The organism is Rhodoluna sp. (genome assembly GCF_044232805.1).
GTDB lineage: Bacteria > Actinomycetota > Actinomycetes > Actinomycetales > Microbacteriaceae > Rhodoluna.
Window position 1 is genome coordinate 1 of record NZ_JBIILG010000008.1, and the last position, 43,674, is coordinate 43,674.

Here is a 43,674-nt window from a genome sequence, read left to right on the forward strand (position 1 = left end):
CAGGCGTTGGAGATCCCGTAAAGGTTGCCAAAGACTCGATTGCCCACGCTAGATCCAAGGGCAACACGGTTGTGATTGTCGATACTGCGGGCCGCCTCGGTGTTGATCAAGAAATGATGAATCAGGCCAAAATGATTCGTGATGCCATCAAGCCAGACGAGACCCTGTTTGTCATTGACGCAATGCTGGGTCAAGACGCAGTAAATGTTGCCAAAGCTTTCGAAGATGGCGTTGGGATATCGGCAGTTGTTTTGACCAAGCTTGATGGTGACGCCCGAGGTGGTGCGGCACTATCCGTAGCCTCGGTTACTGGCAAGCCAATCATCTTCACCTCCACTGGAGAGTCCCTTGATGCCTTCGAGCCGTTCTATCCAGATCGAATGGCCTCCCGAATTTTGGATATGGGAGACATTCTCACCCTTATCGAACAAGCCCAGAAGCAGTTCGATGAGCAATCCGCATTGGAGATGGCCGAGAAGCTTGCCAACGAGAATTTCACCCTTGAAGACTTTTTGGAACAGATGCAGCAACTTCGAAAGATGGGCTCTTTGAAATCGATGCTTGCAATGATGCCAGGCGCTGGCCAGATGAGAGCGCAGCTGGACAACCTAGACGAAAAAGAAATAGATCGAACCGAGGCCATAATTCGTTCCATGACCCCGGTTGAAAGAACTAACCCAAAGGTTCTAAATGGCTCAAGAAGAACTCGAATCGCGAGAGGTTCTGGAATGAGCGTCACAGACGTGAATTCACTAGTGAATAGATTCGAGCAGGCCGCCAAAATGATGAAGACCGTGGCCAAGGGTGGTACACCTCAGATCCCAGGCATGCCAGCTGGTATTGGAGGCGTGGTGCCACGAAAGAAGGCCAAGGACCCCAAGAAAAAATCCGGTTCTAAATCGGGTAATCCAGCTAAGCGTGCTGAACAAGAGCAAGCCAGGGCAAATGGCCAAGGTTCAGCTCCATCTGGTGCTGGATCAGCCTTTGGAATCGGCAACTAGCTATCTTTGGCCATTTCTGGCAGACTAGAGAAGTTGCCTAGGCACCTGACCCTCTAACCAGGAGCCAAAAAGGCAAAACCATAGAGCTTGACTACCGAGTGTGCCCCCACGCTCACGGTTGATTGTTCGCCCCAATTCAAATAACAGGAGCATTGTGGCTGTAAAAATCCGCCTAAAGCGTCTCGGAAAACTCCGTACGCCTCATTACCGCATCGTCGTTGCCGACTCTAGAAAAAAGCGGGACGGTCGAGTCATCGAAGAAATTGGTCGTTACATCCCGACCGAGAGCCCATCTTTCATTGAAGTAGATTCCGAGCGAGCTCAGTATTGGCTTGGCGTTGGTGCACAACCAACCGAGCAGGTAGAGGTACTTCTAAAGCTCACCGGAGACTTCCAGAAGTCAAAGGGTGACAAGGATGCCAAGAACACCGTTCAGGTCAAAGCAGCTAAGCCAGTGTTTGAAAAAGACACTAAGAAGAAAGCTGTTCTAGTTCCTAAAGAAGAACTAGCTGCCAAGAAGGCAAAAGCCGAAGCTCCTGCCGCCGAAGCAGCACCTGCCGCCGAAGCACCTGCTGATGAAGCAGTTGTTGAAGCCGCGGTAGAAGCACCAGCTGCTGAAGAAGTTGTAGAGACTCCGGCAGCGGAAGTTACCGAAGCTCCTGCCGAGGAAACAGTAGCTGAAGAAGCCGCTGAAGAAGCAAAGCCAGAGGCCTAATAAAAAATGTTGGCCGCTGCACTCGAGCACTTAGTTAAGGGAATTGTCGATAATCCTGACGATGCCTCAGTGACTGAACGCTCGAGCTCCAAAGGAGATCTCCTAGAGATTCACGTTCACCCAGATGATCTGGGCAGAGTAATCGGGCGCAACGGCAGAACAGCAAAAGCACTTCGCACTTTGGTCAACGCACTTGCAGATGGCAAGAAAATTCGCGTTGATGTGGTGGACGGTGACTTCTAGTAAGACCAAGCTACGAGTCGGAAGGCTCGTTAAAGCCCATGGTCTAAAAGGAGCACTAAAGCTAGAGCTATATACCGACAGCCCAGATCAGAGATTTCGCGCTGGCCAGGAACTAGAACTACAGGTTCCAGAAACCTCCGAATGGTTTGGAAAAACCATAAAGGTAGCTGAGCTTCGCTTCTATAACCAATCCCCAGTTTTGTTTCTCGAGGGCATTCAAGATCGCAGTCAAGCCGAAACCCTAGTCAAGGCAATCTTGCTCATCGAAACCGATTTAGAGCAGCTTCCAGAAGATCCTGAAGCTTGGTACGACCATCAGCTGGTTGGCCTAACAGCGTTAGTCGGGGAAGAGGTAGTTGGAAAGGTGATTCGTGTGGATCATCTGCCAGCGCAAGATCTTTTGGCTATTGAAACTTCGAATGGTGAAGTGCTGGTGCCGTTTGTGAAGCAGATTGTTCCGCTCGTTGATATTCAAAAAGGTCAAGTTGTTCTAACCCCTCCGGCCGGCCTTTTTGAAATCAATCTTCCAGGTGGTGACTCTGATGAGAATTGATGCCATCAGTATTTTTCCTGACTTCTTTAAGGTGCTGGACATTTCTTTGCTCGGCAAAGCCCAAGAGCAGTCTCTAATTGAGTTCAAAGCACATGACCTAAGGGCTTTCACCGAAGATAAGCATCGAACAGTAGATGACACACCATTTGGTGGCGGAGCTGGGATGCTCATGAAGCCAGAGCCTTGGGGCTTGGCGCTGGATTCGGTCCTTACCGAAAACAGTGTTGTGGTGTTTCCTTCACCAGCTGGTGTGCCATTCAAGCAAGCTACCGCTAGAGAGCTTTCCGGCAAGCAGCACCTCGTGTTTGCTTGCGGTCGCTACGAGGGTATTGATCAAAGAGTCTTGGCATATGCCGAAAGCCGGGCAGAAGTTCGCGAAATAAGCCTGGGTGATTACGTGCTGAACGGCGGCGAAGTTGCCGCAGTTGCGATGATCGAGGCAATTGCGAGACTCATACCTGGAGTTATCGGCAACGCGCTGTCTTTGGACGAGGAGTCACACAGCGAAGGGCTATTGGAGTACCCGAGTTACACCAAGCCAGCTAGCTGGCGGGGCATGGATGTTCCTGAGGTGCTACTAAGTGGAAACCATGCGGAGATCGCTAAGTGGCGCAAGGAGCAAGCTCTGCAAAAGACACGAAGAATCAGGCCTGATCTAATCGATTAGTTACCAATTGCCTAGGGGTCGAAACTGTGGCAATATGGAGGTTCGCCTCCAGTAATGGGCTCTGCCGCAGGGGAGATAGGGCGAAGCAAAAACCCAACATAACCGTTTTTGACCTGCGTGCTAAAAACAGGAAGCGACACAAAATGCACATCTTAGATTCAGTAGACAAAGCCTTACTAAAAACTGATGTTCCAGACTTTAGGGTCGGTGACACCGTTAAGGTTCACGTAAACATCATTGAAGGTTCCAGGTCTCGTATTCAGGTTTTCCAGGGAATCGTTATTCGCCGCTCAGGTGAAGGTGTTCGCGAAACTTTTACTGTTAGAAAAGTAAGCTTCCAAGTTGGTGTTGAAAGAACTTTCCCAATCCACTCTCCAATCATCGACAAGATTGAGCTTGTTTCAAAGGGTGCTGTTCGCCGTGCGAAACTTTACTTCTTGCGTGATCTAAGGGGCAAGAAGGCAAAGATTCGCGAAAAGCGCGAAAACGTCTAAAGGCCTTAAGGGGACACGCTCAGCGTGAGTGAAGAGCTATCGCTTGGTGATCCAATGCGACAAAGGAAGAAAAAGCTCAGTCGAGGAAATAACCGACGTCGCAAAAGCAAGAATGTATTCGTTGCATTCTTTATCGACCTAGTTGTTGTTATCGGTGCTGCTTTAGTTCTTTCACTCCTAATCAAATCCTTCCTTATCCGTTCTTTCTTTATCCCCTCCGGTTCTATGCTCGAGACCCTTCAGATTGATGACCGCATAATCGTGAATCAATTAACTCCGGCTTTGTATCCAATCGAGCGCGGTGACGTTGTGGTTTTCAAAGACCCAGGTGGCTGGCTAGGACCAGACGTATCTGAGCCAACTGATCCACTGGTTGTTTCTGTTGATTGGTTTCTTTCAGCTTTTGGGATCACAGCGCCAGATAGCAAGCAGCACTTAGTAAAAAGAGTCATCGGCATAGCGGGGGACAAAGTTATCTGCTGTGATGCCGATGGAAAACTAACAATCAACGGTGTGCCAATAACTGAGCCGTATATAAGCTCCGGACAAACCCCATCAGCCATTGAGTTTGAAATCGAAGTGCCTCCTGGATCGCTTTGGGTGATGGGAGATAATCGCGGAAATAGCGAGGACTCTCGCTATCACGGTGATCTTCCAAGTAAGGGCTTTGTTTCAACAGATTGGGTCGTTGGCAGAGCTATGGTGATTAGCTGGCCATTTGAGAACTGGACCTGGTTGGATAACTACCCCGATGTCTTCAAAAACATTCCCAAGCCTTGATTCTGAGCGTCGAATCTTTGAACGAGGTAACCGCTTCGTAATTGGAATCGATGAAGTCGGAAGAGGAGCAATAGCAGGGCCGGTAGCTGTTGGCGTGAGCTTGATCGACAAAACCAATCCCGCTTTGGAGGCTTGGCCACAGAAACTGCAGGACTCGAAGCTAATGACTCCCAAATCTCGGAGCGAGATCACTTCGCCACTTATTGACTGGGTAAGTTCTTACGCGGTTGGATTTAGTTCCAATAAAGAAATTGACGAACTCGGCATTTCCGAGGCGTTGCGGCTGGCAGCAGGGTCTGCTCTTGATGAGCTATTCAAAGATGCTAAAACCCGAAAGACCATCGCTGAAGATGGCGCAGTTATCTTGCTAGATGGATCACAGAATTGGCTAGGAAAAGTCTCTTACGGACTCGATGTTCAGGTTCAGGTTAAAGCAGACACCAACTGCGTGAGTGTTGCCGCCGCCGCAGTCTTGGCCAAAGTCACCAGGGACTCATTGATGCAAGAGCTAGATCAGCAAAACCCGGGTTACGGGCTAGCTGGGCACAAGGGTTACGCCTCTGCGGCGCACATTGCCGCCCTTAGAACCCTTGGTCCATCAGATATCCACCGAGTGACTTGGCTGACTAGGATTCTGGCCTGAGGCTGGAATAGAATAAAGGCCAGATGGAAGAAAACGAATACGAAGACTACGACAGACAGGCTGAAGTCGCGCTTTACCGCGAGTATCGGGACGTTGTTGGAACCTTCAAATATGTAATTGAGACTGAGCGCAGGTTTTACCTCGCCAATGATGTCGAGCTCAAAAGAGTAGACACCCCAAACGATTTCTACTTCGAGCTGACCATGAGTGACGTCTGGGTTTGGGACATTTACCGAACCGACAGATTCATAAAGTCCGTAAGAGTTCTTACCTTCAAAGACGTAAACGTCGAAGAGCTATCAGGCAAGGCCTACGAGCTACCTAAAGAACTGGCCGTCGGCGAGTAGTTTCTCCACAGCTCTAGTTTTTTAAAACACCAAAAGCCAGCTTCTTGGAATAGTTCTTCCATGCCGATCCTCACTGACTTAGAACTACACGAACTCACCCATAGCTTTCAGAAGGGCGCTTACTCAACAGAGCGAGCCTTAGACCTAGTCGCGGCAGCGGCTATCAGCATCGTTATTGAACCAGGCGATCGAATGGCAGGAGCGCTAGCCAAAGCGTTTGGAACTCAAGGATTACTTCAGCTTCTGATTGATGGCTTTGAGCCTGCCAGAGTGCTTGAAGCTGTGCATCAGGTAAGAGCGGCAGATTACTTGACAGAAATCTTTGGTGATCTACCAGGAACAATAAATGACTCTAGGCAACGCTGGCTGCCAAGATTTTCTAAGCAGGCGGTAGTGAATTTGTTTCAAAGAGCAAAGCAGCTAGATCTTTCCATGCTGTTGCAAGGTGATGATGACTGGCCAACCGGATTGAATGATCTAGAAGAAGGCGCGCCAGCGCTCATTTTTGCACAAGGATATTTCAAGTTACTTAGTGGCTTGACCAGTGGGGTATCAATTGTTGGATCAAGAGCTTGCACCGAATACGGTGCGAAAGTCACGGCAAAGTTAGTTTCCGAACTTGCGTTCTATAAGCGCTTAACTGTCTCCGGAGGAGCCATCGGAATAGATAGTCACGTTCATAGCCAAAGCCTTAGAAACTCGCTACCAACTGTTGCAGTAATGGCAGGAGGACTAGATCGTAAATACCCAAGTTCAAATTCAAAACTGTTCCAAGCTATTGCCAGAAACGGAGTTTTGATTGCAGAGCTAGCTCCGGGGGTAGCACCCACTCGTTGGCGCTTTCTGCAACGAAACAGATTAATCGCAGCTCTTACCCCAACAACAGTTGTTATTGAAGCGGGCATTCGCTCGGGCTCGATACGCACAGCAAATAATGCCATCGAACTAGACCGGCAACTGTTTGCCGTTCCTGGCCCACTGACATCAGCTTCTTCTGCTGGAACAAACTCTCTGATCGCCGAAGGAAAAGCTAAAGCCTTGATTGACACCAAATTGATTACCTCCGAAGTTTTCGAGTCAGCACGATTTCAAGACGGCTCTGCTTTGTTGGTTCGAGCTCAAGATGCACTTCGAGACCTCGGGCAAGCAACTGGCGAGCAAATTGCCAAAGCTGCCGGGCTAACCCTGTTTGAGCTGAGCCTGGCTCTGGAAGAACTAAAAGCTCGGAATCAACTGACCATGGTTCAAGATTCTTTAGGGTCGCTCCATTACGCTTTGAAATATGCCAACAGAGCTTGAATACCTTCGAGATCAGTTCAGCCTTGAACTAGAAAACGGCAAAGGCTTTTCTCCAAATACGGTGAAGGCCTACATTTCTGATGTAACAGATCTATTCGAATTCATGGAGTCAAAGAAGCAATCAGAAATTCAGGACATCGATCTTGAGCTTGTGCGAGATTGGCTCTGGCGAGTGAGCGAAAAGGGTTTAGCGAAGACGACTCTGGCTCGAAAGAGTGCTGCGGTAAGGGCCTTCACTGCCTGGTTATTCAAGAACGAGAAACTTGAAATCGACCCCGGCCTCAAACTTCGATCACCCAAGGCTTCCAGGACTCTACCCAAGGTTCTCTCCCGCGAAGCTATGTCTGGAATCTTCGATGTCCTTGAGCCGCTTGCCACGACAGATAATCCAACCGGGATGAGTGATTTGTTGATAGTGGAGATTCTCTACGGTAGTGGTATTCGAGTTAGCGAGCTGGTGGGCCTAAACCTTGATGACATTGACTACGGTAGAAAGATTCTTCGAGTCACCGGTAAGGGTAACAAACAGCGAATGGTTCCATACAGTGATCCTTCAGGTGACGCACTAGCCAAATGGATTCGCGACGGAAGAAATCAGTTTGTGAATGAGACCAGTGGCAATGCACTCCTGATTAGTTCAAGAGGAAAACGAATTGGTGTTAGGCAGGTTTACGCTCTGGTAGCCGGTCTCTTGGCAGACACGGCTGTGGGAGCTGCCGGCCCACATGCACTTAGGCACAGCGCGGCAACGCACTTGCTTGATGGCGGAGCTGATCTTCGGGCAGTACAAGAGCTCCTTGGTCATTCTTCGCTAGCGACCACACAGATTTACACTCATGTATCTGTCGATCGCTTGAAGCAGGGCTATCTAAAGGCTCACCCGCGGGCTTAGTTAGGTTCGATCCAGGGCAGAAGCTTTGAGGGAGCAAGCTCTCCTGTGAACCAAAGAGGCGAAAGGTATTCACCGTCTCTTCTCGTTGAGAAGTGAAGACAGAAAGCATCTGCGCAGTGCTGCAGATACCCTAGGTCAGCTTCACAAACCTCGCCCACCAAATCCCCAGCTGATACTTCTTGACCTACAACCAATGAACTACAAACTGGCTCATACGAGCTAACAAGATTTCCTTCGTGTGACAAACTAAGAACTGGTCTGTCGACCACCTTCCCTACAAAACTAACTGTGGCATCCGCCGGTGCGAAAACCCCTTGGCCTAGTGTGACTTGGTAGTCGACACCGCGATGGCCAGACTCATAAGCTGCCTCAGAGGCTTTGTAGCTATTGACTAGCTGTGATCCGACAACCGGCGGGACCCATATTGGTTGGCTTCCAAGACTCGGAGAAGGAACCAACCAAGTCACACTCAGTGTCAAAAAGCCTGCAAGCTGGAGCACAGCAATCTTTTGGGGTTCAATCACCTCTCTAATGTGCATGATTTGCGAGCGTATTGGCCCAGGGCTTAGCAATCTGGGGAAAACTCGAGCTGGCAGGAGGCGATTGTGGGCTGGTATGCTTGGGGTCAGCGGCATTCTCGCTAAAAATCTTTGATTTTGAGATGTCGACTTCGCGTGCCGACCAAGATGGTTCTCACTCAGTGGCTCTAACGGGCTTGTGAGAAAAATCCGGCACCAGGGGTCATTGGCAACCGCCAATAACCATTAACTGAGTGGGCGCTTAATCGCGCCGAAAGGAAGTTCGACTCATGTCAGTCGTAACCACCCGTCAGCTGCTAGACAGCGGCGTACACTTTGGGCACCAGACCAGGCGCTGGAACCCGAAGATGAAAAGATACATCCTCACCGATCGTTCTGGAATCTACATCATCGATTTGCAGCAGTCGCTTGCAATGATCGACAAGGCCTACGAATTCGTAAAGAACACCGTTGCAAACGGTGGCTCAGTTCTTTTCGTGGGAACTAAAAAGCAGGCTCAGGAAGCAATCATGTCCGAGTCATTGCGTGTTGGCCAGTCATACATCAACCAGAGATGGCTGGGTGGACTACTAACTAACTTCCAGACTGTGGGCAAGAGACTTGCTCGTATGAAGGAACTAGAGACCATGGACTTTAATGACGCATCGAAGTCTGGACTAACTAAGAAGGAACTTCTTATTCTTCGCCGCGAGAAGGACAAGCTAGAAAAGTCCCTCGGTGGTATCAGAAACGTAACCAAGACTCCTTCGGCTATTTGGGTTGTTGACACCAACAAGGAGCACCTTGCAATCACAGAAGCTAGAAAGCTTGGAATTCCTGTAATTGGAATCCTCGACACTAACTGTGACCCAGACGATGTAACCTACGGAATTCCTGGAAACGATGACGCCATTCGTTCCATTCAGCTACTAACTCGCATCATTGCGGACGCAGTCGCTGAGGGACTTATTGCTCGTCACTCCAAGCCAGAAGCCGAAGCTGAGCCACTTGCTGAATGGGAGCGCGAGCTACTAGAGCAGGGCAACAAGGCAGAGGCGGCACCACAAGAAGAGGCGAAGGCGTAATTATGGCTAACTACACTGCTGCCGACGTAAAGGCGCTTCGCGAAAAATCCGGAGCCGGAATGATGGACTGCAAGGGCGCGTTAGACGAGGCCGATGGCAATCCAGAAAAGGCTTTTGAGCTTCTTCGACTAAAGGGCCTCAAGGGTGTTACCAAGCGCGAGGGAAGAGCAACCAGCAACGGCTTAGTCGTTGCCAGGGTTTCCGGTGGAACCGGTTACTTGCTTGAGCTTGCTTGCGAGACCGACTTCGTAGCAAAAGCAGAGCGCTTTGTTGCACTGGGTGAGCAAGTTGCTGACGCAATTGCTGCAGCCGGTGCCAAGGATCTTGCTACAGCTCTTGCTGCTCCTCTTGCCGGGAAGAGCGTTGCTGACGCAATCAACGACGAAGCTGCAATCCTGGGTGAAAAAGCTGAGTTGCGCAGAGTAGCTGTGATTTCAGACGTAGCAGTGGACGCCTACCTACACCGAACCTCAAAGGACCTTCCACCTCAGGTGGGAGTGCTAGTCGCGTTCGATGGAAATGCTGAAACGGCCCACGATGTTGCAGTACACATTGCAGCGTTTAGCCCATCAGTTCTTTCTCGCGATCAGATCTCCGAAGAGACCGTTGCGACCGAAAGACGTATCGCCGATGAGACTGCCCGCAACGAAGGTAAGCCAGAAGCTGCACTTGCAAAGATTGTTGAAGGAAGAGTCAACGGCTTCTTCAAGGAAAACGTTTTGCTAGAGCAAGACTTTGCAAAGGATAACAAGCTAAGCGTCCAGAAGGTCCTAGACCAGTCCGGAACCAAGGTTTCTGCCTTTGTACGCTTCAGAGTTGGAGCCTAAGTAACTTGAAACGGATAAAGACTCGGCCCAATAGGGCTGAGTCTTTTTCTTTGCTCGCCTAGACTATAACTGAACCTTGGAGGATTGCCTTGCCACATAAAAAACGCAGAGTTTTGCTGAAACTATCTGGAGAAGCATTCGGTGGCGGCACAGTTGGAGTAAACCCGGATGTGGTTGCCTCACTGGCAAAAGAAATTGCAGAAGGCGCAAAATCAACTGAGGTAGCAATTGTTGTTGGAGGAGGAAACTTCTTCCGGGGTGCAGAGCTTTCCCAACGAGGCATGGATAGGTCCAGAGCCGACTACATGGGAATGCTTGGAACTGTAATGAACGCATTAGCTCTTCAAGACTTTCTGGAACAAGCCGGTGTTGATGTTCGGGTGCAGTCAGCAATTAGCATGGCGCAGGTTACCGAGCCCTACATTCCACTTCGAGCCATGAGACACCTTGAAAAAGGAAGAGTCGTAATCTTTGGTGCCGGTGCCGGTTTGCCTTACTTCTCAACCGACACCGTTGCTGCCCAGCGAGCTTTGGAAATAAAGGCCGATGAGGTGCTGGTCGCCAAAAACGGCGTCGACGGTGTCTACTCCGCAGACCCAAAGAAAGATTCTGGGGCCAAGAAAATCGAGAACATCACCTACCAGGACGCACTCGTGCAGGGTCTGAAGGTAGTTGATGCAACCGCCTTTTCCCTCTGCATGGACAACAAGATGCCGATGAGGGTTTTTGGAATGCAGGGTAAGTCAAACGTGACCGATGCCATAAAGGGCAAGAAAATCGGCACAAGCGTAACTGCCTAGTTTTGAAAGAAAGATGAACAGAAAATGATCGATCAAATCCTGAAAACTAGCGCTGAAAAGATGGATAAAGCCCTCGAGTCAGCCAAGGATGACTTTGCTACGGTGCGAACCGGAAGAGCCAACCCCCAGCTGTTTCAGAAGATCATGGTCGACTACTACGGAACCATGACACCCTTGGCTCAACTTGCATCACTTCAGAACCCTGAGGCCAGAACGATCGTGATAACCCCTTACGATAAGAGCGCCCTCGGAGCTATTGAAAAAGCTGTTCGTGACGTTCCAAACCTGGGAGCCAATCCAACTAACGACGGCAACTTGATAAGAGTTAGCCTTCCAGAGCTCACCGAAGAGCGCCGCAAGGAATTCGTGAAGCTGGTAAAAACCAAGGCGGAAGACCACAGGGTTTCGGTTCGAAACATCCGCCGCAAGGGCAACGATGATTTAGAGGCTCTAAAAAAAGATGGTCAGGCAGGCGATGACGACATCGCTAGAGCCGAGAAAGAGCTAGACACTATCACCAAAGCACACGTCGATGCCATCGACGACGCACTAAAGCGTAAAGAAGCCGAACTGCTAGAGGTGTGAAGATTGTCAAAAGTTAGTGCACCACAGGGGAGGTCACTTTCCAAATCTATTGCAGTTGGTTTATTGCTAGCTGCAATATTCTTGTCTTCACTTTTGATGTACAAAGAGTTGTTCATCGTATTTCTTTCTATCTCCACCGCCATCGGTGCTTGGGAACTTTCCACTGCACTGAGGGAAAAAAAGTGGTACGTCCCTCGAGTACCAGCTGTTGTTGGATCGGTACTGATCATGCCAGCCACCTACTTTGGTGGTCCGGCGATTCAGTGGCTAGCAAGCATTGCTATCGTTGCGGCGTTGATTGTCTGGCGAACAGTGCACCTGCTTTTTGAAAGACGCAAAGCTAACTTCCAAACTCTGAAACGTACGGTGCGGGATTTTGGCGCAGCAGCTTTCCTGGTTATTTACCTTCCACTCACTCTGAGCTTTGGAATGCTCCTTCTTCGCCGCGATGATGGGCAGTGGTGGGTCTTAGCGTTTGTCACAACGGTTGCCCTAATCGACTCCGCTGGCTATCTGTTTGGTCGAATTTTTGGCAAGAACAAGCTAGCTCCCGGAGTAAGCCCGAAGAAGACTTGGGAAGGTCTAGCCGCATCCATAGTGTTTGGAACGGTATCTGCCGTCTCGTTTACTGTCTTTGTGCTTGGTGGGGCGTGGTGGGTTGGAATAATCCTTGCAGCGGTACTTATTCTTGCTGCAGTATTTGGGGACTTAGCTGAGTCTTTGATTAAGCGGGATTTGGGAATTAAGGACATGTCCACCTGGCTTCCAGGACATGGGGGAATGATGGATCGGTTAGATTCAATGCTTCCTGCCTCCCTGATGACTTACTTGGTGATGGTGGTGTTCTTTGGCTGAGCGATCGAAGTTCGCGGTTGTCTCCGGTAGGGGATATAGCCCCAAGCAAGTCGACACACTTTTCGATCTTGCCAAGCAGCAATACGAGAACCCAAATTTAGTCCTAGTAAGAGCATCGGATCTTCGTGGCTTGAGACTTGATTTAGTGCGCGGCGGTTACGCAACGAATCAGGTTGACGCGGCTTTGGATAATCTCGAAGATCATTTCATAGCAGCTGAAGTGTCGGCATTCCGAGAGCGTTTTGGGGATCAAGAGTTAGCCAAGCGCTACTCAGAGCTCAGGGATGCTCTAATTCCGAGGCTCAACAGGGAAAGTACAAAGCGCTTCGCCAGAGTGTCAATTCTTGCAAGAGGATATGACAGAAAGAAGGTTGACGAACTCTGTGATCAACTACTTGCCCACTTTGATGGAGCTAGCAAGCTAAAAGTTTCCGATCTAAGAAGAATCCAATTCCACTCGAAGCGTCATGGATACTCAATGCCGCAAGTAGACAGCTTTTTAGATCGCGCCATTGAGGCAATTCAGCTTGAAATCACTGAGTAGCGCCAATCTACTTGTCGGTGTCTTAGGCACCGTCTTTATCCTCTCAAGCTTCTTTGGCTGCACAGAGACTTCTGAACCAGAGCGAAGTGCTCCTACCCCTTCGGTAACAAAAACCTTGGAACCATCTGTTAGTGAATCCGCGGCGCCAGAGCCAACCCCATCTGATTTACCCACCGCCGAACCAAATGCCAGCGCCTCGTCACCGGCCTTGACTGCACTAGCGACAATTCCAATCAAAGGGCGGGCGCCAAAAACTGGTTATGATCGAGACCTATTTGCCAGTGACTGGGACTACAGTTTTGGCTGCGACATGCGAAACAAAATCCTTAGACGAGATTTCATCGAGTTTCAGTTTCGATCCGACTCATCATGTGTGATTGCAACCGGAATTTTACTAGATCCATACACTGGGCAAACAATTAACTTTGTTCGCGGTGTTGGAACATCGAATGAGGTCCAGATTGACCACGTTGTTGCTGTCAGTGATGCCTGGCAAAAAGGTGCTCAACAGCTTTCAAGTGCTCAACGCTATGCCTTCTATAACGATCCGCTGAACCTTTTGGCAGTTTCCGGTTCTGCTAACGGTCAAAAAAGTGATTCGGATGCAGCCAGCTGGTTACCTTCAAACAAGGCTTATCGCTGTGCATTTGTTGCCAGGCAGGTAGCGGTGAAAATCAGCTACAACCTTTGGGTCACTCAAGCTGAATACGATGCCATTAATCGCGTGCTCCAGGATTGCCCAGGGCAGGCCCTACCCACTGGCTAAGCGGGTTCGAAGAGCGCTCTAGCCCCAATTCAACACTAAAGATAGACTTGAAGGTCGTTGGTGTAATTGATCGCGGGAAGGATCGCTATGGGAAAGTACGAAGCTGTGCGCGTACCCCTTGCCAAGCGACTCATTCTTTCATTTGACGAACGGCTAGCTCAAAAGGGACTTACTCGTCCAAACCTGCCCAGGCTGACTAGAGCGAGATCATTTCCAGTTCTTGGATTCTTCTTCGTGTTGTCCTTCACTATGGTTTACACTTTTGATCCTTACGCTGGCAACTTAGCCAGCGCGTCAACAATGCAGGTTTTCGACCCAAACAAGCAAACATCAGAAGCCTTTGGATTTGGTGACGAATACTCCATCACATTCGAGCGCGGTGGCTTCACATTGGTTTCCGGTAAAGAAGCGACAAGCTATTTTGTTCTGGCCGCGCCAACCCCCGAACCGGGAACAGCAAAGGCCTACGCCTATAACTACATCAAGACATACAACTGGGGCTTAGACCAGTATTCCTGTCTAGTGAATTTATGGACCAGAGAATCCCAGTGGAGAACTTTGGCCAAAAACTCAGAAAGTGGCGCATACGGAATTCCTCAGGCTTGGCCGGGATCGAAAATGGCAACCGAGGGACCAGACTGGATGACCAACCACGAGACTCAGATTCGTTGGGGTGTTAAGTACATTGCCACCAGGTACAAAGCTCCCTGTGGAGCCTGGGCGCACTCGGAAGCTCACAACTGGTACTAATGAAAAGTCGACGTAATCGTGAGTCTAAGTGGGGGGCAGAGTTTCAGCCACTGGATATGGATAGGGTTCGAATCGGTGTCAAGCGCACTGAAATCAAGCGCGGCGTTGAGTACTCTGTTCAAACAACATCTGGCCAAAACGCCGAGCAAGACAAGAGCTGGGTTTGCCCGCACTGCAACATCGAAATCTCAAAAGGTCAAAACCATACCGTTGCTTGGGATTCAATCAGAGGTATAGAGACCAGAAGGCACTTTCACAATTCATGTTGGAAGGCATTTCAGGGACCACTTCTGTGATTGAAATCACTTCATCCACTGAGCTTCCATCCAAGCGCGAGGCAATCAAGCTACGTACCTCCGACAACCTAACTCTGATTGGGGAGTTGGCGCTACCTATGGATACCGCGCCTTCAGCTGTTTTGCTCACACTGCACCCACTTCCAACCCACGGTGGCTTCATGGACTCACACATTCTGCGAAAGGCTGCAAACCGACTTCCAGCGCTAGCGAACCTAGCAGTCTTGAGATTCAATACGCGAGGCACGAAAAGCCCGCAAGGCACCAGTGAGGGTGTTTTTGGTGAGGGGATAACCGAACAGCTGGACTTGGAAGCAGCACTCGATTTTCTGGCATCGAGGAACTTAGGTCCTGTCTGGCTAGTGGGTTGGTCTTTTGGAACCGAGCTGGCAATCAAGTATGGATCTGATAAAGATATCGCTGGGGCTATTTTGCTTTCCCCGCCACTTCACCGAGCCAAAGACTCCGACCTAGTCAAATGGGTTGGCTCGAACAGAAAACTGGTTGTGATTGTTCCAGAGCATGATGAATATCTTGCCCCGAAAGAAGCACGCGTCAGATTTTCTGTAGTTCCCGAAGCACAAGTAATCGCCGTTGATGGAGCGAAGCATTTGTGGGTTGGGGAGCAAGCGACAAGGACAGTACTGAATGAGATTGTCAAAATAATAGCTCCTGGAAGCTATCCGCTACCCGAAAAGTTCTAGAGAGAGTTTTGACGAGGGATGAATATCTCTCGGACGATGAATATAACCGAAGCGGCAAAAGGAATAGCAACCAGGGCTCCTAGGATTCCAAGTAATGCTCCGCCCGACAAGGCCGCTATAACAACTATCGGTGCCGGAACTGAGACGGCAACCCTCATTACCCTTGGGCTAACTACATAGGCTTCGATTTGTAGGTATACCAAGAAATAGATTCCCAGAACAAGAGCCGACGTTGGATCCACCGCAGCCGCAACCATAACCACCAGCGCAGCTCCGGACACCGATCCAACTAGTGGAATTATTGCAAGCAAGAAAACTATGAAAGCCAGAACCAGCGCAAAGGGAAGCCCGACAATACTCATGGCTATAAAAGCCAGGGTGGCATTTAGTGCTGCAACCGAAACTTGGCCAATGACATATCTACCAACAGAAATTGAGACCTGCTGGGATATCTTGGTGTAGCGCTCACGCTTACTAGCCGGAACCAACTTAATTAGCGAGGCCTTGAGACTTTCTAGGGAAGCTAGGAAAAACACCGTTAGCACCAAGATAATCAAGAATCCAAAAGCCCCATTGAACAAGCTGATACCTACCTGGACAACGCCACCTACCAGGCTTGGCCAGTTAGCTGAGTCAGTAAGGAAACCTCCAGCATCAGCTAAAGCCGAACCCACGGCCCCGTCTAGCTGATCATCGAGGCTAACAACAAAGGGAAACTTGGTGATGTCTCTAAGAATGTCGGGAGCACTATCTAGGAATTTGGTGCTTTGGGTAATCAGAGTGGGTGCCAGCGACCAAATCAGACCAGCTAAAAAGCCAACTAATCCAACTATCACCGTTAGAACGGCTATCGGCCTGGGAAACTTGAATTTTTCCAATTTTGAAACAAGCGGGTCAAGCCCAAGAGCTAGAAAGACCGCAGCAAATACGTAGGTAATGACATTGGCCAAGGTGGTTACAGCCCCACCAATGACTAAAGCGGTCAATACCCCAAGGCCACCAAAAAGCCCGAGTTGAAAAGCACTGGCTAATTTCATGTTTTGGACTGTCATCTACTTCAACGAATTCTTAGATGCCGCAACAACTTTCTCAAGCTGCTCTAGGTAGGAACCAACAGTTCTTCTCTCGACCTCAAGCTGCTGAAGCTTGGCGGTTGACTTATCAAGCTCCTTCGCAACTTTTGCCTTAGCATTCGCAATTAGATGCCTTGCCTCGGCTTCTGCGCTAGCGATGAGGGTCTCGGCTTTTAGCCTTGCTTCATCGGTAGTTTTCTTGTTGATCGAACGAGCCGCTGATTCAAGGGTCTCGGCCTCGAGCTGAGCCGCGTTGGTTCTAGCGATTGCGTTTTGCAGCTGCAGCTTGGCATCATCGAGATACTTCTGAGTCTGGTGCACTGCCTCCTGGTGCTTTGCAAGATAATCCCTTTCAGCTTCTGCTCGTCGCCCGGTCAGCTCTAGTTCAAGATCGATGCGCTCTTGTTCGCTTATGATTAGGGCCGCTTTTTCGGCGTCAATTTCTCGCACGGATTGTTTTTGCAACAGCAAACGTTTTTCTGCAATGTCTTTCTCGGCTTCTGCTTTTTGTAATTCCGTTTGGCGCTTGGTGTCGGCTCGAAGCTTGGCTACCTCAGTTGCTATGTCTCCCCGGATCGCGGATGCTTCGCGACTAGCCTCTTGAACTAGGCGCTTGGCCTCGAGTTCGGCTTTTGCTAGGGCTTCATTGGATTCTTCGCGGGCCAAGTTGATTGCCCTTTGACCCTTGCGATCGGCCTCAGCCACAAGAGACTCGTAGTAACTGTCTGCCTCTGATTTTTTGGTCTCTACTTCTTCATTTATGCTTCCAAAGATTCGAATCTTTTCAGCTTCAGCATGGGCTATCAGGCGGATGGCCTGATCCTCAGCAGAAGACAAGATGATTGCAGCCTGGTTTCCAAGACCGGCGTACGTGGGGGATTTAGCCTCGTTCAGCTTGGAGCTGAGAGCTTCAATTTGTTGCTTGGCCTGCTTTAGCTCCTCTACCAACTGAGCGTTTTGGGCGGAAAGTCTAAGAATGTCCCGATTTAGGTCAAGAACCGCCTCATCAACCGCAGCCCTGGCGTAGCCACGCAGGGCGCTAGGAAACAAAAGGTCTTCACCTGACATTTTCGTCCTCCAGCTGGGTTGGTTAGAATAGGGAGGGCTCATCGGCCCAAGTCAATAGTTTAGCTGGAATGGATAATCATGCGCTTTTTGATTGCGGCTACCCTATTTATTCTCTCCATTTCCTTCCTTTTGCTGGGCTTGGCTCAGCGGACAATCTGGGCACCGCCTGCAGTATTCGCAGTTAATCTAGTTGGCCAAGAATCCCAGCCATTTTTGATTATTCCCGCCGAGGCACTGGCCATGATGCCAGGAAATGCCACAATCAGGGCCACTGGCTCAAACCAGGTCTTTTTGGCAGTTGGTAGAGACGTGGATGTAGCTGCTTGGGTTGATACCACCCGTCACTCCGTGGTTGAAGGCTCAGCAGGATCTCAATCTCTCAAGGTCGTCGCTAATCCTGGGACCGACGATTTCATCAGCCCAGCGGGCTCGGATCTTTGGGTTAGCGAGTTTTCGGCAGATTCGGTCGGGGAAATCGTCGTCCCAGAGGGTCAAGATCTTTCTGTCTTGGTGGCCAGTGATGGTATTGGCGCTGCACCGGAAAGAGTGCGAGTTTCGTGGCCAACGGATAACTCGACTACCGTCTCCGACATCTTTTTGGTTGTCGGTCTGGGGTTACTTGTAATAGCCATCTTCTTTAATGTGTTAGCACTTGGCAAGATGATTCGAAACCGTGGTCCTCGAAGAAAAGTCCCTAAGGCACCCCAAGGTCCTAGGTACAAGCCAAAGAACAGGGTCTACGATCTTCCAAAGCGCGGTAGAAGATCCGCCAGTAACAAAATTGCCATAGCCCCGATTGCAATTGGACTGGTGCTGGCACTGAGTGGATGCCAAATGTCAGAAGTTCCTCAGAGCACCCCTACCCCGTCTGAATCGTCTACGGCTTCAGTTGTTGATCAAATTCAGCCAGCGCTTAATGAGCAACAGGTTGCAAGAATTTTGGCAGATATTCAAAGAGTGGTTGCTGAAGCAGATGCTTCTGGAGAAACTGAAGTGCTTGAAACCCGAGTTGATGGACCAGCACTACTATTCCGCGAGGCAAATTACCTACTACGCTCCAAATCCCTTGATATTTTACCTCTGCCTCCAATTTCCACTTCGGTCGTTTCGATCACCATTATTTCTAAGACAGAGTACTGGCCACGATCATTTATGGTGGTGACTCAAGACGGCGATGACCTACCGCAAACTCTAGTGATTGAGCAGCTCTCACCGAGAGATCCATACAAGCTGATCTATAACATGGCACTTCTTCCCGGAGTGCAGTTTCCAGATGTCGCAGCCGCTACCGAGGGGGCAATTCCCGTTGACATTGAGTCCCAGTTCCTGAAAGTATCTCCCCTAGTCCTTGCGCCTACCTATGGTGGTCTAATCGACAACGGTCCATCGAGCGAATTTTTCAGCCTATTCGACGTATCTACAGACAAGTTCTATGAGCAAATATCACAAACCCAGCAAGATCAAACTGAGAGCTTAGAAAGTGCGACAACACAATTTTCTCACGCTCTTGGTGAGTTCAATGTTGTTTCGCTAACCACCTCGGACTCGGGGGCTATTGTGGCGCTGATGATGGTTGACACTTGGGAGATCAAACCCACAGATCGCAACTCCGCCGTTACCGTTTCGGGTGATGAACTTCTTCTTCTAGGGATAGAAGGCAGCACAAGGGGAGTGAAGACTCGTTATGGAAACATGCTGCTTTTCTATGTACCCCTGGCTAGCTCTGATCAGAAGATTAGACTGCTTGGCGCAACTCAATCACTTCTCAGCATCGAGGTTTTGTAGGTGACGATTGAATTTGGTAAGCCTACTGACAAAGTGCAAAACGTCCCAGCTCTTGTTATTCAAGTAGATTCCAATTCGATCAGGGACTACCTGGCAATTTCTGACAGCCTTCCAGTATTAGTCTTGCTCGTTCAAGAAAATGACCCCTCAAGCCAATCACTTCTTAGCACTGTGAAGTTACTTACGGAAAAAACCGCAGGCAAGATCTTAACTTTGGTCGTAGACGCAGTTAAGTCTCCCGAGCTAGCTCAAGCTTTCGATCTAAAGCAAATCCCAACTCTGCTTGGAATGCTAAAGGGCCAGCCAGCACCATTATTTACAGGTGATCAACCAGCGGAGCAAGTGCAGCAAATCATCGACCGAGTACTTGATGTTGGAAAAGAAAACGGACTCACCGGAACCGTAAAAGTAGCAGAGCCAGAGCCCGAGCTATCACCCACCCACCAGCAAGCATTTGCCGCCATTGAAGAAAACAATTATCCGCTAGCTAGATCTCTTTACGAAAAAGCCTTGTTGGAAAACCCCAATGACCAACTAGCTGAAGCGGGACTCGCCCAAATCAAGCTTTTGATCCGATTGGAAGGCAAGCATCTTCCATCTCTTGCAAGCTCCTTAGGACAAGACATGGATACAGCTCTTGACCGGGTAGACGCGCTTGTTGCCACTGGAGCAGCCTCGGCAGGCTTCGAGCAACTGCTTGTCTTGTTTGAAAATACCGCCAAGGATCAAAGAGAACCTATTCGCCTGAGATTTGTTGAACTGTTTTTGGTTGTTGGAAATGAAGATCCTGCCGTTATCAAGGCCCGTAAAAATCTAAGCCTGCTTCTTTTCTGAGAGTCACTATGCCGGTATATCTAGATCACGCAGCCACCTCGCCAATTCGCGCAAGCGTTCTCGCGCTCTACGTTGCTACCCTTTCCGAAATAGGTAACCCGGCATCGGTGCACAGCTTTGGGCAACACTCGAGGCAGATTCTCGAGCAAGCCCGAGAAGAAATCGCCAAGGCGATCAACTGTGATCGCAACGAGGTGATTTTCACATCCGGTGGAACCGAGAGTGACAACCTGGCAATCAAGGGCATTTACTGGGACGTAAACTCCAAGGACCCAAGCAAGAACGTGATCATAAGTGCCGCAGCAGAACACCACGCGGTTCTAGATGCAATCAACTGGCTAGTTGATTCACAAAACGCAGAGCTGTATCTAATTCCAAGTGATGATCAGGGCGTTCTAGACATTGCGGCACTGGAAAGCTACCTGGAGCAAAACGCTGCGCGGGTAGCGCTTATTAGCGTGATGTGGGCCAACAACGAAATAGGAGTAATTCACCCCATTTCGGAAATCACCACGCTTGCGAAAAGCTATCAGATTCCCGTTCACTCTGATGCGATTGCAGCCCTTGGGCATATTCCGGTTGACTTTGCTGAATCTGGATTGGCTGCCATGACCATAACCGGTCACAAACTTGGTGGACCAGTAGGCTCGGGTGCACTGATACTGAGAAGAGATCAGAAGCTCACACCGGTGAACCACGGCGGCGGTCAGGAGCGAAACCTGCGCTCTGGCACCCCCGATGCTTCTTCAGCGGCTGCCCTAGCGCTGACCATAACCGAAGCGGTTTCCGAGCAAGGGGAGCTGGCCGCTAGGCACAAAATTATGACGGAGCGCCTAATTGCCGGAGTGAAGCAAATTGCAGATGACGTGGTTGTCTCTGCCGAGAACGTCCCTAGGCTTCCCAACAACGCCCACTTCAGATTCCCGGGCTGCCTGGGAGACAGTTTGTTGTTTTTGTTGGATAGCGACGGGGTTTCCATTTCCACTGGATCTGCCTGCACTGCTGGTGTCAATGGCCCATCCCACGTAGTTTTGTCTTTGGGAGCTAGTAATGATGAGGCTATGGGAACATTACGAATTACCCTTGGTCACAGCACCAAAGATCAGGACATAGAAGCATTTTTGAAGGCACTTCCCAAGGCCTACGAGGGTGCTAAAAACGCTGGATTAACCAGGAGATAGATGAAGGTACTTGCGGCAATGAGCGGCGGAGTTGACTCTGCCGTAGCTGCCGCGCGCGCTGTTGAAGCCGGCCACGAAGTGGTCGGTGTGCACCTGGCCCTTTCTAGAATGCCCGGCACTCTAAGAACTGGATCTAGAGGCTGCTGCACCGTAGAAGACTCCATGGATGCCCAGCGCGCGGCCAACAAGATTGGCATTCCTTTTTATGTTTGGGACTTCTCTGAAAGATTCAAGCAAGAAGTTGTTGATGATTTCATTAGCGAATACCAAGCGGGTAGGACCCCGAATCCTTGTATGAGATGTAACGAGCGAATCAAGTTCGCAGCGCTTTTGGAAAAAGCGCTAGCACTAGGTTTTGATGCACTTTGCACCGGCCATTACGCATCCATAGAAACTGACTCCAAGGGAAACCTAGAGCTGCACAGGTCGCTCGCCATGGCTAAGGATCAGTCTTATGTTCTTGGGGTTCTAAACAAGCAGCAGCTCCAACACTCACTATTTCCTCTCGGCAAAGCAGCCAACAAAGACGACATTCGCGCCGAGGCAAAAGCACGTGAGCTTTCGGTTGCGCAAAAACCAGATAGCTATGACATTTGCTTTATTCCAGAAGGTGACACCAGGGATTGGCTCTCGGACAAGATTGAAAGAACCGAAGGAGCAATTGTTGATCTCGAAGGGAACCAGCTGGCAACCCACGATGGAGTTTTTGGTTTCACCGTTGGTCAACGCAAGGGACTCAACATTGGTAAGCCTGCATCCGATGGTAAGCCAAGATATGTGCTGTCGATTAGACCCAAAGACAACGTGGTTGTGGTGGGTCCTGACGAGGCACTTCTAATCTCAGAGCTCAGTGGATCAAAGTACTCCTGGTGCGGCCAGGCTCCCTCGAACACCACAGACTGGTTCGAGGCCGAGGTTCAAGTTAGAGCGCACGGTCTTTCACACCCTTGCCGCGTCATGGTAGCCGAGAATCAAATGGTGATCTCGCTAACCGAACCCATCAGGGGAGTATCGCCCGGCCAAACTGCTGTTGTCTACCTAGGTTCAAGGGTCTTGGGTCAAGCGACAATTGATAAAACCGTCTCAGCAGTGATGGAGCAGGTTTGAACTCATTGGAACAATCTCGAGCCAACGAGCTAGTTGATCAAATAAACAAGCACCGAGCCGCTTACTACCAATCAAACACATCGCTTATTTCTGACGCCGAGTATGACGCACTTATGCGTGAGCTCGAAAAACTTGAAGCCAAGTATCCGCAATTGATAACGGGAGATTCCCCAACGCAAAGCGTAGGGGGAGAAGCTAGCCAGACCTTCCAGCCATCAGTTCATCTTGAGAAGATGATGAGTCTGGACAATGTCTTTTCCATGGAAGACCTTGACGCCTGGTTGGAAAAAGCAGGCGGCGGACCATTTCTTTGTGAGCTAAAAATCGACGGTCTGGCTATTAACCTGCGCTACGAAAAAGGCAAGCTAGTTTCCGCTGCCACCAGAGGCGATGGAACAGTTGGCGAGGATGTCACCCGTAACGTAATGACCGTCAAGGGCATCCCGCATCAGCTTTTAGGCAAAGCCATTCCAGGGGTAGTGGAAATCAGGGGTGAGGTTTTCTATGCGCTGGAAGATTTTGCCAAGCTCAACAAGTCTTTGATTGATCAAGGTAAGGCTCCCTTTGCTAACCCTAGAAACTCCGCTTCTGGCTCGCTGCGTCAAAAAGATTCCAGCGTCACGGCTTCTAGGCCGCTTCAGATGATTGTGCACGGGGTTGGAGCACTGCAAGAAGACTCGGTCAAGGCTCAGTCGGATCTGTACCAGCAGCTCAAAACCTGGGGACTTCCAACATCTTCTCGTTACAAGGTTTACAAAACATCAAAGGAAGTAAAGCAATACATTCAGGACTTCGAAGCCAAGCGTCACACCCTTGAGCACGAGATAGATGGTGTTGTAATCAAGGTGGACGAATTCTCAAAGCAGCAGAGCCTAGGCTTTACTTCCAGAGCCCCCAGATGGGCAATCGCCTATAAGTACCCACCGGAGCAGGTCAACACCAAGTTGTTGGATATCAAGGTTTCTATCGGTAGAACAGGGCGTGCTACTCCATACGCGGTTTTGGATCCAATTCGGGTAGCAGGTAGCGAGGTCGAGTTCGCAACCCTACACAACCAAGAGGTAGTTGCAGCCAAAGGTATTTTGATCGGCGACACCGTGGTGCTTCGCAAGGCCGGGGACGTGATTCCAGAAATCTTGGGCCCGATGGTGGCTTTGCGGGATGGCTCCGAGAAAAAGTTTGCAATGCCAAAAAAGTGCCCAGAGTGTCAAAGCCTGCTTGCCCCAGCCCAAGACGGGGACGTTGATCTTCGTTGCCCCAACGCCAAGAGCTGCCCTGCCCAGCTCAGAGAAAGAATTGCATACATCGGTTCCCGTTCCGCTCTTGATATCGAAGCGCTAGGTTTTGTTACCGCTGTTGCCCTCACCCAGCCAGTCGAACCAAAAGAACCCCCGGTGAAATCTGAAGCTGACCTGTTTACTCTGACGCTAGAAAAACTCCTGCCGATTAAATCTCGCGTAGTTGATGCTGACACCGGCACGGCCAAGCTGGATTCGGATGGCAAAGAAAAAGTAGTTGAGTATTTCCGAAAGAAGGACGGGACTGCCGCAACTGTTGCGACCAAACTCTTAGAAGAGCTCGAAAAAGCAAAGTCGCAACCTGCTTGGCGGGTGTTGGTTTCGCTTTCCATCAGGCACGTGGGTCCCGTGGCCGCAAGGTCTCTGATGAACACCTTGGGCTCGATCGAAGAAATTTTTGAAGCCAGTGAAGAACAACTTGCTGGAGTGGATGGTGTTGGTCAAGTTGTTGCCAAGACCATCAAAGAATGGATTGCGGTTGATTGGCATAAAGAAATAGTTTCGGCTTGGAAAAAGGCTGGTGTGAATTTCACTCAGGAAACGTCTCTTGGCGGATCAGGTGTGTTTTCTGGAATGAGCATCGTAGTTACTGGAACCCTAGAGTCACTAACTCGTGATCAGGCGGAAGAAGCGATAATTGCAGCCGGAGGCAAGGCCGCATCTTCAGTTTCCAAAAACACAGCTTTTGTATTGGCAGGGGCAAGTGCCGGATCCAAATTAGCCAAGGCGGAATCGCTTGGTGTTGGGGTAATTAGTGAAGCAGAGTTTCTAAAGCGCCTAAAAGCGAATTAGTCCCTCTTGTCGTCCTCGTAGGACTCAACTTCGATTGGCTCATAGCTCGCTCTGGTGCCCTCGCTGTAATCCACCGGGGCGTCAGCACCATCGGTAATGTACGTTGTTGGGCCTTCAAGTTCACTTTGGGCTAGTGTCTCATCAGCAGCCACCATGGACTCAGTTGACATCAAAGACTTCATGGTGTTTAGGAAGTCTTCGATTTCGTTGGACTCTGACTCCCATTGGGAGAGGCGTTGACGACCATCAACAATTACTGTGTTCGCGTACGCCTCAGCCTTGCGTGCAAGTAGCTCTGCTCGTCGGCGTGACTGATTGATTAAGTTTCCGGCATTGCGTTGAGCTTCCTCAGTCACATTCTTCGCCTGAGCCTGGGCATCACGAAGACGCGTTTCGGCTTCTAAATTCAACTTAGCTACTAGCGAGGAGGCTTCGGCAACGGCCTTGTTGGCAGCTTCAGTCGCTTGCTGGGCCTGCTTCACTCCTGATTCATACGTGAGAAGAGCTTCTTGCTCACTTTGAGCACGTTTTGCTCTCAATTCTGCGTCTAGCTCCAAGCGAAGCTGTGCGGATGTTTGGGCAAGCTCAGTGGCAGCGGCTCTGGCCTCTTCTGTCTCGCGGTTCACTTTCGCACGTAATTCTGCCGCAAATCTTTCACCTTCCGAGCGAATAGACGCGGCCTCACGCTGAGCGTGAACGGTCTTCTCTGCAGCGTCTGAAGCCTGATTATTGGCTGCGGCGATAGTCTCAGAAACCCTTCTATCAGCCTCCAAGAGGAGATCACTGACTTTGGATTCAGCTTCGAAAATCATTTTCTGTGCAGCTTCATTTGTTTTTCGGCTCATTTGCTCTGCTTCAGCTTTTGCGGTCTCGCGAATACGAAGCGCATCTTGGCCGGCATCGGTCATTAGCTTTCGGGCCTGCTCTTCGGCAATGCGCAAGGTCTGCTCAAACTGTGCACCAAGCTCTGCATAACCGGTTCCGGCGTCGCGCTTTAGACGCTGCTTTAGGCTGGCAATTTCGCTCTTTAGGAACTCAACTTCGCTGGCAGCTTTGTAGTTGTATTCGCGCACGTGCTCAAGTTCTTCTCGCATGGACGCAAATGTGTTGTCTACCTCTGCTTTGTCGTAGCCTCTAAATGCGACCGTAAATTCTGAGTTTTCCAATTGAACTGCCTTTTCTTTTGAGGTGGGTTTTTGCCTAAGTCTCTACTTTAGCGCCCAAAAGCCCCCCTAAATCAAGCAATTTCTATGTTGCTAGAATGGCCTTCTGGCCCAACGGCCAAAACTTAATCAGATTAATCGACCGAGAGCTTTCATGACGGAAATCACCCCCGAACTGGTCAGGCACCTAGCTGGGTTAGCCCGTATAGAGGTAACCGAGGCCGAGGTTGCCCAATTCGCCAGCCAGCTAGCTCTGATTGTTGATTCGGTTGCCACCGTCAAGGCGGTTGCCAGCCAAGACATTGTGGCTACCAGCCACCCAATTCCAATGGCCAACGTCTTCCGCGACGATGTTGTGACCGCTTCGCTGACCCAGGAGCAGGCTCTGTCTGGAGCCGCTGACAGCGACTCCGGCCGGTTCAAAGTCTCTGCAATTTTGGATGAGGACTAAATGGAGCTTCTGTCCAAATCCGCAAGCGAGCTGGCCAGCATGCTGGTCAAAAAAGAGATCTCCTCAGTCGAGCTCACTAAAGCCCAGCTTGACAATATCGACAAGTTAAACCCCAAGATCAATAGCTACCTCACCGTTACCCACGAGCTAGCTCTTTCCCAAGCCAAGCAGGTGGATGAGCAAAGAGCCAAGGGTGAATCTCTTCCGGCGCTCGCGGGAGTGCCAATTGCCCTCAAGGACAACCTGGCAACAATTGGTATCGCAACAACCGCTGGATCAAAGATCTTGCAGGGCTGGGTGCCTCCATACGATGCCACCGTGGTCAAGAAGATTCTTGCAAACAAGATGCCGATACTTGGCAAAACCAACATGGATGAATTCGCCATGGGTTCGTCAACTGAAAACTCCGCTTATGGACCTTCTCTAAACCCTTGGGATCTAACCAGAACCCCAGGTGGTTCTGGTGGTGGTTCATCTTCAGCTGTTGCTTCAATGCAAGCTCCGCTTGCAATCGGTTCGGATACCGGTGGCTCGATTAGATTCCCAGCAGCCGTTACAGGAACTGTCGGTGTAAAGCCTACCTATGGTGCCGTTTCTAGATTCGGGTTGATCGCCCTTGGTTCCTCTCTAGACCAGGTTGGACCAGTAACTCGAAGTGTCATGGATGCAGCGATGCTGCAAGATGCGATTGCTGGGCACGACCCGATGGACGCTACCTCCTTGCCTGAGAGTCTGGGTTCCATGGCCGAAGCGGCCAAGAACGATTCAGTCAAAGGCTTAAGAATCGGAATCATTAAAGAACTCACCGGTGAGGGCTTCCAAACAGGAGTCTCCGAAAGATTCAACGAGGCGCTAGATCTGCTGGTTGCAGCTGGAGCTGAAATAGTCGAGGTCAGCTGCCCAAGCTTTCAGTATGCAATCGCTGCTTACTACCTGATTCAACCAGCAGAGGCTTCTTCAAACCTGGCTCGCTTTGACTCAGTTCGATTTGGGCTTCGGGTTATGCCAGAGGGTGCCGCAACGGTAGAAAAAGTAATGTCTGCAACCCGTGAGGCTGGCTTTGGTCCAGAGGTAAAGCGCAGAATCATCCTGGGCACATATGCACTTTCTTCTGGTTACTACGACGCTTACTACGGCAGTGCTCAAAAGGTTAGAACTTTGATCCAAGCTGACCTGGCTAAGGCATTTGAAAAAGCCGATGTGCTAGTTTCCCCAACTGCCCCAACCACTGCTTTCAAGCTGGGAGAAAAGCAAGAAGACCCACTTGCGATGTATCTAAACGACATCGCAACTATTCCTGCCAACCTGGCAGGAATTCCTGGCATGAGCCTTCCGGTTGGTCTAGCCAAAGAAGATAACTTGCCAGTTGGAGCACAATTTTTAGCACCAGCTCGCGAGGACGCAAGGCTATACAAAGTCGGAGCGGTGCTAGAGAAATTACTTGAAGCCAAGTGGTCCAAAAAGATGATGGACTTTGCTCCAGAGCTGAAGGTGAACTAATGGCCAAAGATCAGCTCATGGATTACCAGAAAGCACTTGAAGGATACGAAGTTGTAATCGGTCTCGAAGTTCACGTTGAGCTAAACACCAACACCAAGATGTTTTGTGGTTGCGCAAACGTGTTTGGCGATGAGCCAAACACCAACGTCTGCCCAAATTGCCTTGGGTTTCCAGGAGCAATGCCTGCTGTAAATGGCAAGGCAATTGAAAATTCAATCAAGATTGGCCTTGCTCTAGATTGCGAAATCGCAGCTACTGGAAGATTCGCAAGAAAGAACTACTTCTATCCAGATCTAGCCAAAAACTTCCAAACCTCACAATATGACGAGCCAATTGCCTTCGAGGGAAAGATCGACATCGAGGTACCATCTGGCAAAGTCTTCACCGTTGAAATTGAGCGCGCTCACATGGAAGAAGACGCTGGAAAGCTAACCCACGTTGGAGGTAGCACCGGAAGAATCCAAGGGGCTGAGTACTCGCTGGTTGATTTCAACAGGGCTGGCGTACCACTGGTTGAAATCGTGACCAAGCCTATTTACGGCGCAGGCGATGAAGCCCCTGAACTAGCAGCAGCGTATGTTCGTTCGATTCGTGAGATTGTAAAAAACCTTGGGGTATCTGATGCTCGAATGGAAAGAGGAAACGTTCGCTGTGACGCGAACGTATCTATTCGCCCAAAAGGCGAAGCAAAGCTTGGCACCAGAACCGAAACCAAGAACGTTAACTCTCTTCGAAGCATCGAACGAGCAGTGAAGTACGAAATCCAAAGGCAAGCGCACCTGCTTTCACAAGGCGTTGCCATTATTCAAGAAACCCGACACTGGCACGAAGACCGCGGAGCAACTTCTTCTGGTCGACCAAAATCAGATGCCGACGACTACCGCTACTTCCCAGAACCAGATCTTGTTCCAATCCAGCCGTCAAAAGAATGGATCGAACAGATTCGCGCCACCTTGCCTGAAAAGCCAGCGGTTCGACGCAAGCGCTTGATGGAACTTTGGGGCTTTAGCGAACTAGAGTTCCGCGATGTTGTCAACTCTGACTTACTCGACGAGATTGACGAAACCGTAAAAGCTGGAGCTAAGCCCCAAGCTGCCAGAAAGTGGTGGACCGGCGAGCTTGCAAGAATTGCGAACAGCGAAGACAAGGACATCACTGAGCTTGCCATCACCCCAGTGCAGGTAGCTCAAATCGCAGAGTTAGTGGAATCAGGCAAACTTACAGACCGACTAGCCCGTGAAGTTCTAACTGGAGTATTGGCAGGCGAGGGAGACCCAGTAGCCATTGTTGCGGCGCGAGGTCTTGAAGTTGTTTCTGACGATGGAGCACTACTTGCCGCAATCGACAAGGTTCTTGCTGACCAGCCAGACGTTCTAGAAAAGATTCGTGAAGGAAAGCTTCAGGCGGCAGGCGCAGTCATCGGTGCCGTTATGAAAGCCATGTCAGGCTCTGCCGATGCTGCGAGGGTTAGAGAACTTGTAATTCAAAGGGCTACCGAAGGCTAAGACTGTCTATTTGGGACGGTGTATAACCCTGTGGATAAGTTCAAGCTTTCCCTGAAGGTTAGGGGCTATTTGCTGGGGAGAACTTCCGGCCTAGCTCCCATAATCCCCACAGCCTTGGATCCAGCCTCAGCGCCCGCCCGAAGGGCACTAGCTACCGCTTCCGGAGAGAGCTCCTGAAAACCTGGCTCTTTTGCCAGCTGAGCCAGGAACCCACCGCAAAACGCATCACCTGCGCCTGTTGGGTCCACCAGCTTTGAGCCTATGGAGGCAACTTCAATCAATTTGCCCTCTGATGTGTAGGCCTTGGCCCCAAGGTGACCGTTGGTTACGACGTTAAGCCTTACTTTTCCAGAAAGCTCAAGAAGGTCTTGTTCTTCTTGGTTTGGAAAAGCGATGTCAGCAAGGCTAATCAACTTGCTAAAACTATCCACGCCGTGATCGTTTATGAATCCGTAAGAGCCAGGATCGATTGCTAACAGTGCGCCAGCTGCTTTCACTTTGCCAGCAAATAAAGACACTTCACTGAGGGACCTTCCAAGCAAACTGTAGCCAGAAACGTAGACAACCCCAAAACCAGTTGGATCAACTTTCTCCAGATCTAAATCCTGGTTTGCGCCACGGTCAGTCAACATCGATCTACTTTGCCCATCAACTAACACCACCAGCGAGCCGGTTGGTTTAGTACTTGTTTGCAATTGGCTCTTTATTCCCTGAGCCTTTAGTTCCAGCTCAAGTTTTACAACATCAGCGCTGCCAACGCAGCCGATAAAGGTTGCGGCTGCGCCGTTGTGTGAAACCCAAGCTGCAACGTTGGCAGCTTGGCCGCCCATGGACTTTTGAATCTGAGCTTTGGTATCTGTGTTTGGTCTAATTTTTTCTTCGGGGATGACAATTAGGTCTTCGATTACGTCTCCGATAACCAAGATCTTGTTCACGAAATTGCCGCCCAAGCTTTCGCAATCTCGCCAGCAACACGCACGTTGTTTCTTGCTAGATCAAGATTCACTTCCAGGGACTTACCACCGGATTCTTCAACAATGAAACCAAGTAAGAACGGCGTTACCGCTTTGCCGGTAACCCCAGCTTTCTTGGCCGCCTCAAACGCAATTGCCAATACTCGATCGTGCTCTTTAGGGTCCCACTGCTGCTGAAGGGGAATGGGATTGGCAACAACAATTCCTTGACCGTGGCCAAGCTCGTCTTGAGCTTTCATAGCTGCTGCAATTTCTGCCGCTGAGTCGAGGTGCCAATCTAGGGTGTAACCAGAGTCGGTTAGCCAAAAGGCTGGGAACTTGTTTGTCTTGTAGCCAATAACTGGCACTGACAAAGTCTCTAGACGCTCGAGAGTCGCTGGGATATCCAGAACAGACTTCACCCCTGCGGACACAAGGGTTATCGGCGTTATGGCAAGAGTTGAAAGATCGGCGGACTCGTCGAATGTTTCTACAGCCCCGCGGTGCACTCCACCCAAGCCCCCAGTTGCGAACACTCTGATTCCTGCCAGGGATGCTAGATGCGCGGTAGCGGCAACGGTTGTTGCACCTGAGGCTTTCTTTGTCGCAAGGATGGGAATGTCCCGAACACTGGCTTTAGCTAAATCCTCGTTGGCGATCCGGTCAACACCTTTGGCATCAAGGCCAATCTGAGGAACACCGTCAAGAATTGCGATGGTTGCTGGGACCACGCCACTGGATCTAAGAATCTCTTCGAATTCTTTAGCCGCTTCTAGGTTCCTAGGTCTTGGCAGCCCGTGCGAGATGATTGTCGACTCGAGAGCCACAACCGGGTTACCTGTTGCTAGTGCTTCAGAAACTTCGGGGGAGAGAACAAATGAGGTCATGAGATAAAGCTAGCTCTCTTTGTTTGATGAAATTCATCTATTGGGGTGAGTAACGGGACTTGAACCCGCGACATCCTGGACCACAACCAGGCGCTCTACCAGCTGAGCTATACCCACCATGTCTTTGGGCTAAGCCCAAAGCTTCTATATTCTATTGCGTTTAGAGCTGGTCGGCTATTTGCTTAGCCGCTTCCGATTCTGGCCCGGGCTGCGAAACAAACACTGTCTGTCGATAGTAGCGAAGCTCAGCTATCGACTCTCTGATATCAGCCAGGGCCCTGTGGCCACCAGATTTTTTAGGTAGCTGGAAATAGACCTTGGGAAACCAGCGCTTGGTTAGTTCCTTCACAGAAGACACGTCGATGTTTCGATAGTGCAGGTGGGCATCTAGTTTTGGCATGTATCGATTTAGAAACATCCGGTCGGTACCGATTGAGTTTCCAGCCAAGGGGGCGGTTCTAACCTCCGGCGCAAACGTTTTGACGTAATCCACAATCTTTTGTTCTGCATCTGCAATTTCTAGACCATCGGCAAGAAGTGGCAGTAAACCTGACTCCTGGTGCATTTGGGTTACAAAATCCCCCATTTGCGCAAGTGACTCTGGCCTGGGCTTGATTACAACGTTTAGCCCAGCCTCATCGAGAATGTTTAGGTCGGAGTCAGTTATCAAAACTGCAATTTCAACCAGCGAGTCTTTTTCGACGTCGAGACCGGTCATCTCGCAGTCGATCCAGACTAAATTCTCCAAAGACTTCATAAGTAAGAAAGCTTAGCGTTTAAGCGCTAGGCGCTTTCTTGGCTTTGCCTTTGGCTTGCGCTTTCCTTTAGCTTTAGCCTTTAGCAACTTTCGCTCAGCTCTTCCTTCGATGAGCCAGTAAAGCACTGGAACAATAACCAGGGTCAGTACTGTCGAGGAAACTAATCCACCGATAACAACGATTGCCAAAGGCTGGCTAATGAATCCCCCACCGGTGATTCCAAAAGCTAGCGGGGAAAGCGCAAATATTGTTGCTAGCGCGGTCATCAAAATAGGGCGCAGGCGCTGCCTTGAGCCATCCATGATCGACTGCTGAATCGACTTGCCCTGCTTTCGGTATTGGTTTATTAGGTCAATAAGCACAATGGCGTTTGTGACCACCACACCAACCAGAAGCAGCATTCCAATAAGCGCTGGAACACCCAGTGGAGTGTCTGTAATTAGCAGAAGGCCCAGCGCGCCGGTTGCAGCAAATGGAATCGATATCAACAAGATCAATGGCTGCACCAAGCTACTGAAGGTGGCAACCATAACTAGGTACACAATGGCTACCGCTGCTAGCAAAGCTAGCCCTAGCTGACCAAAGGACTCAGCCTGGTCGGCAGAGACTCCACCGATGTTGGCAGTTGCACCAACTGGTAGCTCAACAGCATCAAGCGCTTCCGTAACCGCTCTAGTGACGGCTCCCAGGTCATCAGAGTCAGGAGTTAGCGAAATGGTAGCTACCCGGTCACCTTTTTCGCTGGTGATAGCTACCGGTGCCTGAACCTCCTGGATGTCAGCGATGCTGTCAAGGGAGATAACACCGGTTCTTGTTGGGATTCTTATGTCGCGAATCTCCTCAAGAGTTGCTGGAGAGTTCTCTTGAACGATGAATATCGGAGTCGCTTCGTTCTCGATGTTGACATCGCCCATCGAACCAGGTCTTAGAGTGGCCGCAACAATACCCGAAACCTGAATCTCAGTTAAGCCGGCTTTTGCAGCCGCCACACGATCAACAGTTATCTTCAGGGTTCGCTGTTGCTCAGAAAGCGAAGAGGAGATATCGGAGATGCCTTCAACATCGAGCATCCCTAAACGGACCTCTTCAACCGCTGCAAACAAAGCATCGTCGCTAGTAGCAGAGAGCTTGATGTCGATTGTTCCGGAACCACCAAAGCCACCACCACCTTGAGGAAGGGTTACTTCACCAATGTCATCACGAGAATCAAACTCGGCCTGGACAGCAGCTTGGATTGCAACGTTGTCGGCGTCTTTACTGACGGAAACTTGAATAGTGGTCGCGTTAGTGTTGCCACCAAAGTTCACGCGACCATCGGCTCTTCCGCCAAAGGTTGCAAGAACCGTCTCAACGCCTTCTTGTTCGAGAATTAGATCCTCAACAATCTTGGACGCTTCGTCGCGCTGCTCGAAGGTGCTTCCAGCAGGCAGTTCTTGACGAACCACGAAGGTGTCTCCACCAAAGTCACCTATGAAGTCGGTTTTTAGCTGCGGAACAAGTGAGAAGGTGAACAACAAAATTGCACCGGCTGCAACCAGAGTGAGTCCCGGCTTTGCTTGGGTCTTTGTTAGAACAGGAATGTAACCGCGCTGTAACCAGCTGCGCTTTTCTTTTTCTTCCTCACGCTTGCGAGCTTTCTCCATGCGGGTAGCTGCTGTCTTGGCAGATTCTTTTAGGCTCTGCTCTTCGCTGACAGGGGCTTTTAGGAACCAGTAGGCAAGCACTGGAACGATGGTTAGAGAAACCACCAGGGAAGCCAGCAGGGCGATTGTGAAGCTGAAGCTAAATGGCCTAAAGAGCTCTCCAACAATTCCTCCAACCAGGGCAACCGGCAGGAACACCGCAACGGTAGTGATGGTAGCTGAGGTAATTGCTCCAGCCACCTCTTTTACGGCGTCGATAATGGCGCGCTTCTTGGGTTCGCCATAGGACAGGTGCCTATTGATGTTTTCAATGACCACAATCGAGTCGTCCACGACTCGACCAACTGCAATGGTTAGCGCGCTCAGGGTAAATAGGTTCAGGCTGTAGCCAGAGACCCATAGACCGATAAAGGTGACAAGCAAGGAGGTCGGAATCGAGATAGCTGTGACCAAGGTCGATCGAATGGAAGCCAAGAAGATCAAGATGATCAAAATTGCGAAGGTAAGTCCAAGAGAACCTTCAATGCTTAGGTTCTCAAGCTGTTTTTCAACGAATGGTCCCTGATCAAAAACAGTGGTGATTTCAACATCGCCACCTAGTTTTTCCACCAGTTCGTCAATTTTTGCTTCAACACCGTTTGAAATTGCAACCGTGTTACCTTCTTGGGTCTTGGTGACCTGGATTCCCAGGGAATCAAGTCCATTGGTTCTAGATATAGAAGTAACCGGCTCGTAGTCGTAAGTTACTTCGGCAACTTCGCCGATGGTGAGAATTCTCGGGGTGGTGGTAGCTCCAGTTAGGCCACCAGGTAGTTGTGCAAATGAGGTAGCCGATGCAACCAAAGGAAGATTCTCAAAATCTTCAACAGAGTTGACGTTGGTTCCAATTTCAATCTGAAGTTCGCCTTCGGTGTCAGTGATTGATCCGGCGGGAAGGATAAAGCCATTAGCCCTAAGAGCATCAGTTATCGAGGTTTGAGATAAACCATTGGCCAAAAGTACGCTGGTTCGTAGATCCAAGGTGATCTGCTTCTTTTTTCCTCCGGCTACCGTGATTTCTTGAATGCCAGGAACTTGGGACAAAATCGGAACAGCGATGTCTTCCAAAACTTCAGAAATAGCTTCGTTATCACCGGTTGTTGAGGCAACTGACAAGACAATAATCGGCACGCTATCAAAAGATCCTGAGATAACTCTTGGCTCAACATCTGCAGGAAGTGAATCCTGAACATTAGCCACCACGCGGTTAAGTTCTTCTTCAACCTGAGCGGTTGAAACACCAAAATCAAATTCCACGCGAACAACCGAGACGTTAGCTCGAGACGTCGATGTGACATTCACCAGGTTCTTTAGAATCCTGGCCTCGTCTTCGATGATGGAAGAAACTTGGGCATCGACTACCTCAGGAGAGGCACCTGGGTAAGTAGTAACGATAGAAGCCTGTGGCACTTCAAAAGAAGGGAGTAGTTCTTGCTTTAGCGAACCGAGGGAGATTAGCCCAGCCACTGTGAGGATTATGGTCAAAAGCCCCACAACTGAGCGGTTGGCAAGTGAAACGGTCGAGAGTCTAAACAAGGTTGTCCCCTAAATAAGTGGTGGGTTTTTGTACCTACTAAGCAAACCACCTATCGGGCAAGGTAGCAAAAGCTTTACCCAAGCTCTCAGGCACTTCCCAGTAACTTGCCTTGTGCTGAGGGCTCGGGCGTAGGCTTAGGGGATGAAAAAAGCTCTCAAGATCCTTTCTCGAGTGCTGCTTGGGCTGCTTGTCGCAGCGCTTATTGTGCCCTTCTTGATTCCTGTTGAAACCAGTGGAACCAAGACCTATCAGGAAGCTGCTTCGTCGGCAACGAGCTTCACTAAAGCTTTAGGGATTGATGTTTACACGGAAGTAACCGAGTTTGATTGCCAGCAAGAAAGTGACTGCGGTAACCCACCGGTGTTTATCTTGCTGCACGGCTTTGGGGCTAATACCTTTTCCTATCGCTTTGTCACCGAGCCACTAAGTGCTTACGGAGAGGTCATCGCTTATGACCGCCCAGGCTTTGGCTTTACGCAAAGACCAAGTAGCTGGAAAGGTGAGAACCCATACGGATCAGCAGGTAACGACCTAATTCTTGATGAGCTAATCGCAGAGTATGCAAGCAATAGAGAGGTGTTCCTTGTTGGTCACTCAGCTGGCGGAACCCAAGCAGCGCAGTATGTGGTGGATAACCCAGGTGCTATTACCGGTCTTATTTTAATTTCGCCTGCGATACTCAGCACCGGGGGATCACCTTCTGGATTCAACTGGATATTCAGCATCCCGCAATTAGATCACCTAGGTCCGCTCCTTGTTTCCTCGATAGCCTCCAGTGGCATGGATTTACTGGATAGGTCTTGGTTCGATAAATCGAAGATCACCGATGAAATCAAAGCAGGTTATCGAGCCCCGCTGGAAATCATCGGCTGGGAAGAAGGCTTCTGGGAATTCAACCGAGCCCCGCGAAGCTTTGATGTCAAAGACCGGTTATCCGAGATCAAGATTCCAACACTTCTTATTACTGGCGATACCGACGTTGTGGTGGCAACCGCTGATACCGAGGCGCTCGCAACCATGATCGGGGGCTCAAGCCTCGTTGTTATCCCCAAATCTGGCCACCTAGCTCAGGAAGAAAACCCGGTAGAGACCATGCAGGCAATCGATGACTACTGGAACAGCCTTTCTAACTAGTTTGGGAACAAACTGGCTACCAATTGGTTGACCTCAAAGCAGAAGACGAGAAAAGGGAAACTAGGCATTGAAAATTAGGTTTGGGCTAGACACCTTCGGGGACATGACCCTAAAAGACGACGGCACGTCTGAAACAGCTGGACAAGTCATTCGAAACGTAGTCGAGGAGGCGGTGCTAGCCGAGCAAGTCGGGCTAGATAACTTCAACATCGGCGAGCACCACCGCGATGACTTCGCAGTTACTGCACCAGACACTGTTCTTGCTGGGATAGCGACAAAAACCAACACAATCACCCTGGGTTCTGGTGTGACAGTTTTGTCCCCTGAAGACCCAATTCGGGTTTACCAAAGATTTGCAACCTTGGATGGTCTATCAAATGGACGTGCCGAGATAACCGCGGGCAGAGGATCTTTCACCGAATCTTTCCCACTTTTTGGCTACGAGCTTTCAAACTACGCAGAATTGTTCGAACAGAAACTAGAAATGCTAGTTGAGCTACTTAAAGAAGGACCAGTGAACTGGTCGGGGTCAATTAGGCCGCCACTTGTAAACCAAGAGGTGTATCCAAAAACCGAGCGCGGCCAGATTCCTCTTCGAGTGGGGGTTGGTGGTTCTCCAGAAAGCGTGATTCGCGCTGCGAGGCTAAATGCCAATCTGGCATTAGCAATTATCGGGGGAGATCCTGCAAGGTTCTATCCCTACGCAAAGTTGTATCACGAGCAGATGGAACACTTTGGTAACGAAGTTCGTCAGATTTCTATTCACTCACCAGGTCACGTTGCAAAAACCGACGAGCAGGCTATTGAAGAACTCTGGCCAAGCTACCAGTCAAGTTTTGGTCGAATCGGCCAAGAACGAGGTTGGGGACCGATGACTAAAGATCACTACTTGAATGAGGTCCATAACGGCAGCTTGTATGTGGGTTCTGCTGAGACTGTCGCCAAAAAAATCGCTTACGCGCTTCAGTCAGTTGGGGCTAACCGCTTTGACCTCAAGTACTCAACTGGACCCATGCCCCACTCCAAGCTGATGAGCTCAATTGAACTATTAGGAACCGAAGTTGTTCCTATGGTGAAGCAAATCCTTGCTGAGTCATTAGCCAGTAAATAAGTCAAGCTTGTCGCTAGCAAGACATTTACGCCTGCTGAGCTAGCCTAAATACTGACCAGTTAGACACTTAGTTAGGGACAGCATGAATTTCAAGGCATTATTCGCAGAGTTTCTAGGAACAGCTCTTCTTGTTACAGCCATAGTTGGCTCCGGAATCATGGGTAGTAATCTCTCGGGCGATCTACTAGTTGCCCTCATTGCCAACGCGCTATCTACAGCTTTGGCTCTTGGTTTGCTAATCCTCACTCTTGGCCCAGTAAGCGGAGCCCATTTCAATCCAGTTGTTTCGATGGCTTTGGCTATCAACCAGAGATTTAAAGCTCCAAGAGTCGCCCCATATCTTGCCGCGCAATTCGCTGGCGCTATTTCAGGAGCAATCCTGGCAAACGTTATGTTCGGCTCTGCAGCAATTCAGGTTTCGAGTAAGGGGATGGCTAGCGAGGGCACAGCTATTGGTGAGGTTGTCGCTACCGCAGGACTAGTTTTTATCATTCTCAATTTGATTCAATCCAAGCGTGCCGACCTGATTCCCGTTGCAGTTCCAGCCTGGATTGGTTCCGCATACTTCTTTACTTCTTCGACATCATTTGCCAACCCTGCCGTGACGGTTGGAAGAATTTTTACTGATAGCTTTGCCGGAATCGGAGCCCTGTCGGTTCCAAGTTTTGTAATTGCGCAGCTACTTGGTGCAGCGCTCGGAATAGTTCTAGCAAAAGTATTTGCTAAGTCCAAAAAATAGTTTTAGGCGAAAGCTTCCGGTGGTGGGCAAGAGCACACCAAGTTACGATCTCCATAAACCGAGTCAACACGTCTGACCTTTGGCCAGTACTTCCAAAGGTGCTGTGACTTCACGGGGTACACGGCTAACTCCCTCGAGTATGGGTGGTTCCACTCTTCGGTCAAAATCTTTGCGGTATGTGGCGCTTGGCGAAGTGGGTTGTCTTCAGCGCTCCAGGTGCCAGCGCCAAGCTGGTTGATTTCATTCTTGATTGCAATCATTGCCTGGATAAAACGATCTACCTCTGGCTTGGGCTCTGACTCGGTTGGCTCGATCATGAGAGTTCCAGAAACCGGGAAGCTCATGGTTGGCGCGTGGAAACCGTAGTCAATCAATCTCTTTGCTACGTCGTCAACGCTCACGCCGGTATCTTTTGTGATTCCACGAATGTCGATAACACACTCGTGGGCGATCAAGCCTGCGTTACCGGTATAAAGCAGAGGGAAGTGATCTTTTAGCTTTAGAGCCACGTAGTTGGCTGACAAAACAGCAACCGATGTTGCATCGCGCAAGCTCTGGTTTCCCATCATGCGAATGTATGCCCATGAAATAGGCAAAATCGAAGCCGAACCAAATGGTGCTCCAGAGATAGGGCCAAAGTTAGGAAGTTCTATCTGAGCCAATGAGTGACCTGGCAAGAAGGGAGCTAAGTGAGCTCTAGCTGCTACTGGACCAACACCTGGACCACCGCCACCGTGAGGGATACAGAAGGTCTTGTGTAGGTTTAGGTGCGATACGTCGCCACCCAAAAGACCAAACTTGGCATAGCCAACTACAGCGTTGGTGTTTGCGCCATCGATGTAAACCTGACCACCTGCGGCATGAACCATGTCGCAAATGTCAGCGATAGCTTCTTCGTAAACACCGTGGGTCGACGGGTAGGTAACCATCAAAGCGGAAAGCTTGTCGCCAGCTTCGGCAATTTTTTGCTTGATGTCTTCTAGGTCTACGTTGCCCAACTCGTCGCAGGCAACAACAACCACTTTCATACCCGCCAAGATTGCAGATGCTGCGTTGGTTCCGTGGGCAGAGGAAGGAATCAAGCACACCTCACGCTGCTGATCACCACGAGAGTGGTGGTAACCGCGGATGGCCATAAGGCCAGCTAGTTCTCCCTGGCTTCCGGCGTTTGGCTGAAGCGAAACAGCATCGTAACCGGTTACGTCACAGAGCCAGCCAGTTAGCTCTTCGATTAGATTCAGATACCCTGCGACATCTTCTTTAGGCGCAAATGGGTGCATGTTGCCAAACTCTGGCCAGGTGACAGCTTCCATCTCGGTGGTTGAATTCAGCTTCATGGTGCATGAGCCAAGTGGAATCATTCCGCGGTCAAGTGCGTAGTCGTAATCCGCTAGGCGCTTTAGGTAACGAAGCATTCCCGTTTCGGAGTGATGAGAGTTGAAAACCTTATGGGTCAGGTACTCATCTTTGCGAGCAAGTGTGCCTAGCTTGCTGGCAGCAGAAGCGTTGAAGACATAGTCAACTTTGCCAGCCCCGAAGGCGGCTGCAATCTTGTTGAGCATTTCCCCATCGATGGTTTCATCGATAGAAATGCCAACAGTTTTCTCATCTAGAACCAACATCGTGATGTCTTGTTTTCTAGCGGCTTCATAAACTGTTTTTGAACTTGGAACAGTCACCTGGAAGGTGTCAAAGAACTCGTTCGGGGAAACGCTTAGCCCAGCTTTTTTGAGAGCATCGGCAAGGGCAAGAGTCTTTTGGTGAACATCGAGTGCAATAGAGCGAAGTCCCTTTGGACCGTGGTACACCGCGTACATGCCAGCCATAACAGCGAGTAGAACCTGCGCGGTACAGATGTTAGAAGTTGCGCGCTCCCGGCGGATGTGCTGCTCACGGGTTTGCAGCGTTAGTCGGTAGGCGGGTGCGCCATCGGCATCAACGGATACTCCAACAAGTCTTCCTGGCATTGAGCGCTCAAGATCATCACGAACAGCAAGGTAACCTGCGTGAGGACCTCCAAAGCCCATTGGAACTCCAAAGCGCTGAGTGGTTCCAACAGAGATGTCGGCTCCGGCACTTCCTGGTGATTCAATTAAACACAGCGCTAGTAGGTCGGCAACGGCAACCGAAAGCGCAGAGACTTTTTTGGCTGCAGCAAAAATTGGCTTTAGATCGGTTAGGTTGCCAGAAGAGCCTGGGTACTGAACCAAAACACCAAAGAATTCACCGGTTAGACCCGCTGCACCCTTGGCTGCGTCAAAGTATGCAATTTCAATTCCAACCGGGGTTGCTCTGTGCTCCAAAAGAGCTTTGGTCTGTGGGAAGCAGTCGTTGTCAACGTAGAAAACGTTGCTTGGGCTAGAAGATCCTCTTCTTGCAAGAAGCATCGCTTCTGCCGCAGCAGTTGACTCATCCAGCATTGATGCGTTGGAGGTCTTCATGCCAGTTAGGTCGTTGACCATGGTCTGGAAGTTAATGATTGCTTCTAGGCGCCCCTGAGAAATTTCTGGCTGGTAGGGAGTGTATGCGGTGTACCAGGAAGGGTTTTCTAAAACGTTGCGCTTGATCACTGAAGGAGTGAGGGTTCCGTAGTAACCCTGACCAATCAAGCTTGTGGTGACTTTGTTGTTGTTTGCGTGAGCACGAAGGGCTTTTAGGGTGTCTGATTCAGACAAGGGATCAGGAAGTTTTCCATCACCCTTGAACTGGATGGCTTGAGGCAGCGCGGTTGCCATTAGCTCGTCGAGCGATGAGTAGCCAAGCTGCTTGAGCATCTCAGATTGTTCTTGAGGGGTAGGACCGATGTGACGGTACTTGAAATCTTTGTGCTCAGGAAGCATTTGTTGGTAGTTACCCCTCGTTGGTTAGTTGAGCGTATTCTTCATGGGTTAGCAAAGCAGGTAATTCTGTGAATTTGATCTTGATCAACCATCCGGCACCCATAGGGTCCTGGTTTACTAGTTCCGGTGTTGCGGTGACGCTGTCATTTACTGCCACTATTTCACCATCTACTGGGGCGTAAAGCTCTCCGACACTCTTGGTGGATTCAATTTCGCCACAAATTTTCATATAAGTAGTTGAGCTACCAAGCTTGGGTAGGTCAACAAAAACGATGTCACCTAGCTTCTCGGCTGCATATTCGGTGATTCCAACGGTGGCCACATCGCCATCAATTGACAGCCACTCGTGCTCTTTGGTGTAGTGAAGACTTTCACGATTAGTCATCAGCCATATTCCTTTGCTTGGTTAGTTGTTTGGTCTCTTGTAAAAGGGGAGTTTTACTACTTTGTAAGGTGCCTTAGTTCCCCTGATATCAACGCTAACTGAGGTCCCAACTTCAGCAAAATCGGCCCCAACCATCGCCATGGCTACTGGATAGCCAAGGGTTGGAGACAGTGCTCCAGAGGTGATTACTCCCATTGATACGTCTGAGTCTTCTGGGAAAACTTCGTAATCAGCTCTAGCTGCTCTCTTACCTTCTCCGGCAAGGCCAACTAGCACTTGGCTTGGAGCAGACTCTGCCAGTTTAGTAAGGGCTGCTTTCCCAACGAAGTCCCCTGGCTTATCTAAGCGAACTACCTTGCCAAAACCAGCTTGGTAGGGGTTCACGCTTTCATTCATCTCATGACCATACAAAGGCATGCCAGCTTCGAGCCGCAAAGTGTCTCGGCAGGCAAGGCCCGTTGGCATGAGATCAAACTTGGAACCAGCAGACATGAGCGCATCAAAGACCTTCTCGGCTGCTGCCACTGGAATATAGATCTCGAAGCCGTCTTCTCCGGTGTAACCAGTTCGAGCCAGCAAGCAGTCAACGTCTGCAATTTTCGCCTCCGAGATCGCGTAATACTTCAAGTCTGAGAGCGGGGCTGAAGTAATTTCTCCAAGAATCTCGACAGAGTTAGGTCCTTGAATAGCAAGCAGTACCCAGGAATCGCTTTCGTCTCTCACTTCAGTATCAAAACCAGCAACTCGCTTTTGAAATGCTCCAAACACTACATCTTTATTCGATGCATTTGCTACCACCAGGTAGCTAGTTTCTGCCAAACGATAAACAATCAAGTCATCGATGATTCCACCTGCTTCGTTGCAGATTAGAGAGTACTTGGCTCTGCCAATTGCAATCTCTGAAGCTGCTCCAACAAGGGCGTAGTCAAGAAAACTAGCGGCATCTTTGCCTTCGATAAAGATCTCACCCATGTGTGAGATATCGAATAGCCCAGCTTTGGTTCTTACCGCTTCGTGCTCGGCTAAGTCAGAGCTATATCTAACCGGCATTTCCCAGCCACCAAAGTCGGTGAAGCTAGCGCCAAGATTGGCGTGTTTTTGCCGGAGTGGGATGGATTTCATGAGACTAATCTAAAGCATTGCTAGGGCACTGTTTACCCGAGGCCAATCTATGGCTTAGTGGGCTAGCGTTGATAAGAGATCGACCCAACGCGAGGAGATTCGAATGTCCCAATGGAGTAACCACCCGGCAACCGCAAAGTATGGAAAGAGCCAACTGAGTTTTGGCCAGCGATCCGCGGATATTGTTAGAAACGTAATGGGCTCTTGGCCATTCGTGTTTTCAGCTCTGGGGTTTCTTGCCCTGTGGATGTATTTCAATAATGATGGTTCTTTTGACCCGTTCCCTTTTATCTTGCTGAATCTCATCCTTTCCTGCATCGCTGCCTTACAGGGAGCAATCTTGCTTATCGCTGCCAAAAGAGAAGACCAGATCAATTCGGATCTTGCTATTCACACCTACCAAATAGACCAGGAAAACCTTGAGCTAACAAAGGAGGTTCATGAGCTAAGCAAACGAATCGAGAAGCTGACCCTAGAGGTCCACGAGGCTGTAAAAGCCAAGGAATAACAAGGCACGACCCGCCCCAACAAATGTCAGAGGCTCCAGCTAACTTCTCTGGTAAGAATTAACTACTGCTTTTGGGGGAGCATAAATGGGGATGTTTAACTGGATTAAGAAATTCTTTAGCTTCGATCCGTCGGTCTACAAACTACCGGTTGATACCAATAACGCGTCTGGGCCTTCGATGACCGAAGGTGACTTTCGGTCCGGGCCGGAAGGTTATTCACCTAATACTTCTTATCCGGATACTTTTTATGGCTCCGGTGGAGAAGGCGACCAGAACGAAGGCGATTTCAACAGGTAGCAGGCCAGAGTTTATCTCTGCAAGCTTTAGCAAGTTTCCGCAATAGGCTTGAAGGATGAACGGAACTCCTAAATCCATATTCGGAACCTTTGCACTTATCGAAATGATGACCTGGGGTTTGCTTATTGCAGCCATCATCGCCAGGGAAACAATTGGGCTAGCGCCAAACATGTTCTTTATCGCTGGTGCCACCCACGGTTTTGCATTTATTGGCTACTCCGCCACAGCAGTCTTGGTTGCTGTGAATCAGCGCTGGCCGCTTGCTCGTGGGGCAGTTGCCGTGCTGCTCGCAATAGTTCCTTTTGCGACCGTGCCATTTGAAAAGTATCTCGAGAAGCGCAAGCAACTAGATGGTGAATGGCGCACCGAGAAGTCAACGAACCCGCTCGATAAGACTAAATTCGATCAGCTGTTCAGGTGGTTTATCAACCATCCGGTGATTTTGGTGTTGACCCTGTTTATCTCCGTGATTGGCCTCTTTACCTTGTTGTTATGGCTCGGCCCCCCTGGTGAGTGGGGAAACTAGAGCTCCTAGGAGCTTTTACTTCGATACCCAGGTCTTTGGGCCAGAAATGATTCTTTGGCAACATAGACTTATC

45 protein-coding genes, 1 tRNA gene and 1 pseudogene are annotated in these 43,674 nt (G+C 49.9%); 35 read left to right on the forward strand and 12 right to left on the reverse strand.

What is annotated here, in order from left to right; all coding sequences use genetic code 11:
• From AC9UES_RS02280 to AC9UES_RS02330, 11 genes and pseudogenes are all read left to right on the forward strand, one after another.
• A partial coding sequence (locus AC9UES_RS02280; RefSeq protein ID WP_509526393.1) for a signal recognition particle protein occupies window positions 1–1,001 on the forward strand: 1,001 nt, incomplete at its 5' end.
• A gap of 154 nt (window positions 1,002–1,155) precedes the next feature.
• Window positions 1,156–1,584: pseudogene (gene rpsP, locus AC9UES_RS02285) on the forward strand (30S ribosomal protein S16); the annotation flags it as partial.
• A gap of 138 nt (window positions 1,585–1,722) precedes the next feature.
• Window positions 1,723–1,959, forward strand: coding sequence for an RNA-binding protein (locus AC9UES_RS02290; RefSeq protein WP_509523678.1), 237 nt, complete (start codon window positions 1,723–1,725; stop codon window positions 1,957–1,959).
• Window positions 1,916–2,512 carry a ribosome maturation factor RimM gene (gene rimM, locus AC9UES_RS02295; protein WP_509526395.1) on the forward strand — a complete coding sequence of 199 codons (597 nt, stop codon included), beginning with the start codon at window positions 1,916–1,918 and terminating at the stop codon, window positions 2,510–2,512. Before AC9UES_RS02290 ends, rimM begins: the two co-directional genes overlap by 44 nt.
• Window positions 2,502–3,179 carry a tRNA (guanosine(37)-N1)-methyltransferase TrmD gene (trmD, locus tag AC9UES_RS02300; RefSeq protein WP_509526492.1) on the forward strand — a complete coding sequence of 226 codons (678 nt, stop codon included), beginning with the start codon at window positions 2,502–2,504 and terminating at the stop codon, window positions 3,177–3,179. Before rimM ends, trmD begins: the two co-directional genes overlap by 11 nt.
• A 143-nt stretch (window positions 3,180–3,322) precedes the next feature.
• Window positions 3,323–3,673 carry a 50S ribosomal protein L19 gene (rplS, locus tag AC9UES_RS02305; protein WP_509523682.1) on the forward strand — a complete coding sequence of 117 codons (351 nt, stop codon included), beginning with the start codon at window positions 3,323–3,325 and terminating at the stop codon, window positions 3,671–3,673.
• Between the two features lie 24 nt (window positions 3,674–3,697).
• Window positions 3,698–4,453 carry a signal peptidase I gene (lepB, locus tag AC9UES_RS02310; RefSeq protein ID WP_509526397.1) on the forward strand — a complete coding sequence of 252 codons (756 nt, stop codon included), beginning with the start codon at window positions 3,698–3,700 and terminating at the stop codon, window positions 4,451–4,453.
• Window positions 4,425–5,096 (forward strand): ribonuclease HII, encoded by a 672-nt coding sequence (gene rnhB, locus AC9UES_RS02315; protein WP_509526399.1) that lies wholly within the window; start codon window positions 4,425–4,427, stop codon window positions 5,094–5,096. Before lepB ends, rnhB begins: the two co-directional genes overlap by 29 nt.
• Window positions 5,097–5,119: 23 nt before the next feature.
• Complete coding sequence (locus AC9UES_RS02320; protein ID WP_509523688.1) at window positions 5,120–5,443, forward strand: DUF2469 family protein; 324 nt, start codon at window positions 5,120–5,122, stop codon at window positions 5,441–5,443.
• A gap of 60 nt (window positions 5,444–5,503) precedes the next feature.
• On the forward strand, window positions 5,504–6,742 hold the full coding sequence (gene dprA, locus AC9UES_RS02325; RefSeq protein ID WP_509526401.1) for a DNA-processing protein DprA: 1,239 nt from the start codon (window positions 5,504–5,506) through the stop codon (window positions 6,740–6,742).
• Entirely contained in the window at window positions 6,726–7,634 is a 909-nt protein-coding gene (locus AC9UES_RS02330) for a tyrosine recombinase XerC (RefSeq protein WP_509526403.1), read from the forward strand. Before dprA ends, AC9UES_RS02330 begins: the two co-directional genes overlap by 17 nt.
• Here the strand turns inward: AC9UES_RS02330 and AC9UES_RS02335 are convergent.
• Window positions 7,631–8,158, reverse strand: coding sequence for a M23 family metallopeptidase (locus tag AC9UES_RS02335; protein ID WP_509526406.1), 528 nt, complete (start codon window positions 8,156–8,158; stop codon window positions 7,631–7,633). The genes AC9UES_RS02330 and AC9UES_RS02335 overlap by 4 nt on opposite strands.
• Before the next feature lie 284 nt (window positions 8,159–8,442).
• Between AC9UES_RS02335 and rpsB the strand changes: the two genes are divergently transcribed.
• From rpsB to AC9UES_RS02385, 10 genes are all read left to right on the forward strand, one after another.
• Window positions 8,443–9,237 (forward strand): 30S ribosomal protein S2, encoded by a 795-nt coding sequence (gene rpsB / locus AC9UES_RS02340; protein ID WP_509523694.1) that lies wholly within the window; start codon window positions 8,443–8,445, stop codon window positions 9,235–9,237.
• 2 nt (window positions 9,238–9,239) lie between these two features.
• Window positions 9,240–10,064, forward strand: a complete 825-nt coding sequence (gene tsf, locus AC9UES_RS02345; RefSeq protein WP_509526409.1) for a translation elongation factor Ts — start codon at window positions 9,240–9,242, stop codon at window positions 10,062–10,064.
• An 89-nt stretch (window positions 10,065–10,153) separates the two neighbouring features.
• Complete coding sequence (gene pyrH / locus AC9UES_RS02350; RefSeq protein WP_509526412.1) at window positions 10,154–10,864, forward strand: UMP kinase; 711 nt, start codon at window positions 10,154–10,156, stop codon at window positions 10,862–10,864.
• 24 nt (window positions 10,865–10,888) lie between these two features.
• Complete coding sequence (frr, locus tag AC9UES_RS02355) at window positions 10,889–11,449, forward strand: ribosome recycling factor (RefSeq protein ID WP_509526415.1); 561 nt, start codon at window positions 10,889–10,891, stop codon at window positions 11,447–11,449.
• Window positions 11,450–11,452: 3 nt separating this feature from the next.
• Entirely contained in the window at window positions 11,453–12,304 is an 852-nt protein-coding gene (locus tag AC9UES_RS02360; RefSeq protein ID WP_509526417.1) for a phosphatidate cytidylyltransferase, read from the forward strand.
• Window positions 12,297–12,848, forward strand: a complete 552-nt coding sequence (locus AC9UES_RS02365; protein ID WP_509526420.1) for a DivIVA domain-containing protein — start codon at window positions 12,297–12,299, stop codon at window positions 12,846–12,848. Before AC9UES_RS02360 ends, AC9UES_RS02365 begins: the two co-directional genes overlap by 8 nt.
• Complete coding sequence (locus AC9UES_RS02370; protein ID WP_509526422.1) at window positions 12,832–13,614, forward strand: HNH endonuclease family protein; 783 nt, start codon at window positions 12,832–12,834, stop codon at window positions 13,612–13,614. Before AC9UES_RS02365 ends, AC9UES_RS02370 begins: the two co-directional genes overlap by 17 nt.
• A gap of 87 nt (window positions 13,615–13,701) precedes the next feature.
• A complete protein-coding gene (locus AC9UES_RS02375) occupies window positions 13,702–14,364 on the forward strand; it encodes an aggregation-promoting factor C-terminal-like domain-containing protein (protein ID WP_509526424.1) in 663 nt (220 codons plus the stop codon).
• Window positions 14,364–14,660, forward strand: coding sequence for an Rv1322 family protein (locus tag AC9UES_RS02380; protein WP_509526427.1), 297 nt, complete (start codon window positions 14,364–14,366; stop codon window positions 14,658–14,660). The genes AC9UES_RS02375 and AC9UES_RS02380 overlap by 1 nt, the downstream gene beginning before the upstream one ends.
• Window positions 14,627–15,364 (forward strand): alpha/beta hydrolase, encoded by a 738-nt coding sequence (locus tag AC9UES_RS02385; protein WP_509526430.1) that lies wholly within the window; start codon window positions 14,627–14,629, stop codon window positions 15,362–15,364. Before AC9UES_RS02380 ends, AC9UES_RS02385 begins: the two co-directional genes overlap by 34 nt.
• Here AC9UES_RS02385 and AC9UES_RS02390 read toward each other — a convergent pair.
• Window positions 15,361–16,416, reverse strand: a complete 1,056-nt coding sequence (locus AC9UES_RS02390; RefSeq protein ID WP_509526432.1) for an AI-2E family transporter — start codon at window positions 16,414–16,416, stop codon at window positions 15,361–15,363. The genes AC9UES_RS02385 and AC9UES_RS02390 overlap by 4 nt on opposite strands.
• Window positions 16,417–17,505 (reverse strand): hypothetical protein, encoded by a 1,089-nt coding sequence (locus AC9UES_RS02395; RefSeq protein ID WP_509526435.1) that lies wholly within the window; start codon window positions 17,503–17,505, stop codon window positions 16,417–16,419.
• Window positions 17,506–17,583: 78 nt separating this feature from the next.
• Here AC9UES_RS02395 and AC9UES_RS02400 point away from each other — a divergent pair, with 78 nt between their 5' ends.
• The 5 genes from AC9UES_RS02400 to ligA are packed head-to-tail and all read left to right on the forward strand — an operon-like array spanning window position 17,584 to window position 24,502.
• The gene (locus tag AC9UES_RS02400) at window positions 17,584–19,290 is read left to right on the forward strand and encodes a DUF8094 domain-containing protein (protein WP_509526438.1); all 1,707 of its coding nucleotides are present in this window, start codon (window positions 17,584–17,586) and stop codon (window positions 19,288–19,290) included.
• On the forward strand, window positions 19,291–20,124 hold the full coding sequence (locus tag AC9UES_RS02405) for a co-chaperone YbbN (protein ID WP_509526441.1): 834 nt from the start codon (window positions 19,291–19,293) through the stop codon (window positions 20,122–20,124).
• Between the two features lie 8 nt (window positions 20,125–20,132).
• Window positions 20,133–21,305, forward strand: a complete 1,173-nt coding sequence (locus AC9UES_RS02410) for a cysteine desulfurase family protein (protein ID WP_509526443.1) — start codon at window positions 20,133–20,135, stop codon at window positions 21,303–21,305.
• Entirely contained in the window at window positions 21,306–22,412 is a 1,107-nt protein-coding gene (gene mnmA / locus AC9UES_RS02415; protein ID WP_509526445.1) for a tRNA 2-thiouridine(34) synthase MnmA, read from the forward strand. It begins immediately after the preceding gene.
• Window positions 22,409–24,502 (forward strand): NAD-dependent DNA ligase LigA, encoded by a 2,094-nt coding sequence (ligA, locus tag AC9UES_RS02420; RefSeq protein WP_509526448.1) that lies wholly within the window; start codon window positions 22,409–22,411, stop codon window positions 24,500–24,502. The genes mnmA and ligA overlap by 4 nt, the downstream gene beginning before the upstream one ends.
• On the opposite strand, the gene AC9UES_RS02425 is transcribed toward ligA, so the two are convergent.
• The gene (locus AC9UES_RS02425) at window positions 24,499–25,668 is read right to left on the reverse strand and encodes a DivIVA domain-containing protein (RefSeq protein ID WP_509526450.1); all 1,170 of its coding nucleotides are present in this window, start codon (window positions 25,666–25,668) and stop codon (window positions 24,499–24,501) included. The genes ligA and AC9UES_RS02425 overlap by 4 nt on opposite strands.
• A 151-nt stretch (window positions 25,669–25,819) precedes the next feature.
• Between AC9UES_RS02425 and gatC the strand changes: the two genes are divergently transcribed.
• The 3 genes from gatC to gatB are packed head-to-tail and all read left to right on the forward strand — an operon-like array spanning window position 25,820 to window position 29,121.
• Window positions 25,820–26,116: an Asp-tRNA(Asn)/Glu-tRNA(Gln) amidotransferase subunit GatC gene (gatC, locus tag AC9UES_RS02430; protein WP_509526452.1), complete on the forward strand. Its 297-nt coding sequence runs from the start codon at window positions 25,820–25,822 to the stop codon at window positions 26,114–26,116.
• Complete coding sequence (gene gatA, locus AC9UES_RS02435) at window positions 26,117–27,616, forward strand: Asp-tRNA(Asn)/Glu-tRNA(Gln) amidotransferase subunit GatA (RefSeq protein ID WP_509526455.1); 1,500 nt, start codon at window positions 26,117–26,119, stop codon at window positions 27,614–27,616.
• The gene (gene gatB, locus AC9UES_RS02440; RefSeq protein ID WP_509526458.1) at window positions 27,616–29,121 is read left to right on the forward strand and encodes an Asp-tRNA(Asn)/Glu-tRNA(Gln) amidotransferase subunit GatB; all 1,506 of its coding nucleotides are present in this window, start codon (window positions 27,616–27,618) and stop codon (window positions 29,119–29,121) included. The genes gatA and gatB overlap by 1 nt, the downstream gene beginning before the upstream one ends.
• Before the next feature lie 65 nt (window positions 29,122–29,186).
• On the opposite strand, the gene AC9UES_RS02445 is transcribed toward gatB, so the two are convergent.
• The 5 genes from AC9UES_RS02445 to AC9UES_RS02465 all read right to left on the reverse strand — a co-directional run bounded on the left by AC9UES_RS02445 (window position 29,187) and on the right by AC9UES_RS02465 (window position 34,937).
• A complete protein-coding gene (locus tag AC9UES_RS02445) occupies window positions 29,187–30,056 on the reverse strand; it encodes a carbohydrate kinase family protein (RefSeq protein WP_509526460.1) in 870 nt (289 codons plus the stop codon).
• Window positions 30,053–30,961: a pseudouridine-5'-phosphate glycosidase gene (locus tag AC9UES_RS02450; RefSeq protein ID WP_509526462.1), complete on the reverse strand. Its 909-nt coding sequence runs from the start codon at window positions 30,959–30,961 to the stop codon at window positions 30,053–30,055. The genes AC9UES_RS02445 and AC9UES_RS02450 overlap by 4 nt, the downstream gene beginning before the upstream one ends.
• A 41-nt stretch (window positions 30,962–31,002) precedes the next feature.
• A tRNA-His gene (locus tag AC9UES_RS02455) sits at window positions 31,003–31,078 on the reverse strand.
• Window positions 31,079–31,121: 43 nt separating this feature from the next.
• A complete protein-coding gene (gene orn, locus AC9UES_RS02460; protein WP_509526464.1) occupies window positions 31,122–31,718 on the reverse strand; it encodes an oligoribonuclease in 597 nt (198 codons plus the stop codon).
• A gap of 12 nt (window positions 31,719–31,730) precedes the next feature.
• Entirely contained in the window at window positions 31,731–34,937 is a 3,207-nt protein-coding gene (locus AC9UES_RS02465) for an efflux RND transporter permease subunit (RefSeq protein WP_509526467.1), read from the reverse strand.
• 142 nt (window positions 34,938–35,079) lie between these two features.
• Here AC9UES_RS02465 and AC9UES_RS02470 point away from each other — a divergent pair, with 142 nt between their 5' ends.
• The 3 genes from AC9UES_RS02470 (at window position 35,080) to AC9UES_RS02480 (ending at window position 37,922) form a co-directional block, all read left to right on the forward strand.
• Window positions 35,080–36,072, forward strand: a complete 993-nt coding sequence (locus tag AC9UES_RS02470) for an alpha/beta fold hydrolase (RefSeq protein ID WP_509526470.1) — start codon at window positions 35,080–35,082, stop codon at window positions 36,070–36,072.
• Window positions 36,073–36,139: 67 nt separating this feature from the next.
• On the forward strand, window positions 36,140–37,183 hold the full coding sequence (locus AC9UES_RS02475; protein ID WP_509526473.1) for an LLM class flavin-dependent oxidoreductase: 1,044 nt from the start codon (window positions 36,140–36,142) through the stop codon (window positions 37,181–37,183).
• Between the two features lie 82 nt (window positions 37,184–37,265).
• Window positions 37,266–37,922, forward strand: coding sequence for an aquaporin (locus tag AC9UES_RS02480; protein WP_509526475.1), 657 nt, complete (start codon window positions 37,266–37,268; stop codon window positions 37,920–37,922).
• Between the two features lie 2 nt (window positions 37,923–37,924).
• On the opposite strand, the gene gcvP is transcribed toward AC9UES_RS02480, so the two are convergent.
• The 3 genes from gcvP to gcvT are packed head-to-tail and all read right to left on the reverse strand — an operon-like array spanning window position 37,925 to window position 42,269.
• A complete protein-coding gene (gene gcvP, locus AC9UES_RS02485) occupies window positions 37,925–40,762 on the reverse strand; it encodes an aminomethyl-transferring glycine dehydrogenase (RefSeq protein WP_509526478.1) in 2,838 nt (945 codons plus the stop codon).
• Between the two features lie 10 nt (window positions 40,763–40,772).
• On the reverse strand, window positions 40,773–41,147 hold the full coding sequence (gene gcvH, locus AC9UES_RS02490; protein ID WP_509526480.1) for a glycine cleavage system protein GcvH: 375 nt from the start codon (window positions 41,145–41,147) through the stop codon (window positions 40,773–40,775).
• A gap of 21 nt (window positions 41,148–41,168) precedes the next feature.
• Window positions 41,169–42,269 carry a glycine cleavage system aminomethyltransferase GcvT gene (gene gcvT, locus AC9UES_RS02495; protein WP_509526482.1) on the reverse strand — a complete coding sequence of 367 codons (1,101 nt, stop codon included), beginning with the start codon at window positions 42,267–42,269 and terminating at the stop codon, window positions 41,169–41,171.
• Between the two features lie 103 nt (window positions 42,270–42,372).
• Here gcvT and AC9UES_RS02500 point away from each other — a divergent pair, with 103 nt between their 5' ends.
• From AC9UES_RS02500 to AC9UES_RS02510, 3 genes are all read left to right on the forward strand, one after another.
• Window positions 42,373–42,777 (forward strand): DUF1003 domain-containing protein, encoded by a 405-nt coding sequence (locus AC9UES_RS02500; RefSeq protein ID WP_509526485.1) that lies wholly within the window; start codon window positions 42,373–42,375, stop codon window positions 42,775–42,777.
• 91 nt (window positions 42,778–42,868) lie between these two features.
• Entirely contained in the window at window positions 42,869–43,075 is a 207-nt protein-coding gene (locus AC9UES_RS02505; RefSeq protein ID WP_509526487.1) for a hypothetical protein, read from the forward strand.
• A 55-nt stretch (window positions 43,076–43,130) separates the two neighbouring features.
• Entirely contained in the window at window positions 43,131–43,601 is a 471-nt protein-coding gene (locus AC9UES_RS02510; RefSeq protein WP_509526489.1) for a DUF3817 domain-containing protein, read from the forward strand.
• Window positions 43,602–43,674 lie beyond the last annotated feature (73 nt).

What these genes read in the sequence shown, in the direction of transcription:
- AC9UES_RS02290 (WP_509523678.1), top strand. Translation starts at nt 1,723, where the DNA reads ATGTTGGCCGCTGCACTCGAGCACTTAGTTAAGGGAATTGTCGATAAT.
- rimM (WP_509526395.1), top strand. Translation starts at nt 1,916, where the DNA reads ATGGCAAGAAAATTCGCGTTGATGTGGTGGACGGTGACTTCTAGTAAG.
- trmD (WP_509526492.1), top strand. Translation starts at nt 2,502, where the DNA reads ATGAGAATTGATGCCATCAGTATTTTTCCTGACTTCTTTAAGGTGCTG.
- rplS (WP_509523682.1), top strand. Translation starts at nt 3,323, where the DNA reads ATGCACATCTTAGATTCAGTAGACAAAGCCTTACTAAAAACTGATGTT.
- rnhB (WP_509526399.1), top strand. Translation starts at nt 4,425, where the DNA reads ATGTCTTCAAAAACATTCCCAAGCCTTGATTCTGAGCGTCGAATCTTT.
- AC9UES_RS02320 (WP_509523688.1), top strand. Translation starts at nt 5,120, where the DNA reads ATGGAAGAAAACGAATACGAAGACTACGACAGACAGGCTGAAGTCGCG.
- dprA (WP_509526401.1), top strand. Translation starts at nt 5,504, where the DNA reads ATGCCGATCCTCACTGACTTAGAACTACACGAACTCACCCATAGCTTT.
- AC9UES_RS02330 (WP_509526403.1), top strand. Translation starts at nt 6,726, where the DNA reads ATGCCAACAGAGCTTGAATACCTTCGAGATCAGTTCAGCCTTGAACTA.
- rpsB (WP_509523694.1), top strand. Translation starts at nt 8,443, where the DNA reads ATGTCAGTCGTAACCACCCGTCAGCTGCTAGACAGCGGCGTACACTTT.
- tsf (WP_509526409.1), top strand. Translation starts at nt 9,240, where the DNA reads ATGGCTAACTACACTGCTGCCGACGTAAAGGCGCTTCGCGAAAAATCC.
- frr (WP_509526415.1), top strand. Translation starts at nt 10,889, where the DNA reads ATGATCGATCAAATCCTGAAAACTAGCGCTGAAAAGATGGATAAAGCC.
- AC9UES_RS02375 (WP_509526424.1), top strand. Translation starts at nt 13,702, where the DNA reads ATGGGAAAGTACGAAGCTGTGCGCGTACCCCTTGCCAAGCGACTCATT.
- AC9UES_RS02380 (WP_509526427.1), top strand. Translation starts at nt 14,364, where the DNA reads ATGAAAAGTCGACGTAATCGTGAGTCTAAGTGGGGGGCAGAGTTTCAG.
- AC9UES_RS02385 (WP_509526430.1), top strand. Translation starts at nt 14,627, where the DNA reads ATGTTGGAAGGCATTTCAGGGACCACTTCTGTGATTGAAATCACTTCA.
- AC9UES_RS02390 (WP_509526432.1), bottom strand. Translation starts at nt 16,416, where the DNA reads ATGACAGTCCAAAACATGAAATTAGCCAGTGCTTTTCAACTCGGGCTT.
- AC9UES_RS02395 (WP_509526435.1), bottom strand. Translation starts at nt 17,505, where the DNA reads ATGTCAGGTGAAGACCTTTTGTTTCCTAGCGCCCTGCGTGGCTACGCC.
- AC9UES_RS02400 (WP_509526438.1), top strand. Translation starts at nt 17,584, where the DNA reads ATGCGCTTTTTGATTGCGGCTACCCTATTTATTCTCTCCATTTCCTTC.
- AC9UES_RS02410 (WP_509526443.1), top strand. Translation starts at nt 20,133, where the DNA reads ATGCCGGTATATCTAGATCACGCAGCCACCTCGCCAATTCGCGCAAGC.
- mnmA (WP_509526445.1), top strand. Translation starts at nt 21,306, where the DNA reads ATGAAGGTACTTGCGGCAATGAGCGGCGGAGTTGACTCTGCCGTAGCT.
- gatC (WP_509526452.1), top strand. Translation starts at nt 25,820, where the DNA reads ATGACGGAAATCACCCCCGAACTGGTCAGGCACCTAGCTGGGTTAGCC.
- gatA (WP_509526455.1), top strand. Translation starts at nt 26,117, where the DNA reads ATGGAGCTTCTGTCCAAATCCGCAAGCGAGCTGGCCAGCATGCTGGTC.
- gatB (WP_509526458.1), top strand. Translation starts at nt 27,616, where the DNA reads ATGGCCAAAGATCAGCTCATGGATTACCAGAAAGCACTTGAAGGATAC.
- AC9UES_RS02450 (WP_509526462.1), bottom strand. Translation starts at nt 30,961, where the DNA reads ATGACCTCATTTGTTCTCTCCCCCGAAGTTTCTGAAGCACTAGCAACA.
- orn (WP_509526464.1), bottom strand. Translation starts at nt 31,718, where the DNA reads ATGAAGTCTTTGGAGAATTTAGTCTGGATCGACTGCGAGATGACCGGT.
- AC9UES_RS02470 (WP_509526470.1), top strand. Translation starts at nt 35,080, where the DNA reads ATGAAAAAAGCTCTCAAGATCCTTTCTCGAGTGCTGCTTGGGCTGCTT.
- AC9UES_RS02480 (WP_509526475.1), top strand. Translation starts at nt 37,266, where the DNA reads ATGAATTTCAAGGCATTATTCGCAGAGTTTCTAGGAACAGCTCTTCTT.
- gcvP (WP_509526478.1), bottom strand. Translation starts at nt 40,762, where the DNA reads ATGCTTCCTGAGCACAAAGATTTCAAGTACCGTCACATCGGTCCTACC.
- gcvH (WP_509526480.1), bottom strand. Translation starts at nt 41,147, where the DNA reads ATGACTAATCGTGAAAGTCTTCACTACACCAAAGAGCACGAGTGGCTG.
- gcvT (WP_509526482.1), bottom strand. Translation starts at nt 42,269, where the DNA reads ATGAAATCCATCCCACTCCGGCAAAAACACGCCAATCTTGGCGCTAGC.
- AC9UES_RS02500 (WP_509526485.1), top strand. Translation starts at nt 42,373, where the DNA reads ATGTCCCAATGGAGTAACCACCCGGCAACCGCAAAGTATGGAAAGAGC.
- AC9UES_RS02505 (WP_509526487.1), top strand. Translation starts at nt 42,869, where the DNA reads ATGTTTAACTGGATTAAGAAATTCTTTAGCTTCGATCCGTCGGTCTAC.
- AC9UES_RS02510 (WP_509526489.1), top strand. Translation starts at nt 43,131, where the DNA reads ATGAACGGAACTCCTAAATCCATATTCGGAACCTTTGCACTTATCGAA.